Source organism: Plantactinospora mayteni (assembly GCF_016862935.1).
Classification (GTDB): Bacteria; Actinomycetota; Actinomycetes; order Mycobacteriales; family Micromonosporaceae; genus Plantactinospora; species Plantactinospora mayteni.
In genome coordinates, this window is the sequence record NZ_BONX01000058.1 from 1 (window position 1) to 56,744 (window position 56,744).

At 71.1% G+C, this 56,744-nt stretch carries 46 protein-coding genes, 20 tRNA genes and 3 pseudogenes; 38 read left to right on the forward strand and 31 right to left on the reverse strand.

Annotated features, from left to right (window positions below):
• Positions 1-468: 468 nt before the first annotated feature.
• From Pma05_RS36485 to rsgA, 5 genes and pseudogenes are all read right to left on the reverse strand, one after another.
• Complete coding sequence (locus Pma05_RS36485) at positions 469-1,434, reverse strand: hypothetical protein (protein WP_203862104.1); 966 nt, start codon at positions 1,432-1,434, stop codon at positions 469-471.
• Between the two features lie 177 nt (positions 1,435-1,611).
• A complete protein-coding gene (gene uvrC, locus Pma05_RS36490) occupies positions 1,612-3,549 on the reverse strand; it encodes an excinuclease ABC subunit UvrC (RefSeq protein WP_203862105.1) in 1,938 nt (645 codons plus the stop codon).
• Positions 3,550-3,637: 88 nt separating this feature from the next.
• On the reverse strand, positions 3,638-4,126 hold the full coding sequence (locus Pma05_RS36495; protein ID WP_203862106.1) for a Rieske (2Fe-2S) protein: 489 nt from the start codon (positions 4,124-4,126) through the stop codon (positions 3,638-3,640).
• A 317-nt stretch (positions 4,127-4,443) separates the two neighbouring features.
• Positions 4,444-7,386 (reverse strand): annotated as a pseudogene (uvrA, locus tag Pma05_RS36500) (excinuclease ABC subunit UvrA); the annotation flags it as partial.
• A 143-nt stretch (positions 7,387-7,529) separates the two neighbouring features.
• Positions 7,530-8,600 carry a ribosome small subunit-dependent GTPase A gene (gene rsgA / locus Pma05_RS36505; protein WP_203862107.1) on the reverse strand — a complete coding sequence of 357 codons (1,071 nt, stop codon included), beginning with the start codon at positions 8,598-8,600 and terminating at the stop codon, positions 7,530-7,532.
• A gap of 208 nt (positions 8,601-8,808) precedes the next feature.
• Between rsgA and Pma05_RS36510 the strand changes: the two genes are divergently transcribed.
• From Pma05_RS36510 to Pma05_RS36630, 25 genes are all read left to right on the forward strand, one after another.
• Positions 8,809-9,564, forward strand: coding sequence for a maleylpyruvate isomerase family mycothiol-dependent enzyme (locus tag Pma05_RS36510; protein ID WP_203862108.1), 756 nt, complete (start codon positions 8,809-8,811; stop codon positions 9,562-9,564).
• A gap of 46 nt (positions 9,565-9,610) precedes the next feature.
• Complete coding sequence (locus tag Pma05_RS36515) at positions 9,611-10,264, forward strand: MBL fold metallo-hydrolase (RefSeq protein WP_203862109.1); 654 nt, start codon at positions 9,611-9,613, stop codon at positions 10,262-10,264.
• A gap of 64 nt (positions 10,265-10,328) precedes the next feature.
• Positions 10,329-11,132, forward strand: coding sequence for an alpha/beta fold hydrolase (locus tag Pma05_RS36520; RefSeq protein ID WP_203862110.1), 804 nt, complete (start codon positions 10,329-10,331; stop codon positions 11,130-11,132).
• Between the two features lie 413 nt (positions 11,133-11,545).
• Positions 11,546-11,618: transfer RNA gene (locus Pma05_RS36525), tRNA-Trp, on the forward strand.
• Positions 11,619-11,831: 213 nt separating this feature from the next.
• Positions 11,832-11,904, forward strand: a tRNA-Glu gene (locus tag Pma05_RS36530).
• Positions 11,905-11,915: 11 nt separating this feature from the next.
• Positions 11,916-11,986 (forward strand) — tRNA-Gly (locus Pma05_RS36535).
• 13 nt (positions 11,987-11,999) lie between these two features.
• A tRNA-Gln gene (locus Pma05_RS36540) sits at positions 12,000-12,086 on the forward strand.
• Between the two features lie 3 nt (positions 12,087-12,089).
• A tRNA-Leu gene (locus Pma05_RS36545) sits at positions 12,090-12,163 on the forward strand.
• Between the two features lie 9 nt (positions 12,164-12,172).
• A tRNA-Gly gene (locus Pma05_RS36550) sits at positions 12,173-12,245 on the forward strand.
• A gap of 79 nt (positions 12,246-12,324) precedes the next feature.
• Positions 12,325-12,765 carry an HNH endonuclease gene (locus Pma05_RS36555; RefSeq protein ID WP_239313859.1) on the forward strand — a complete coding sequence of 147 codons (441 nt, stop codon included), beginning with the start codon at positions 12,325-12,327 and terminating at the stop codon, positions 12,763-12,765.
• Between the two features lie 35 nt (positions 12,766-12,800).
• A tRNA-Gln gene (locus Pma05_RS36560) sits at positions 12,801-12,871 on the forward strand.
• 6 nt (positions 12,872-12,877) lie between these two features.
• Positions 12,878-12,952, forward strand: a tRNA-Leu gene (locus Pma05_RS36565).
• 168 nt (positions 12,953-13,120) lie between these two features.
• Positions 13,121-13,193: transfer RNA gene (locus tag Pma05_RS36570), tRNA-Leu, on the forward strand.
• Positions 13,194-13,216: 23 nt separating this feature from the next.
• Positions 13,217-13,302 (forward strand) — tRNA-Ser (locus Pma05_RS36575).
• 6 nt (positions 13,303-13,308) lie between these two features.
• A tRNA-Arg gene (locus tag Pma05_RS36580) sits at positions 13,309-13,383 on the forward strand.
• 6 nt (positions 13,384-13,389) lie between these two features.
• Positions 13,390-13,460 (forward strand) — tRNA-OTHER (locus Pma05_RS36585).
• A 78-nt stretch (positions 13,461-13,538) separates the two neighbouring features.
• Positions 13,539-14,282: a DUF7873 family protein gene (locus Pma05_RS36590; protein WP_239313860.1), complete on the forward strand. Its 744-nt coding sequence runs from the start codon at positions 13,539-13,541 to the stop codon at positions 14,280-14,282.
• A 403-nt stretch (positions 14,283-14,685) separates the two neighbouring features.
• Positions 14,686-14,768: transfer RNA gene (locus tag Pma05_RS36595), tRNA-Ser, on the forward strand.
• Between the two features lie 13 nt (positions 14,769-14,781).
• A tRNA-Lys gene (locus Pma05_RS36600) sits at positions 14,782-14,854 on the forward strand.
• A 2-nt stretch (positions 14,855-14,856) separates the two neighbouring features.
• Positions 14,857-14,928: transfer RNA gene (locus Pma05_RS36605), tRNA-Met, on the forward strand.
• A 2-nt stretch (positions 14,929-14,930) separates the two neighbouring features.
• Positions 14,931-15,003, forward strand: a tRNA-Val gene (locus Pma05_RS36610).
• Between the two features lie 7 nt (positions 15,004-15,010).
• A tRNA-Glu gene (locus Pma05_RS36615) sits at positions 15,011-15,084 on the forward strand.
• 25 nt (positions 15,085-15,109) lie between these two features.
• Positions 15,110-15,182 (forward strand) — tRNA-Val (locus Pma05_RS36620).
• Positions 15,183-15,201: 19 nt separating this feature from the next.
• Positions 15,202-15,278: transfer RNA gene (locus tag Pma05_RS36625), tRNA-His, on the forward strand.
• A 1-nt stretch (position 15,279) separates the two neighbouring features.
• Positions 15,280-15,362, forward strand: a tRNA-Tyr gene (locus Pma05_RS36630).
• A 271-nt stretch (positions 15,363-15,633) separates the two neighbouring features.
• Here Pma05_RS36630 and Pma05_RS36635 read toward each other — a convergent pair.
• Together Pma05_RS36635 and Pma05_RS36640 are read right to left on the reverse strand one after the other, a co-directional pair.
• Positions 15,634-15,885, reverse strand: coding sequence for an SCO4848 family membrane protein (locus Pma05_RS36635; RefSeq protein WP_203862112.1), 252 nt, complete (start codon positions 15,883-15,885; stop codon positions 15,634-15,636).
• A 317-nt stretch (positions 15,886-16,202) separates the two neighbouring features.
• Positions 16,203-16,811, reverse strand: a complete 609-nt coding sequence (locus Pma05_RS36640; RefSeq protein WP_203862113.1) for a DedA family protein — start codon at positions 16,809-16,811, stop codon at positions 16,203-16,205.
• A gap of 221 nt (positions 16,812-17,032) precedes the next feature.
• Here Pma05_RS36640 and Pma05_RS36645 point away from each other — a divergent pair, with 221 nt between their 5' ends.
• Positions 17,033-17,236, forward strand: a complete 204-nt coding sequence (locus Pma05_RS36645; RefSeq protein WP_203862114.1) for a cold-shock protein — start codon at positions 17,033-17,035, stop codon at positions 17,234-17,236.
• On the opposite strand, the gene Pma05_RS36650 is transcribed toward Pma05_RS36645, so the two are convergent.
• Together Pma05_RS36650 and Pma05_RS36655 are read right to left on the reverse strand one after the other, a co-directional pair.
• Positions 17,217-18,506: an MFS transporter gene (locus tag Pma05_RS36650; RefSeq protein WP_203862115.1), complete on the reverse strand. Its 1,290-nt coding sequence runs from the start codon at positions 18,504-18,506 to the stop codon at positions 17,217-17,219. The two genes, Pma05_RS36645 and Pma05_RS36650, sit on opposite strands and share 20 nt — an antisense overlap.
• Positions 18,507-18,600: 94 nt before the next feature.
• Positions 18,601-19,173, reverse strand: a complete 573-nt coding sequence (locus Pma05_RS36655; protein WP_203862116.1) for an ArsR/SmtB family transcription factor — start codon at positions 19,171-19,173, stop codon at positions 18,601-18,603.
• A gap of 232 nt (positions 19,174-19,405) precedes the next feature.
• On the opposite strand from Pma05_RS36655, the gene Pma05_RS36660 reads away from it, so the two are divergent.
• Positions 19,406-20,182, forward strand: coding sequence for a GntR family transcriptional regulator (locus Pma05_RS36660; protein ID WP_203862117.1), 777 nt, complete (start codon positions 19,406-19,408; stop codon positions 20,180-20,182).
• A gap of 233 nt (positions 20,183-20,415) precedes the next feature.
• Positions 20,416-21,471 (forward strand): NAD-dependent epimerase/dehydratase family protein, encoded by a 1,056-nt coding sequence (locus Pma05_RS36665; RefSeq protein ID WP_203862118.1) that lies wholly within the window; start codon positions 20,416-20,418, stop codon positions 21,469-21,471.
• A 132-nt stretch (positions 21,472-21,603) separates the two neighbouring features.
• Here the strand turns inward: Pma05_RS36665 and Pma05_RS36670 are convergent, their stop codons facing one another.
• The 3 genes from Pma05_RS36670 to Pma05_RS36680 all read right to left on the reverse strand — a co-directional run bounded on the left by Pma05_RS36670 (position 21,604) and on the right by Pma05_RS36680 (position 24,997).
• Complete coding sequence (locus Pma05_RS36670; protein WP_203862119.1) at positions 21,604-22,476, reverse strand: peptidoglycan recognition protein family protein; 873 nt, start codon at positions 22,474-22,476, stop codon at positions 21,604-21,606.
• A gap of 151 nt (positions 22,477-22,627) precedes the next feature.
• The gene (locus tag Pma05_RS36675) at positions 22,628-23,491 is read right to left on the reverse strand and encodes a lytic transglycosylase domain-containing protein (RefSeq protein ID WP_203862120.1); all 864 of its coding nucleotides are present in this window, start codon (positions 23,489-23,491) and stop codon (positions 22,628-22,630) included.
• A gap of 48 nt (positions 23,492-23,539) precedes the next feature.
• Positions 23,540-24,997, reverse strand: a complete 1,458-nt coding sequence (locus Pma05_RS36680) for a DedA family protein (RefSeq protein ID WP_203862121.1) — start codon at positions 24,995-24,997, stop codon at positions 23,540-23,542.
• 134 nt (positions 24,998-25,131) lie between these two features.
• Between Pma05_RS36680 and typA the strand changes: the two genes are divergently transcribed.
• The 4 genes from typA (at position 25,132) to Pma05_RS36700 (ending at position 30,066) form a co-directional block, all read left to right on the forward strand.
• Positions 25,132-27,000 carry a translational GTPase TypA gene (gene typA / locus Pma05_RS36685; RefSeq protein WP_203862122.1) on the forward strand — a complete coding sequence of 623 codons (1,869 nt, stop codon included), beginning with the start codon at positions 25,132-25,134 and terminating at the stop codon, positions 26,998-27,000.
• A 21-nt stretch (positions 27,001-27,021) separates the two neighbouring features.
• Entirely contained in the window at positions 27,022-27,882 is an 861-nt protein-coding gene (locus Pma05_RS36690; protein WP_203862123.1) for a serine hydrolase, read from the forward strand.
• A 24-nt stretch (positions 27,883-27,906) separates the two neighbouring features.
• Positions 27,907-29,001 carry a mandelate racemase/muconate lactonizing enzyme family protein gene (locus Pma05_RS36695; protein WP_203862124.1) on the forward strand — a complete coding sequence of 365 codons (1,095 nt, stop codon included), beginning with the start codon at positions 27,907-27,909 and terminating at the stop codon, positions 28,999-29,001.
• A 138-nt stretch (positions 29,002-29,139) separates the two neighbouring features.
• A complete protein-coding gene (locus Pma05_RS36700; RefSeq protein ID WP_203862125.1) occupies positions 29,140-30,066 on the forward strand; it encodes a C40 family peptidase in 927 nt (308 codons plus the stop codon).
• A gap of 21 nt (positions 30,067-30,087) precedes the next feature.
• Here Pma05_RS36700 and Pma05_RS36705 read toward each other — a convergent pair whose 3' ends face one another.
• The 3 genes from Pma05_RS36705 to pnuC all read right to left on the reverse strand — a co-directional run bounded on the left by Pma05_RS36705 (position 30,088) and on the right by pnuC (position 33,313).
• Positions 30,088-31,086: a TerC family protein gene (locus Pma05_RS36705; RefSeq protein ID WP_203862126.1), complete on the reverse strand. Its 999-nt coding sequence runs from the start codon at positions 31,084-31,086 to the stop codon at positions 30,088-30,090.
• A gap of 296 nt (positions 31,087-31,382) precedes the next feature.
• Positions 31,383-32,657 carry an AAA family ATPase gene (locus Pma05_RS36710; protein ID WP_239313863.1) on the reverse strand — a complete coding sequence of 425 codons (1,275 nt, stop codon included), beginning with the start codon at positions 32,655-32,657 and terminating at the stop codon, positions 31,383-31,385.
• Positions 32,654-33,313, reverse strand: a complete 660-nt coding sequence (gene pnuC / locus Pma05_RS36715) for a nicotinamide riboside transporter PnuC (RefSeq protein WP_203862127.1) — start codon at positions 33,311-33,313, stop codon at positions 32,654-32,656. Before pnuC ends, Pma05_RS36710 begins: the two co-directional genes overlap by 4 nt.
• 106 nt (positions 33,314-33,419) lie before the next feature.
• Here pnuC and Pma05_RS36720 point away from each other — a divergent pair, with 106 nt between their 5' ends.
• Positions 33,420-33,719 carry an antibiotic biosynthesis monooxygenase family protein gene (locus Pma05_RS36720; RefSeq protein WP_203862128.1) on the forward strand — a complete coding sequence of 100 codons (300 nt, stop codon included), beginning with the start codon at positions 33,420-33,422 and terminating at the stop codon, positions 33,717-33,719.
• A 410-nt stretch (positions 33,720-34,129) separates the two neighbouring features.
• Here the strand turns inward: Pma05_RS36720 and Pma05_RS36725 are convergent, their stop codons facing one another.
• From Pma05_RS36725 to Pma05_RS44190, 3 genes and pseudogenes are all read right to left on the reverse strand, one after another.
• Complete coding sequence (locus Pma05_RS36725) at positions 34,130-34,303, reverse strand: DUF397 domain-containing protein (RefSeq protein ID WP_372441618.1); 174 nt, start codon at positions 34,301-34,303, stop codon at positions 34,130-34,132.
• Positions 34,304-34,332: 29 nt separating this feature from the next.
• Positions 34,333-35,763, reverse strand: coding sequence for an RNA-guided endonuclease InsQ/TnpB family protein (locus tag Pma05_RS36730; RefSeq protein WP_239313875.1), 1,431 nt, complete (start codon positions 35,761-35,763; stop codon positions 34,333-34,335).
• 139 nt (positions 35,764-35,902) lie between these two features.
• Positions 35,903-35,953, reverse strand: a pseudogene (locus Pma05_RS44190) (hypothetical protein); the annotation flags it as partial.
• An 8-nt stretch (positions 35,954-35,961) separates the two neighbouring features.
• Between Pma05_RS44190 and Pma05_RS36735 the strand changes: the two are divergent.
• Positions 35,962-36,192, forward strand: coding sequence for a hypothetical protein (locus Pma05_RS36735; RefSeq protein ID WP_203862131.1), 231 nt, complete (start codon positions 35,962-35,964; stop codon positions 36,190-36,192).
• Between the two features lie 417 nt (positions 36,193-36,609).
• On the opposite strand, the gene Pma05_RS36740 is transcribed toward Pma05_RS36735, so the two are convergent.
• Genes Pma05_RS36740 through Pma05_RS36750 form a run of 3 tightly spaced genes read right to left on the reverse strand, consistent with a single transcriptional unit; the run spans position 36,610 to position 38,733 of the window.
• Positions 36,610-37,446 (reverse strand): STM4013/SEN3800 family hydrolase, encoded by an 837-nt coding sequence (locus Pma05_RS36740; RefSeq protein ID WP_203862132.1) that lies wholly within the window; start codon positions 37,444-37,446, stop codon positions 36,610-36,612.
• Positions 37,443-37,940: a hypothetical protein gene (locus Pma05_RS36745; RefSeq protein ID WP_203862133.1), complete on the reverse strand. Its 498-nt coding sequence runs from the start codon at positions 37,938-37,940 to the stop codon at positions 37,443-37,445. The genes Pma05_RS36740 and Pma05_RS36745 overlap by 4 nt, the downstream gene beginning before the upstream one ends.
• Positions 37,941-37,956: 16 nt before the next feature.
• Complete coding sequence (locus tag Pma05_RS36750; protein ID WP_203862159.1) at positions 37,957-38,733, reverse strand: STM4015 family protein; 777 nt, start codon at positions 38,731-38,733, stop codon at positions 37,957-37,959.
• 42 nt (positions 38,734-38,775) lie between these two features.
• Here Pma05_RS36750 and Pma05_RS36755 point away from each other — a divergent pair, with 42 nt between their 5' ends.
• Positions 38,776-39,555, forward strand: coding sequence for an SDR family oxidoreductase (locus Pma05_RS36755; RefSeq protein ID WP_203862134.1), 780 nt, complete (start codon positions 38,776-38,778; stop codon positions 39,553-39,555).
• A gap of 34 nt (positions 39,556-39,589) precedes the next feature.
• Here the strand turns inward: Pma05_RS36755 and uvrB are convergent, their stop codons facing one another.
• The 3 genes from uvrB to rpsA form a co-directional block, all read right to left on the reverse strand.
• Positions 39,590-41,701 (reverse strand): excinuclease ABC subunit UvrB, encoded by a 2,112-nt coding sequence (gene uvrB, locus Pma05_RS36760; RefSeq protein ID WP_203862135.1) that lies wholly within the window; start codon positions 41,699-41,701, stop codon positions 39,590-39,592.
• Between the two features lie 365 nt (positions 41,702-42,066).
• The gene (coaE, locus tag Pma05_RS36765; RefSeq protein ID WP_203862136.1) at positions 42,067-43,269 is read right to left on the reverse strand and encodes a dephospho-CoA kinase; all 1,203 of its coding nucleotides are present in this window, start codon (positions 43,267-43,269) and stop codon (positions 42,067-42,069) included.
• A gap of 223 nt (positions 43,270-43,492) precedes the next feature.
• A complete protein-coding gene (rpsA, locus tag Pma05_RS36770; RefSeq protein WP_239313866.1) occupies positions 43,493-45,007 on the reverse strand; it encodes a 30S ribosomal protein S1 in 1,515 nt (504 codons plus the stop codon).
• Positions 45,008-45,415: 408 nt separating this feature from the next.
• Here rpsA and Pma05_RS36775 point away from each other — a divergent pair, with 408 nt between their 5' ends.
• The 3 genes and pseudogenes from Pma05_RS36775 to Pma05_RS36790 form a co-directional block, all read left to right on the forward strand.
• Positions 45,416-46,261, forward strand: a complete 846-nt coding sequence (locus Pma05_RS36775) for a class I SAM-dependent methyltransferase (protein WP_239313869.1) — start codon at positions 45,416-45,418, stop codon at positions 46,259-46,261.
• A 386-nt stretch (positions 46,262-46,647) separates the two neighbouring features.
• A complete protein-coding gene (locus Pma05_RS36785; RefSeq protein WP_307837008.1) occupies positions 46,648-46,824 on the forward strand; it encodes a hypervirulence associated TUDOR domain-containing protein in 177 nt (58 codons plus the stop codon).
• A pseudogene (locus tag Pma05_RS36790) lies at positions 46,817-47,246 on the forward strand (DUF3140 domain-containing protein); the annotation flags it as partial. The gene Pma05_RS36785 and the pseudogene Pma05_RS36790, both read left to right, overlap by 8 nt.
• A 116-nt stretch (positions 47,247-47,362) precedes the next feature.
• Here the strand turns inward: Pma05_RS36790 and polA are convergent.
• The 7 genes from polA to Pma05_RS36825 form a co-directional block, all read right to left on the reverse strand.
• Positions 47,363-50,050: a DNA polymerase I gene (gene polA, locus Pma05_RS36795; protein WP_203862140.1), complete on the reverse strand. Its 2,688-nt coding sequence runs from the start codon at positions 50,048-50,050 to the stop codon at positions 47,363-47,365.
• 168 nt (positions 50,051-50,218) lie between these two features.
• The gene (locus Pma05_RS36800) at positions 50,219-50,929 is read right to left on the reverse strand and encodes an ABC transporter ATP-binding protein (RefSeq protein WP_203862141.1); all 711 of its coding nucleotides are present in this window, start codon (positions 50,927-50,929) and stop codon (positions 50,219-50,221) included.
• The gene (locus Pma05_RS36805) at positions 50,919-51,824 is read right to left on the reverse strand and encodes an ABC transporter ATP-binding protein (RefSeq protein ID WP_203862162.1); all 906 of its coding nucleotides are present in this window, start codon (positions 51,822-51,824) and stop codon (positions 50,919-50,921) included. Before Pma05_RS36805 ends, Pma05_RS36800 begins: the two co-directional genes overlap by 11 nt.
• Positions 51,825-51,852: 28 nt before the next feature.
• Complete coding sequence (locus tag Pma05_RS36810) at positions 51,853-53,001, reverse strand: branched-chain amino acid ABC transporter permease (RefSeq protein ID WP_203862142.1); 1,149 nt, start codon at positions 52,999-53,001, stop codon at positions 51,853-51,855.
• A complete protein-coding gene (locus Pma05_RS36815; RefSeq protein ID WP_203862143.1) occupies positions 52,998-53,981 on the reverse strand; it encodes a branched-chain amino acid ABC transporter permease in 984 nt (327 codons plus the stop codon). Before Pma05_RS36815 ends, Pma05_RS36810 begins: the two co-directional genes overlap by 4 nt.
• 64 nt (positions 53,982-54,045) lie before the next feature.
• Positions 54,046-55,194 (reverse strand): branched-chain amino acid ABC transporter substrate-binding protein, encoded by a 1,149-nt coding sequence (locus Pma05_RS36820; protein ID WP_203862144.1) that lies wholly within the window; start codon positions 55,192-55,194, stop codon positions 54,046-54,048.
• Between the two features lie 287 nt (positions 55,195-55,481).
• Positions 55,482-56,612 (reverse strand): hypothetical protein, encoded by a 1,131-nt coding sequence (locus Pma05_RS36825; protein WP_239313872.1) that lies wholly within the window; start codon positions 56,610-56,612, stop codon positions 55,482-55,484.
• Positions 56,613-56,744: the final 132 nt, after the last annotated feature.

Consider the following 56,744-nt stretch of genomic DNA (forward strand, 5'->3'; position numbering starts at 1 on the left):
GCCGAGCCGACTCGATCATGAAATCGAACCGGACACGGTACCCAGAGCGCCCAGGCGCGTACCGGCGAACACGATCCGGCACCCGGCGCTCCGGCATGCGCTGGAGTGCACCCGCTGACCGGTTCGCCGGTAGGAGCGCGGTCTGTGCCACGGCGAGTATCCCTGGCTGGACGCGTTCACGCTTGGGCAAGGTAACCGAACGCGCCGGCATCGCGGCCGACAACTCGCCCTGGTCGGGGGAGAACGCTGTAGCCGAGGCGGTGGCCGAGCTTGTCGAGAAGAGACTGGCAGCGTCCCGGCGGCGCCAACACCCGAGCATCGACAACCAAGTCTCCCGGGTACGCCCGGCACCGGGCGTACCCGAGACGACACACCGGGATCCGATTTGCTGATCCGGCGGCGTTTGGTCACCGACACGGCCGAATAGCGTCAGCGCTCGCCGCAAAGGTCGATCACGGTCTCCGCCGCCTACTCGGCCTGCTGTAGCCGCTCTGCGATCTTGGCGGGGCCACGGACGTTTCTGTCACCGACGGAGGCATGCAGCTCGGCAACACCCGCCGGACCGAGCAGCGGAAGATAATCCTCCGGGCTGTCGAGGCACGAGGTGAACTCGGGCGCCGTAACGATCTCGGCCAGCCGGTCTCGCAGGTCGTCAGGGTCAGGTCGCAACGCTCCGCAGAGCCGGATGTGGGCCGCACGCACGGCGTCACCGATCTCTTCCGCCTCGTCTTCGTAGCCGTGGTGCGCGTCGTAGAGGTGACTGGCCAGGTCGTCCCAGACCTCAGCCGCATGCTCGACCACGTCAAGGGCACCGTCGGTGGCCGCGCGCTGAACGAGGAGTTCCAACTCGTCGACGATCCACTGACCGGCCTTCACGACATCGTGCAGTTCCCACTCCCCTGCCGTCGCCTCGTTCGCCAGGTTGTCGATGGTCCGGCGTACGTTGGCCAACTCGGCGTCGGTCGGCGCCCCGAGCCGTCCGGCGTACGTCAGCAGTCGGGTTGCCAGGCGTCGGTCCTGTACCGCGTGCTCGGCGACCAGCATTGCCAGCCGACGGGCCGGTACGGTGGCCGCGATCTCGGCCAATCGGCGTACCTCGGGGTCGACCGCGAGCTGTGATGGTGGGGTGGCCGCCGATGCCCAGACGAAGTCGTCCCGGAGTGCGCCGAGGGTGAGCGCCACGGCGTGCACACAGAGCTCGTCGGGATCGGTCGGGTCGCCGCCACAGTCGCATTCGGCGGTGAACTCGCCGCCGACCACTCCCACCCACACCTCGTATCCGGGTTCACTCCCCCGATCGAGTACGCAGGAGGCTCCGCCTCCGAACGACGTAATCTCCCCCAGTCGTCCCGACTCCACCAGCGTTCCCGCGTCCTGAATGGTCGCGGGCGCCACGGCGTTGCGGATCGCGTCGATGTCCAGTCGCACAGCCACGCAGACATCTAACGGGATACGCACGGCCGGGTCGCGTCAGGGGTGGAACACGAACAGATCCGCAAGCTGCACCCCGACACGCCGATCCCCGCCGTACACCGTACCGACGCGTTGCGCGACCAGACCCGGCACCTGCGCGAGCGCTACCGTACTCACGGCACGACCCGCATCAGGAACTCAGCGACGTTCCGGAGCGTCCGTGGGATTCAGCGCCGCGACGATCGCCTCGGCGGTACGCCGGCCCACCCCTGGCACCTCGGCGATCTCGTCGACCGTGGCCGCCGACAGCCGCTTGACCGAGCCGAAGTGCCGCAGCAGTGCCTTGCGGCGTACCTCGCCGAGGCCGGGGACCTGGTCGAGGCCGGAGACGGTCATCCGCTTGGAGCGGCGTTGCCGGTGGAACGTGATGGCGAACCGGTGCGCCTCGTCCCGGACCCGTTGCAGCAGATAGAGCCCTTCGGAGGTGCGCGGCAGGATCACCGGGAACTCGTCGCCGGGCAGCCACACCTCCTCCAGCCGCTTGGCCAGCCCGCAGAGCGCGATGTCGTCGATGCCCAGCTCGGCCAGCACCGCCGCGGCTGCGGCGACCTGGGGTTGCCCACCGTCCACCACCACGAGCTGCGGCGGGTACGCGAACTTGCGCGGTCGCCCGGTCGTCGGGTCGATGCCGGGCCGGTCCGGGTCGGAGGCCATCTCGTCGCCGATCTCCCCGGTCTCGCCCCGGGCCTGGAGGTAGCGGGCGAACCGCCGGCGCAGCACTTCGGAGAGTGCCGACAGGTCGTCGGTGGCTCCGCGCACCACGAACCGCCGGTATTCGCTCTTGCGCGGCAGGCCGTCCTCGAAGACGACCATGCTGGCCACCACGTCGGTGCCCTGGATCTGCGACACGTCGTAGCACTCGATCCGCAGCGGCGCGGTACGCAGCCCGAGCGCCTCGGTGATCTCGTCCAGCGCCTCACTGCGGGTGGTCAGGTCACCGGCCCGGCGCAGCTTGTGCCGGGTCAGCGCCTCGGCGGCGTTGCGCGCCACGGTCTCCAGCAGCGCCTTCTTGTCACCGCGCTGCGGCACCCGCAGGGCCACCTTGCTGCCCCGATGCGCCGACAGCCACTCGGCCAGCGCGTCGACGTCGGCCGGCAGCGCCGGCACCAGCAGCTCGCGGGGCACGTCCCCCTCCCCCTCTGCCCCGCCGTAGACCTGGGAGCAGAAGTGGTGCACGAGGTCTCCGGTGGTCAGGTCCTCGACCTTCTCCACCACCCAGCCGCGCTGGCCGCGTACCCGGCCGTCCCGGACGTGGAAGACCTGGACCGCCGCCTCCAGCGGATCCTCGGCGAACGCCACCACGTCGGCGTCGGTGCCGTCGCCGAACACCACGGTCTGCTTCTCCATCGCCCGGCGCAGCGCCACGATGTCGTCGCGCAGCCGGGCGGCCCGCTCGAACTCCAGCGCCTCGCTGGCCTCGCCCATCTCGCGTTCGAGCCGGCGGACCATCTGGTCGGTACGGCCGGCCATGAAGTCGCAGAACTCGTCGACGATCCGGCGGTGCTCGTCGGCCGAGGCCCGCCCGACGCACGGTGCCGAGCACTTGCCGATGTCGCCGAGCAGGCACGGCCGGCCGATCTGCGCCTGCCGCCGGAACACCCCGGACGAGCAGGTCCGGGCCGGGAAGACCCGGAGCAGCAGGTCCAGCGTCTCGCGGATCGCCCAGGCGTGCGAGTACGGCCCGAAGTAGCGCACCCCCTTGCGCTTGGCGCCCCGCATCACCTGGAGCCGGGGGAACTCCTCGTCCAGCGTCACCGCGAGATAGGGGTACGACTTGTCGTCCCGGTAGCGCACGTTGAACCGGGGGTCGTACTGCTTGATCCAGTTGTATTCGAGCTGGAGCGCCTCGACCTCGGTGCCGACGGTGACCCAGTCCACGCTGCCGGCGGTGGTGACCATCTGCTGGGTGCGCTGGTGCAGATTCCACAGGTCGCCGAAGTAGGAATTGAGGCGGCTGCGCAGGCTCTTGGCCTTGCCGACATAGATCACCCGGCCGCTGGGATCCCAGAATCGGTATACGCCGGGCAGGTCGGGAATCGTGCCCGGTGCCGGGCGATAGGTAGCGGGGTCGGGCACGCCGACAAGCCTAGACCGAGCCTGGGACATCGCCTGGCGCGGCGACGGACAGTCGGCCGCGCCAGGCGCCTCAGGCTCAGGCTCAGGCTCAGGCCAGGACGATGTTGTCCCCGTCGACCTTGACCTTCTTCTCGGCCAGCGGCTTGGTGGCCGGGCCACCCTTGACCGAGCCGTCCGCCACGGAGAACTTGCTGAAGTGGCAACTACAGTTGATCGTGCCCCCGTCCACGCCGGTCACCGGGCACTGCTGGTGGGTGCAGATCGAGCTGAACGCCTTGAACTCGCCCTCGGTCGGCTGGGTGACCACGACCTGCTGGTCAGCGATGATCTTGCCGCCGCCGACCGGGACCTCACTCTTCTTGGCCAGCGCCGCGGCGCCGCCACCCTCGGCCGGAGCGCTCGCCGAACCGGTGGGGGCCGGAGCGCCGCCGGCCGACGGGCTGCTTCCGGTGCCGTCGAGCGCGTCGTCGTCGCCGGTGCCGCACGCGGCCAACACCACGGACACGCCCACCGCCCCCGCACCCGCCAACAGCGCCCGTCGGGTCTGCGTGCCCGGCCCGGTCAGTTCGTCACTCATACCTAGCCTTCCTATTCGGCGCCGCGCTCCTGGTCGTCCGCGGCCACGCCCGAAGACACGGATATATCCACCAACCGGTTCAACCGGGTCCGGTGTCAGGACTTCCCGGTACGCCGGCTCTTCGCCGGCCCGGTCTTCGCGGCCGTGGTCTTGGCCGTGGCATCCGCCCGGGCGGCGCCGCCCTTCACCGTACCGTCGCCGGCCCGGCCGCTGCCCGCCTTCGCGGTGCCGTCACCGGCCTTGACCGCGCCGCCGTTTGCCCTGGTCGCGCCGCTGTTGACCGGCGCGCTCCCGGTGGCCTTCGCGGTGCCGCCGCTGGCCTTCGCGGTGCTGGCCCTCGCGGTGCCGTTGGCCTTGGCGGTGCCGTTGGCCTTGGCGGCCCGGGTGGTCGCCGCGCTCGCTCCCCGGGCCAGGCCGGTCAGCCCGAGCACCGGCCGGAGGAACTGCCCGGTGTGACTCTCCGGCACCTCCGCCAGCTCTTCCGGGGTACCGGCGGCCAGCACCGTGCCGCCCCGGTGCCCGCCCTCCGGGCCCATGTCGACCAGCCAGTCGGCCGTCTTGATCACATCGAGGTTGTGCTCGATGACGATCACCGTGTTGCCCTTGTCGACCAGGCTGTCCAGCACCCCGAGCAGCTTGCGGATGTCCTCGAAGTGCAGCCCGGTGGTCGGCTCGTCGAGCACGTACACCGTGCGTCCGGTGGAGCGCTTCTGCAACTCGGAGGCGAGCTTGACCCGCTGCGCCTCTCCACCGGAGAGGGTCGGCGCCGGCTGGCCGAGCCGGACATAGCCGAGGCCCACGTCGACCAGGGTCTTCAGGTGCCGGTGGATGGCCGGGATCGCCGAGAAGAACTCGGCCGCCTCCTCGATCGGCATCTCCAGGATGTCGGAGACCGTCCGTCCCTTGTAGTGCACCTCCAGGGTCTCCCGGTTGTAGCGGGCACCCTTGCAGACCTCGCACGGCACGTAGACGTCCGGCAGGAAGTTCATCTCGATCTTGATCGTGCCGTCGCCGCTGCACGCCTCGCACCGGCCGCCCTTGACGTTGAACGAGAACCGGCCCGGCCCGTACCCCCGGACCTTCGCCTCGGTGGTCTCGGCGAAGAGCTTGCGGACGTGGTCCCAGACCCCGGTGTACGTCGCCGGGTTGGACCTCGGGGTACGCCCGATCGGCGACTGGTCGACCCCGACCACCTTGTCGACGTTCTCCAGTCCGGTGATCCGGGTGTGCCGGCCGGGCACCAGCCGGGCCCCGTTGATCTGGTTGGCGAGTACGGCGTAGAGGATGTCGTTGACCAGGGTCGACTTGCCCGAGCCGCTGACCCCGGTGACCGCGATGAACTGGCCGAGCGGGAACGACACGGTCAGGTTCCGCAGGTTGTGCTCCCGTGCCCCCTGCACCACCAGTTCCCGGCCCGGCGTCTGCGGCCGGCGCCCCTTCGGCGTCGGGATCGACCTGCGCCCGGAGAGGTACGCCCCGGTCACCGACTCGGTGTTGGCCAGCAGCTCCGGCACCGAACCGCTGTGCACGATCTTGCCGCCGTGCTCGCCGGCCCCCGGCCCGATGTCGACGATCCAGTCGGCCGTCCGGATGGTGTCCTCGTCGTGCTCGACCACGATCAGCGTGTTGCCCAGCCCCTTGAGCCGGACCAGCGTCTCGATCAGCCGGTGGTTGTCCCGCTGGTGCAGCCCGATCGACGGCTCGTCCAGCACGTAGAGCACGCCGACCAGGCCGGAGCCGATCTGGGTGGCGAGCCGGATCCGCTGCGCCTCGCCGCCGGAGAGCGTGCCGGCCGGCCGGTCCAGCGACAGGTAGTCGAGGCCGACGTCGACCAGGAAGCGCAGCCGGGCGTTGATCTCCTTGAGCACCCGCTCGGCGATCATCTTCTGCCGGTCGGTGAGGGTCATCCCGGCGAGCAGTTCCGCGCACTCACCGACCGAGAGCGCGCAGACCTCGGCGATGTTCCGGCCGCCGAGGGTGACCGCCAGCACCTCGGGCTTGAGCCGGCTGCCCCGGCAGACCGGGCAGGGCACGTCCCGCATGTAGCCCTCGTACTTGTCGCGGGACCAGTCCGACTCGGTGTCGTTGTGCCGCCGCTCGACCCACTGCACCGCGCCCTCGAAGCCGGTGTAGTAGGAGCGCTCGCGGCCGTACTTGTTGCGGTAGCGCACGTGCACCTGGTCGCCCGAGCCGTGCAGGATGGTCTTCTGCGCCCGGGACGAGAGCGCCCGCCACGGGGTGTCGAGGTCGAAGTGCTCGGCCTCGCCCAGCGCCTGCAACAGGCGGAGGAAATATTCCTGGGTCTGCCCGCCGGACCACGGCTGGACGGCACCCTCACGCAGCGTCCGCTCCCCGTCCGGGATGATCAGGTCGGCGTCGACCTCCTTCTTGGTGCCCAGTCCGGTGCACTCGGGGCAGGCGCCGTACGGGGCGTTGAAGGAGAAGACCCGGGGCTCCAGGTCCTCGATCGCCAGCGGGTGGTCGTTGGGGCAGGCCAGGTGCTCGGAGTAGCGCCGCTCCCGCTGCGGGTCGTCCTCGGGCAGGTCGACGAAGTCGAGCAGTACCAGCCCGCCGGAGAGGCCGAGCGTGGCCTCGACCGAGTCGGTGAGCCGCTGCTTGGCGCTCGCCTTGACGGTGAGCCGGTCCACCACCACCTCAATGGTGTGCTTCTCCTGCTTCTTCAGCTTGGGCGGCTCGGTCAGCGGATAGACCACCCCGTCGACCCGGGCCCGGGCGTAGCCCTTGGCCTGGAGTTCGGCGAAGAGGTCGACGTATTCCCCCTTGCGGCCTCGGATCACCGGGGCCAGCACCATGAACCGGGTGCCCTCGTCCATCGCCAGCACCCGGTCGACGATCTGCTGCGGGCTCTGCCTGGAGATCTTCTCGCCGCAGATCGGGCAGTGCGGCTCGCCGACGCGGGCGAAGAGCAGCCGGAGATAGTCGTAGACCTCGGTGATGGTGCCGACGGTGGAGCGCGGGTTGCGCGAGGTGGACTTCTGGTCGATCGAGACGGCCGGGCTCAGCCCCTCGATGAAGTCGACGTCCGGCTTGTCCATCTGGCCGAGGAACTGCCGGGCGTACGACGACAGTGACTCGACGTAACGCCGCTGCCCCTCGGCGAAAATGGTGTCGAAGGCCAGACTGGATTTACCGGAACCGGAGAGCCCGGTGAAGACGATCATGGCGTCGCGCGGCAGGTCGAGGTTGACGTCGCGCAGGTTGTGTTCACGCGCGCCACGGATGATCAGTCGGTCGGCCACTGTCCGCGCACTCCCGAGGAGAAAAGATATGTTCTGTCCGATTTATCGGCGCAGAGGAGCGCCTCGGCAACTCTAGCCCCGGCGTATGACAGTTTTCCGCACCGGCAGATTCCCGCAGGTCAACGCCCCCGGGCCCCGGCAGCTCAACGCCCCGGGCCGCCCCGACTCCGCTGCTCCTTGCGAATCCGCCTCCCTTTGTACCGCTCCTCCGCCGCCAACCGCGCGTCCCGCCGGTGTGTCTCGTACGCCACCTCGCGCTGGAGCTTCTGCCAACTCGCCCAGCGCCGAGGGCTCAGCTCGCCGGTCTCCAGCGCGGCCTGGACCGCGCACCCCGGCTCGCCCCGGTGCCCGCAGTCGGCGAACCGGCAGGCCGCGACGAGTGCCGCCACGTCGGCGAACGCCCGGTCCAGCCCGACCGCCGCGTCGAGCAGCCCGACCGCCCGTACCCCCGGGGTGTCCAGCACCGCGCCGCCGCCCGGGATCGGGATCAGTTGCCGGTGCGTGGTGGTGTGCCGGCCCTTGCCGTCCACCCCGCGTACCCCCTGGGTGGTCATCACCGTCGCGCCGGCCAGCGCGTTCACCAGCGTCGACTTGCCGGCACCGGACGGTCCGAGCAACGCCAGCGTGCGGCCGGCGGCTATCCACGGACGCAGCCCGGCCAGCCCGGTCCCGCGCTGGGCACTCACCGGCAGCACCTCGACGCCCGGCGCCACCTGGCTGAGCTGCTTGGCCACCGCCACCGGATCGGCGACCAGGTCACACTTGGTGAGTACCACCAGCGGGGTGGCGCCGGACTCCCAGGCCAGCGCGAGCAGCCGCTCGATCCGGGCCACGTCCGGCGACGGATGCAGCGGCTCGATCACCGCCGCCGCGTCGACGTTGGCCGCCAGCACCTGGCCGGTCGAGTCCTTGTCGGCGGTACGCCGCACGATCGCGGTACGCCGGGGCAGCACCGCCTCCACGGTGAGCCGCCGGTCCGGCCAGTCCCGGACCAGCACCCAGTCCCCCGCACACGGCAGGTTGACCGCATCCCGGGCCGCCGCGACCATGACGCCGCCGCCGAGACTGGCCCGAACCGGGCCGTGTGTACCGAGCACCGTGCAGATTCCCCGGTCGGCCCGGACCACCCGCCCGGGCCGTAGTTCGTCGCCGCGTTCCGGGTACGCCGCGGCCAGTGACGCGTCCCAGCCGAGGGACGCGAGGTCGAAGGTCATGTCAACCCTTGTCGTCAGGAGTGGAATTCAGCAGTCGAATCCAGAAGTGGAAACGGTGGCCCCGCGCACGGCGACCGGCATGCATCCCACCTCCTCACGCCTTGCGGGTACGACCTCGACGGTAGGTGCTGGCCCGACCGAACCGAAAGCCAATTCCGGCCCACCGGTGTGCGGACGGTCCGGTCGTCGAGCGCTATCGTCGTGAGTCGTGACAATCGACCCACTCGCGCTGCTGCCCGAGGTGAACCGGGCGACGGACCGGCTGTTCCGGACCGTGGACGGGCTCGACGACGCGGCGATCGGCGAGCCGTCCCTGCTTCCCGGCTGGACCCGGGGACACGTGCTCACCCATCTCGCCCGGAACGCCGACGGCTTTGTCAACCTGCTGACCTCGGTGCGTACCGGCGAGGAGATCCCGCAGTACCCGAGCTTGGCGGTCCGGAACGCGGACATCGCGGCCGGCGCGGCCCGGCCGGCCGCCGTCCACCTCGCCGACCTGCGGGCCAGCGCGGAGCGGTTCGCCGAGGCCGCCCGGGCGCTGTCGCCCGAGGGCTGGGCCGCACAGGTCCGCTCCACCCGGGGGATCCTGCCCGCCGCCGCCCTGACGTGGGGGCGGCTGCGCGAGGTGGAGGTGCACCACGTCGACCTCGCCGCCGGCTACCGGACCGCCGACTGGCCGGACGCGTTCGGCCAGCGGCTGCTGCACGAGGTGGTGCACCACCTGGCCGAGCGGGACGACCCACTCGCCCTGGTACTGCTGCCGGCCGAGACCGGGCAGCCCCTGACTATCAACAGCGGTCGGGGCCGGCCGGTCGGCATCCCGGCCTCGGAGAGCGGCCCGGAACTGCGCACCGTCGCCGGCCCGGCGCACGAGCTGGCCGGCTGGCTGACCGGCCGGAGCACCGGTACCGGCCTGGTCGTCACGCCCACCGGGCCACTGCCGGCACCGCCGGCCTGGATCTGATCCGCCGACCGACCCTGCTTCGCCGACCCACTCGGAGGCACCCGACATGAGCTACACCGGAGACGTCGTCGCCGACGGCCCACCCGACGTACGCGAGCTGACCGGCCTCACCGTCAGCAAGCTCTCGGTCGGCCCGATGGACAACAACGCGTACCTGCTGCGCTGCAACTCCACCGGAGACCAGGTGTTGGTCGACGCGGCCAACGAGGCGCCCCGGCTGCTGGAGTTGGTCGGCGACGGTGGCCTGGCCGCCGTGGTCACCACGCACCGGCACATGGACCACTGGGTCGCCCTGGAGGAGGTGGTGGCCAGCACCGGGGCCCGGTCGCTGGTACACGCCGCCGACGCGGACGGGCTGCCGATCCCCTCCGAGCCGCTCGCCGACGGCGACCGGGTCCGGGTCGGCGACTGCGAACTCGAAGTGATCCACATCGTCGGGCACACCCCGGGGTCCGTCGCGCTGCTCTATCGGGACGAGATCGACGGTACGCACCTCTTCACCGGGGACTCGCTGTTTCCGGGCGGGGTGGGCAACACCGACCGTGACCCGGTGCGGTTCGGTTCGCTGATCGACGACGTGGAGCAGAAGATCTTCGACCGGCTGCCGGACGAGACCTGGTTCTATCCGGGTCACGGCCGGGACAGCACGCTCGGCGCCGAGCGGCCGTCGCTGCCGGAGTGGCGCGCCCGGGGCTGGTGAACCCGGTCCCCTCGGGACGCGTCGACGCTTGGCCGGGTTGGCTAATGAGTGTAGCTTTAAAGCTATGACTGACGTCCGCTACCTTCGCCGCCCGGAGGGGCGGATCGCGTACGACCTGTGGGACGGTGACGGTCCGCTGGTGATCTGCGCATCGGGGATGGGCGAGCTGCGCCAGTCGTACCGGCTGCTCGCGCCGAAGCTGGTCGAGGCGGGCTACCGGGTGGCCGTCATGGACATCCGGGGGCACGGCGACAGCGACGCCAGCTTCTCGGCGTACGACGACGTCGCGCTCGCCAGCGACCTGCTCGCGCTCATGGACGAACTCGGCGGGTCGGCGTACCTGGTCGGCAACTCCATGGGTGCCGGAGCCGCCGTGATCGCCGCCGCCGACGCCCCGGCGAAGGTACGCGGCCTCGCCCTGCTCGGCCCGTTCGTCCGGAATCCCGCCGGAGCCGCCGTACTGAACCTGCTGTTCCGGATCATGCTCGTCCGGCCCTGGGGCCCGGCGGCCTTCCTCGGCTACTACCCGAAATGGCTGCCCGGCACCAAGCCCGAGGGGTACGAGCAGCACCTCGCCCGGGTCCGCGACAACCTGCGCCGGCCCGGGCACTGGCGGGCCTTCGTGCGGACCACCCGCACCTCGCACGAGCCGGCCCGGCGACGGCTGCCCGAGGTGTCGGCCCCCGCCGTCGTGGTGATGGGCGCCGCCGACGTGGACTGGAAGGACCCGGCGGCCGAGGCCCACTGGATCGGCGAACAACTCGGTGCCGAGGTGGTGCTGGCCCCCGGAGTGGGTCACTTCCCGCAGGCCCAGGCACCCGACGCGGTGGCGGCCGTGGTGACCCGTCTGGTCGAACGGGTCCGCTGAGTCTCCGGTGTGGACCATGCCAGCAGCGGTGTTCCCCGGTGCCGGCAATGCCACCGAGCAGGCATTTTCCGGCATGGCGACCGATGGTCCGGCGGAAAAGCCGAAAAGATGTTGCTCCGTGCCGGGGCGGCCCCTACCGTAGTTACCACAGCGATCAACAGAACCGACACCGAATCGACAGCGAACGACAGGGAGCATCCGATGTTGTGGCAGGCCTCATCGCGAGCGTGGCGGCAGCAGCCGTACGCCTCGGCGGGCTACGCCATGCCCGGGCGCCCCGTCCACCTAAGCGCCGGCGAATGTGCCGAGCTGGGCGGCTGGCGGACGTAACGCGACTCCACTCGCGTCTACGCCGCCCTCCCAGACCCGGGACCGGGCGGCGTTTCTTTTGCCCACACGGGTCCTCACCACACAGGGGTGTGGCGCAACTGGCAGCGCAGCGGCCTCCAAATCCGAAGGTTGCAGGTTCGAGTCCTGTCACCCCTGCTTATTCCCCCGACCTCGGCCGGCGGGACCGGTACCACGTTGAAAACTCCACAGTGGATGGCATTGATGATGCCCGGCCGGCGCCGTACCACCGTGCCGGCCGGGCGGATCCGGGGCGAGGGAGACGGCTGACCCGCCTGTTTTGGGTACAGGAGACACCGAGTTCGATTCTCGGGTCCCGGACGCTGAATCTGGGGCGGCAGCGCCCCGCCCGGACCGTTGGAGTAGTGGTTATCTCGCCAGACTCTCACTCTGGAGAAGGCCGGTTCGATTCCGGCACGGTCTACGCACGACATCGCGGCCATAGCTCAACGGCAGAGCGCCTGGCTTCCACCCAGAGGACCGGAGTTCGATTCTCCGTGGCCGCTCGGCAGGACCCGTCGGGGAATGGTGTAACTGGCAACATGCCCGGCTTTGAACCGGGAGACGGTAACGCTCGTGCTGGTTCGAATCCAGCTTCCCCGGCCACCCGCTCCGGTAGCCCAACGGCAGGAGGCAGCGCGCTCAAAACGCGCACAGTGTGCGTTCGAATCGCACCCGGAGCATTTTCCCATGCGGCTGTAGCGCAGTTGGTAGCGCGCCACCTTGCCATGGTGGAGGTCCCGGGTTCAAATCCCGGTAGCCGCTCCGAGCACCGTGATGAGAGTTCCGTGACGGTGCTTCCTGACGAGAGTTCCGTGACATCGACGAGAGAAGGGGGTATCCGGTGGACGTCCTGGTCATCAACGCCGACCTCGGCCCGCTCCACCGGGTCAGTCTCCGGCACGCCGTACGGATGCTGGTCCGGCGGGTCGCCGAGGTGCACGAGGCCGTACCGGACCGGCTGATCGGGGTCTACCCGGTGCCGACGGTCGTCCGACTGGTCAAGTACGTCGTCACCAGGTGGCGCTTCAGCTCGGGACCGGCCTGGTCCCGGTCGGGTGTGCTCACCCGGGACGGGCGCCGGTGCGGCTACTGCGGCGGTCACGCGAGCACCGTCGACCACATCCTGCCCCGCTCCCGCGGTGGCCGGAACACCTGGACCAACACCGTCGCCTCCTGCGACGGCTGCAATCAGCGCAAGGCAGACCGCACCCCCGCCGAGGCGGGCATGGTGCTGCGGTCGGCGGCGACGGTACCCGGTTGGGCCGCGCTGACCCGGCGCTGACGGCGGCCGGCGGATTCTCCCCCGCCGGCCGCCATTCCCGGATCGTCCAACGGTAGGACATCTGATTCTGGCTCAGAAAATCGAGGTTCGAATCCTTGTCCGGGAGCGCGATGCCCTCGTGGCCCAATTGGTAGAGGCGCCAGGTCGAGAGCCTGGTCACGTGCGCGTTCGAATCGCGCCGAGGGCACTTCGGGGTGGGTGCTGGTGCACAGTGTTGCCTTGCAAGCTGCGCGTGCGCGGTTCGATCCCGCGTCACTCCACTGAACCTTCTTCAACTCGAACCGCAGCGCTCACACACCGCGTCCGACCCTGCGGTCTGACGGACCGCAAGGGGCGGTTGAAAAGGTTCACTCATGCCCGGGTAGCCCAACGGAAGAGGCCGCCGGCCCAGAACCGGTGCGTTGCAGGTTCGACTCCTGCTCCGGGTACGTACGCGCCGTCGGCGCGGTTCGGAAGGATGGCCGAGAGGTCCAAGGCGCCGCCCCGCTAAGGCGGACCGGCTCACACCCGGCGAGGGTTCGAATCCCTCTCCTTCCGCTTCATGCCCTTGTAGCTCAGCGGATAGAGCGGCGGCCTACGAAGCCGTGTCGAGCGGAGGTTCGAATCCTCCCAGGGGTACGACATCGGGACGTGGCGCAGCTTGGTAGCGCGCCGCACTGGGGCGGAGGTCGTCGGTTCAAGTCCGGCCGTCCCGACTGAACTCTTTCCACACCGGGTCGCCGTACCTGGCGACGACGGCTATCGTCTGCCCGACGCTGACCGAAAGGATCATGGTGCCGAATCCCACCGAACTGCACAAGGTCAATGCGCTGGTGCAGGGCTTCAAGCCGCAGGCCAAGCGGGAACTCACCGACGCACACCGGCGTACCCAGAAGGCACCCCCGCTCTCCGGCATCTCCCGGACCTACCAGCCGTTCGCCGACGACATCCGCGAGCAGTTGCCGCCGGAGTCGACCCGGGTGCAGTACACCGTCCAGGAGGTCCTCGACGAGGTCGCCGCCACCATGGGCCGGCTCTTCGACCTCCAGTTCCTCCAGGACACTGGCAACGCCACCGCCAAGGCCGACGTGGTGGTCGACGGCCGGACGCTGGTCCGGGAGGCACCGGTCACCTACCTGCTCTTCCTGGAGAAGCAGCTCGTCGACTTGCGTACCTTCGTCGACGGACTGGCCACCCTGGACGCGGCGGAGCGGTGGGAGTTCGACCCCGACCGCGGCTGCTACGCGAGTACGCCGAGCCAGACGCAGAAGATGCGCAAGGTGCACCGCAACCACGTGAAGGCCGAGGCGACCGAGAAGCACCCGGCGCAGGTCGAGGTCTACACCGAGGACGTACCGGTGGGCACCTGGACCACGGTGAAGCTCTCCGGCGCCCTGCCGGCCGAGCGGGTCAAGGTGTTGCGCGGCCGGGTCGACAAGCTGCTGGAGGCGGTGAAGGTGGCCCGCGAGGAGGCGAACAGCAGCACCGTCGAGGACGACACCGTCGGCGACGAGGTGTTCGGCTACCTGTTCGGGTAGTCTCCCAGGCACCCCCTGTGGAGCGGGGGGTGGCGCGAGATGCGTCGAGACTGAGGCTGACCTGTCAGACTCATCAACGGTGACGGTTCCAGTGGAGGTTCGAATCCTCCCCTTGGCACTTCGGGCCGAGGTAGCCCAACCGGCAGAGGCAGACCGGCACCGAGCAGGCTGAGACTATCGCTCCAGGCTCAGCACCCCCACCGATCGCCAGATCTACCGACCACGACAATCTCGACGGGATGCTGGTTCGAGTCCAGTCTGCCGCTCTCCCTGCGGCGGTCGCTTAATGGCAAAGCACGTCGAATGCAGGCTGATCGTGGAGCTTAAACGCCGCTGGCGTGCGAACGGGTGGAACTTCAGGGCCCCCGGGGTCGGGCATACCCCGGGGGTCCGCCAAACTCTCGGAAGGCGCCGCCCGGTGGCGGGCGACCGGTCTTGAAAACCGGGGTGTCGGCAACGGCAGGGGTTCGACTCCTCCGCTTTCCTCAACACATTTCATACGCCGCTAGCTCAATGGTCAGAGCAACGCACTCTTAATGCGTGGGTTCAGGGTTCGAGTCCCTGGCGGCGTACTCGCGGGATGGCGCAGTGGTAGCGCGGCGGTCTCATAAACCGCAGGCCCCGGGTTCGACTCCCGGTCCCGCCCCCGTTCCGGTAGCTCAGTCGGGAGAGCATCGCGTCGACATCGCGAGGGTCGCTGGTTCGAGTCCAGCTCGGAACACGTACATGGCGCCGTGGACGAGTGGCAAGAGTCGCCAGGCTTTCACCCTGGAGTTCGCGGGTTCGAATCCCGTCGGCGCTACTCCACTCCCCACCTGGGGAGCGATACCCGGATAGCTCAGTGGTGGCAGCGCCTCGTTCACACCGAGGAGGTCCCTGGTTCGATCCCAGGTCCGGGTACGGCCGAACGGCCACGATGGTGACTGTAGCTCAGCCGGAAGAGCGCCGGACTGTGGATCCGGAGGTCGCAGGGTTCGAGTCCCGCCAGTCACCCCACGCGGGTGCGCCGACGCTGGAGAGTCGGGCCTGTCTGTAGAACAGGTGCTTCGCGCTGAGGAGGTTCGAGTCCTCCCACCCGCACGTCGAGCCCGGTCGTCGGGCACCTTCCTCGCCTCGTTTCGTCCCCGGTGGGGCGCCCCGCCTGCAAAGCGGGTGATGCGGGTTCGACTCCCGGCGAGGTCTCGATGCCATCCACTGTGGACACCATGGGCGCGGGCGTTGGCTGCTCGGCCGTCACTCATAATGACGGTGTGCCCGGTTCGACACCGGGGCCCATGACTTGCCGGCCGGCGGTGGTGGTGACGGGGGAACGCCGGCCGGCGCCCCACCACGTTCCAGCGCCGAGGCCGGCTCAGGTTCGAGGTGTCCGTCCGGCCCACCAGGCGCGTACGCCGAGTATGCCGACCGCGGTGCCGATCGCCAGGGACGCCCCGATCAGCAGCGCGTGCACCCACAGGAAGCTCGTCGGGCTGCCCTGCCCGATCTCGCCGGTCGACCAGGCTCGGGCGTCGTTCCAGATCGCGACGGCGAACCGGGGCCAGATCACCCAGGTCCACACGCCGACCAGGATCAGGAAACCGGCCCAGCGCCGCGACAACACCATGGCAGCCCAGTATGCCAGCCGGGCAGGGCCGGCCCCGGCCGGTGACATCCCCCGGGCCGGTGTCAACGCCGGTCGACGTTCCCGCCGGAGTCGACAGCCGGACCGGCGGACCGGTCACCCCCTGACCGGCCCGCCGGTCCGACCCGGCTACGCGACCACGCCCCCAACCGGCCGTTGCCCCGGCCCGTCCCGGCACCCCCGTGACCGCGATCCCCCCGGGGTGGCGCCGGCCAGCCACCCACAGCCGGCCGGCACCACCCGGTCACCCCCCGACCACCAGCCGCCCGGTCAGCCCCCCGACCACCGAGCCCACCTGGTCAGCCCTGGACCGTCGAGGCGAGTCGGCGACGTACGCCGAGCAGGACGAGGCCGCCGAAGATCATCCCGAAGGCCACCGTGCCCAGCAGCGCGAACGACTCGCCGGGCAGCAGCCCGCCGACCGACCGGGCCACGATGCCGAGCACCATGTAGAGCCCGGCCCAGAGCACCGCGCCGACCGCCGCGAAGCCCAGGAACCGCCGGTACGACATCCGCAGCCCACCCGCCGCGAGCGGCAGCAGCGCGTTCAGTACCGGCAGGAAGGGCGCCACCATCACCATCCGGCCCCCGCCACTGCCGAGCATCCGTTCGGCAGCCGACCAGCGCGCCTCCCCAATCCACGCCCCGGTACGGCTGCGCCGCAACCGGGCGCCGAACCGCCGGCCAGCGAAGAAGGTGAGCGACCAGCCGCCGAGGCAGCCGCCGATCACCGCCAGGAACGCCCCCACACTGGCCGGCCGCCCGACCCCCACCGCGGCCAGTACCGCGACGTCGCCGGGCACGAGTACGCCGAGCAGCGGAATCGCGTCCAGCATCATGACACCGCCGAGCACCGCCAGGAAGACCCCCGGCGGCAGTTCCCCCACCTGATCCAGCCAGTCCGCCACGTCAGGAACGTTACGGTCGGAACGGCCGCCCGGACATCCGGGTCGAGCCCTGGTAAGCGGCGTGGGCGACCCTGACTCGATCTAGGGGTGACTCCACCGTCCGGCGTAGGCCGGAGGTTTGTACGACTCCCGACTTCCGCCCGCACCGAGCACCTCGGGACGCTACTGTCGGTGACGTACAGGGCACGCCACGCACCGGGCGCGCCGCTAAGGAGACACCCATGGCAAGCGGAACCGTCAAGTGGTTCAACTCGGAAAAGGGCTTCGGCTTCATCGAGCAGGACGGCGGAGGGCCGGACGTGTTCGTCCACTACTCCGCGATCGCGACGTCCGGCTACCGCGAGCTGAACGAGGGGCAGAAGGTCGATTTCGACGTGACCCAGGGCGAGAAGGGCCCGCAGGCGGCTAACGTCCAGCCGCGCTGACCAGCTCGGCACCGGCCGGGCCGGCCGGTGCCGGCAGCTCCGTGCCCTGCTGCGATTCGGGCAGGTCACGGCGCTTACGCAGCGGACCGGTCAGCAGGATCAGCCCGCTCAACGCCAGCCCGCCGGTGATGACCCACATCGCCGGGCGGAGGCCGAGCGCCGTACCGAGGGCGCCGCCGAGCACGGCACCGAGCGGGAGGGTGCCGAGGTTGACCACCTGCATGGTCACGCTGACCCGGCCGAGCAGCCGGTGTGGCACGTACGCCTGGCGGAAGCCGGACTTGATCACGTTGCCGGCGACCACTCCGGTGCCGATCACCACTCCGGCCAGCACCAGCAGGCCGAGCCGGGCACCGGGGGCGGTCATCGGGATCAGCAGCGCGAACGGTTCCGCACCGAGGGCGCAGAGCAGCATCGCGCGGGCACTGCCGAGGCGCCGGGACAGCGTGGTGGCGATCGCGGCGCCGACGACCCCGCCGAGGCTCATCACGGCGACCAGGCCGCCGACCGTACCCGGGCCCAGCCCTACCTCGCGGACCAGGAAGACGACCAGGATCGCCTGGTAGCCGATCAGGCCGAGGTTGCTGGCCGCACCCCAGACGGCGATCACCCGCAGGTAGGGGTCGCGGGCGGTGAACCGTACCCCTTCGGCGATCTGCCGGCCGAGGCCCCCGGCGGGATCGGCGACCCGGCGTGGCTCCCTGCGCCGGATCGCCAGCAGGCAGGCGGCCGAGCCGAGGAAGCCGAGCACGTCCGCCAGCAGCGCGGTCGCCGCACCGACCAGGCTGGCCAGCAGGCCGGCCGCGCCCGGGCCGGCCACCTGGGCCACCGCCTCGGTGCCCTGGAGCTTCGCGTTTCCCTCGGCCAGGTCGGCCCGGTCCAGCAGGGTAGGCAGATAGACCTGGTACGCGGTGTTGAAGAAGACGCTCACCGTGCCGCCGGCCAGCGCGACGGCCAGCAGTTGCCCGATGGTGAGTACGTCGAGCCAGCCGGCGATCGGCACGCTGGCGAAGAGCAGCGCGGCGACCAGGTCGCAGGTCACCATCACCGGCCGACAGCGCAGCCGGTCCACCCAGGCGCCGGCCGGCAGTCCGATCAGCACCCAGGGCAGCCACGCGGCGGCGGTCAGCAGCGCCACCTGGAAGGTGCTGGCGCCGAGGGTGGCGACCGCGACCAGCGGCAGCGCCACGCTGGTGACGCTGGCGCCGAAGGTACTGCCGGCCTGGCCGATCCAGAGCAGCCGGAAGTCCCGTTGCCGGAGCAGGCTCATCGCGTCTCCTCGCCTCGCTCGCCGGCGTCGTGGGTCCGCTGCGCCGACCCGGGCCGACTGACCGGGCTGGCGGACGGGCTCGCCGGGCCGGTTCTCACGGCTGGGCCGGGATGCCGTGGGCGAAGAAGAAGACCGGCTCGCGGGCCTGCCCGTCGTCGGGTAGCTCGCGGTCGGCCCACCGGGACAGCAGGGCGAGGAGTTCGGTCTCGAACTCGGCCAGTTCGGCCGGGGTGAGCCGCAGCCAGCGGTCGGTGGAGAACGGCGCCTCGTCCCAGGCGGCCCGCTCGTCGTCACCGGCGGCGTGCCAGTCCCGGACCAGGCCGACCTGACGGTCCAGGTTGAGCGACACGGCGGCCTGCTGCACGGCCTCGCTGGCCGGATCATGGGCGAAGTCGGCGCTGGACCAGCGCAGTCCGGCCGAGACCAGCCGCCACCACCGTTCCCGGCGGTCCTTGGCCAGTTCAGGCGCCTCGGCCACCAGGTCGGCGGCGGCGAGCACCTTCAGGTGGTGACTGACGTTCGCCACCGCCTGCCCGGTGCGCTCGGCCAGCGTGCTGACCGTGGCCGGGCCGTGCACCTTGAGCACGTCCATCAGGCGGCGGCGGAGCGGATGGGACATCGCGGCCAGCACCCGGGAGTCGGTGATCTGGCGGACCTCTCTGTTCATGCCCCCAGGCTGACATGCACAAGAGAGATTGCACAAGAGCTATTGCACAACTACGGTTGCAGGTAGCCGCGCCGGTCGCGCTTTCCCCCGCTCGTGCGTCGCGCTGGTCGTGCTTCCCCCGCTCGTACGCCGCCCCGGGTCGCCGCCGCGCTGTCCAGCGCCGACACATCCCCGTCGACGTCAATCTTTGTCAATACATAGTGACAACCTCACCTCAGCACGATGCCGTACGATGACCGTCGTGGTCCTCGCGGGTGCACGCGGTGAGAAGGTCTCCCTGGACGGTGTCGTCATCGACCGGGACAGTCCGATGCCGCTCTACTTCCAGATCGCCCAGCAACTGGAGCAGGCGATCACCGCCGGCACGTTGCCGCCGGGCGGCCGGCTGGACAACGAGATCGAACTCGCCGACCAGCTCGCGGTCAGCCGACCGACCCTGCGCAAGGCGATCGAGACCCTGGTCCGGCAGGGGCTGCTGGTCCGCCGCCGGGGCCTGGGCACGGTGGTGATGGCCCGGCCGGTACGCCGGCCACTCGCGCTGACCAGCCTCTTCGACGACCTCGCCAGCGCCGGGCGGCGACCCTCGACCGAGGTGCTCCAGCTCGACCGGGTGCTGGCCGGTCCCGACGAGGCGACCGCGCTCGGCGTGCCGGAGGGGACCGAGGTGATCGCCGTCGAACGGCTCCGCTCGGCCGACGGCCAGCCGCTCGCGGTGATGCGCAACTACCTGCCGCCGGCACTGGTCAGCGTGGACCGGGCCGGGCTCGGCGAGCACGGTCTCTACCAGTTGCTCCGCCGCCAGGGCGTGACCCTGCAACTGGCCAACCAACAGGTGTCGGCCCGGCCGGCGCTGGCCCGGGAGGCCCGGCTGCTCGGGGTGTCCCGGGGCAGCACCGTGCTGACCATCCGGCGCACCACCTACGACTCCGCCGGCCGCGCCGTCGAATACGGCGCGCACGCCTACCTGGCGGCCCGCTACTCGGTGGAGATGACCCTGGTCACCCGCTGACCCCCGCAGCACACCGCCGACCGGCGACGGTCGGGCCGCCGGGCGTGACCACCCCGGGCAGTTTCCCCGGCGGCCAACCGGGTAGGCGCGGGGTCACCGCCGGCCGGCGGGCGATCCTCGACCGATCGACCGGGCTCGGACATCCGGTCGGCAGCACGCATCGACCGGCGGCACGGTTCGGCTGATAGCTGAAGCGCTCGCCGGGGTCGACGCGGCGGATCTAGCGTGACGGTATGGAGAAGCTCGCCCTGGTCGTCGGCGCCACCGGGCAGGTCGGCCGGGCCGCGGTCCGCGCCCTGGTCGCCGACGGCTGGCACGTCCGGGCCGCCGCCCGGGGCCTGCGGGCCGGAGCGCCCTGGCCGCCGGACTGGAACGTCGAACTGGTACCGCTGGACCGCGAGGACGACGCCGGGTTGGCGGTCGCGGTCGGCGACGGCTGTGACGTACTGGTGGACACCGTCGCGTACGACGCCCGGCACGCCCGCCAACTGCTCCTGCTCGCCGACCGGATCGGCTCGGCCGTGGTCGTCTCCACCGTCGCGGTCTACCAGGACGACGCGGGGCGGGCCTTCGGCGCCGAAGGGGTCCGGTTCCCGGTGCCGATCGCCGAGACCCAGCCGACCGTCGCGCCACTCGACGCGGACGCGAAGCCGGGTGGCGACACGTACGCGGCCGGCAAGGCGGCCCTGGAGCGCGAACTGCTCGCCGCCGGGGCGGTCCTGCCGACCACCCTGCTGCGGGCCGGTGCGATCCACGGGCCGCACACCGTGCACCCCCGCGAGTGGCACTTCGTCAAGCGCGCCCTGGACAACCGGCCGGTACGGGTGCTGGCGTACGCCGGGCAGAGCCGGTTCCACCCGGTCTCCACGGCCAACCTCGCCGAGTTGATCCGGCTCTCCGCCGCCGAGCCCGGGGCTCGGGTACTCAACGCCGGCGACCCGGAGCCGCCGACCGTACGCGAGATCGGCGCCGCCGTGCACGCGGTGCTGGACCACGGCGCGGAGGAGGTACTGATCGACGGCCCCTCCCCGGCACCGCCGGTCGGCGAGACGCCATGGTCGAGCCCGTATCCGGTGGTGCTGGACATGAGCCTGGCGGAACGCCAGCTCGGCTACCGTCCGGTGACCAGCTATCTCGACTCGCTGCCGGAGACCGTACGGTGGCTGGTGGACGCCGCGCACGGCCGGGACTGGCGGACGGTCTTTCCCGACCTCGCGCAGAACTACCGCACCGACTACTTCGACTACCTCGCCGAGGACGCCTGGCTGCGCCGCCGCACGCCCAACTGACCGGGCCGCCGCACGCCCGGCTGACTGCGCCGCCGCACGCCCGCTCGACCGGGCCGCCGGGACATCCCGCCGCCCAGGGCGCCCACAGTGGACGGATGGACGGGCTGGCGGAGTCGGACGGACGGGCCCGAGTCAGGTGGTCGCGGTGAGTTTGGCGGCCAGCTCGCCGATCCGGTCGCCGAACGCCGCGCGCAGTGCGGTCGCCGCGTCGTCGAGGTCCTTCGAGCCCAGCCCGTTGAGCACGCCGTCGATGATCTGCTGTTCGTCGACCCAGTCCTTGCCGAGCATGGTCATCTGGTTCGCCTTGACCTCGGTCAGGATCCCCTCGATGTTGTAGAAATGCTGCCGGATGTCGGTACGCCCGCTGCCGTCCGGCTTCTGCGCGCCGTGCCAGAGCAGGTAGTTGTTGTCCTTGGCGAACTTGAGCAGTTGCTCCTGCTCCTGATCGGACAGTGCCGGCATGATGTTCTCCCCTCCGGACGATGCGGCGACGTCGCGCCGGAACTGGTTCATGTTGAAGCTCGGGTCGGTCTTGACGCTCGGGTGCCCGTAGCCGGCCGGTTGGTGCTCCTTGTGGCCGGCGATCCCCCAACCGGTACGGTCGCGCAGCGCCCGGACGCCGCGCACGTAGGAGTCGTACTGCCGGTTGGTCCAGGGCTCGCCGAGGGCGTGCTGCGCCTCGATGCCGATCAGGCCGGAGTTGCCGACTCCCTTGAACGGCCCGGCCCAGCCGACCCGGACGTGGTTGCACCGGCCGGAGGCGATCACGTGCCAGTGCCCGGTACGGGAGAGGTAGAGCTGGGCTATCGGCGGCGGCGCCGTCGCGGAGCCGTGCAGCAGGACGTATATCTCGCCGGCGTCGGTGGAGCGCAGTGAGCCGCGGGTCTCGTGGCACATGATCCCGTGTGGATCGAAGGAGGTGGAGCCGCGACTTCGCCAACCGCCGACCTCGTGCACGGTGAGACCGGCGGACCGGAGCACGTCGGCGAGCCACAGCAGTCGCATCGATCAGCCCTCCTGACTCGGAGGCAGGCGTTCACTACTGACCGTATCCGCGCCATCAACCGGAGTCCAGTCGTCCAAGCTGCCAATCTGACCAAAAGCAATGGTCAACCCACCCGAGGTCGGGAGGGGACCGGTTAGCCGGCCGCCGACCTCAGAAGGCCAGGCATTCACACTCCGTCATCAGCGCTCGGACGTTGCGGACGTACTGCGGGTTGGGGATCTTCAACCCGTCGTCGGTCACCACCGCCCCCGGCCCGAAGTTGTACGCCGAGATCACCGCGTTCAGCAGGCAGGAGTTGAGTTCGCTGGTGCAGTCGTCGGCGGAGACCCCGTAGTCGCTCTCGAAGAAGGCGTCCCCGATGTACTTGATCAGCCAGGCCAGGTAGTTCGCGCCGAGCGTGGCGTTGTCCCGGTAGGCGTCGATGTCGTACGACTGGTCGAAGCGCTGGTTGACGAAGGCCGCGGTGTCCGGCATGACCTGCATCAGCCCCACCCCGCCGTCGCAGGCGATGATGTTCGACTGCCAGCCGCTCTCCTGCCAGGCGGTCGCCTTGACCAGGTCGACCGGCACCCGGATGCTCGGCGCCGAACTCGGCCAGTAGGTCCGGCCGGCCGCCTCGGTCAGCGCCTGCTTGACCTGGGCCCGGCTGGCCTGGGTCCCCTCGTAGCGCGGCTTGGTGCAGCCGGCCTCGGGCTTCGGCGGCGGCGGGGGCAGCTTCGTCTCGGTCGGCGGCTTCGGCACCTTGCGCGGCCCCGGCTTCTTGCTCGGGGTACGTTTCGGCGTCGCCGACGGCGTTGGCCGGACACCGAGCCCCGCCACGGCCGGCGGCTCCGGCTCGGTCGACGGCTCGCCGTCCGCGCCCGGCTCCGCGGCGCCGGACGGGTCGGTCTCCGCCGCGACCGTGGTCGTACCGCCCTCGCCTCCCGGCTCGCCGTTGGCGCAGCCGACCACGGCGGCGAGCGCCAGGACCACCACTCCCGACAGCAGCCCCGTCCTGCGTCGCCACTCAGTCATCGAGTCCCCCCAGATCTCCCGGCGCACCATAACAGGCACACCGACAGCTCAGGGGGCATCGACCACCCGGGTGGCCGGGGCGGTCTCCTCGCCTCCGGACGGCTCGGCCTCGCCTCCGGACGGCTCGGGCCGGTTTGCCGTCGACGGCCCGGCCGGGGCTCCGGCGGCGCGTACCGCGCGGTCCCGGGTCGCCCAGGCGACCATGAAGACCGCGGTCCAGAGCACCCCGAGCAGCATCGAGGTGACCGTCTCGCTCGCCGAACTCCAGCCGACGTAGAGCCGGGCCGCCCCGACGGTCACCACCCCGACCGCCGCCACCGTCCAGGCCGCCACCGCCATCGGCCAGCGGCTCTGCCGGGCCAGCAGCCAGGCCAGCGTGCAGAGGCTGGCCGCGACCACCGCGTTCTGGGCCGGCAGCAGCCGCACCGGCGCACCGCTGGTCGGCCCGGTGACGTCGCTGACCAGCAGCAACACCAGCAGCGGTACGAAGGCGCCGGCCGTACCGAGCACGCTGAGCAGGTCGACCCGCCACGGTCGGGTACGCCAGCCGACCACCGCGGCGACCAGCGCCACCACCAGGATCAGCACCGGCCCGCGCAACGCGCCGATCGCGCCGTGCGCCAACTCGGCCACCCCGTCGGTACGCCGGGACGCGAACCACTCCGCTATCGCGCTGTCGACCACCGACAGCCCGCTGTGCGTGATCACCAGGTCGAGCAGCCAGGCCAGGGTGAGCCCGGTCACGAAGAGCAGCGCCAACCCGGCGACCAGGTTCGCCAGCAGGGTCCAGCCCGGCCCGATGTGCATCGACAACAGGAAGAACAGCACCCCGTACCGCCGGGCCAGCCAGCGCAGCGGCGGCCGGGCGATCGCCCGGGACAGCAGCGACCGCACCGGATCGGGGTTCCGGCCCAACCAGCGGCCGACCAGCACGATGGCCACGATGAAGACGATCAGCAGCAGTACGGCACCGGTCGCCCTGCCGAGGAAGTGGGAGACGGTCTCGTACGACTCCCCGGCCAGATAGCCGGCCAGCACCGAGCCGCCGACCCAGGTCAGCACCCCGCCCAGGTTCCACGGCGCGAACCGCCGGTACGGCATCCCGGCACTGCCGGCCAGCCGGGGCACCAGGGTCCGGGCGAAGGCCACCCAGCGGGCCGCGAAGACACCCCGCCCGCCCAGCCGGGCCAGCATCGCGTCCGCCCTCGCCCAGCGCTGCGCCCCGACCCGGCTCCCCCAGCGGCCGGCCCGGAGCCGGGGACCGTGCCGCCGCCCACTGCGGAACGCCAGCGCGTCGCCGACGACGGCTGCGAGAATCATCACCACCAGCGCCGGTCCGAGCCGCAGCATCCCGGTGTACGCGAGGAAGCCGACCAGCAGCAGGGTCGCCTCGGCCGGCATCACCAGGCCGACGATCAGCGCCGTCTCGGTGGCCACCAGCAGCGCGGCGGCCAGATAAACGAGCACCGGTGGCAACTCCCGCACCACCGTCAACACATCCTGCACGGCGACCCCCCGAACACCCCGGCCAGCATGCCAGCCGGGTGGGGTGATGGCACAGCTATTCCCGCCGAGAGCGGGGTTACCTCAGGGGGAACCCGGACGCCGGCCCGGATCCCGCAGGCGGGAGGATGGAGGGCATGCAGACCCGCGGGGACCTTCGTAACGTCGCAATCATCGCCCACGTCGACCACGGCAAGACCACCCTGGTCGACGCCATGCTGCGGCAGTCCGGCGCGTTCTCCGCCCGGGCCGAGCCCGCCGACCGGGTGATGGACTCCATGGACCTGGAGCGGGAGAAGGGCATCACCATCCTGGCCAAGAACACCGCCGTGCGCTACCTGCCGGCGGACGGTTCGGACCCGGTCACCATCAACATCATCGACACCCCCGGGCACGCCGACTTCGGCGGCGAGGTGGAACGCGGGCTGACCATGGTCGACGGGGTACTGCTGCTGGTGGACGCCAGCGAGGGCCCGCTGCCGCAGACCCGGTTCGTACTCCGCAAGGCGCTCCAGGCCCGGATGCCGATCATCCTCGTGATCAACAAGGTGGACCGGCCGGACGCCCGGATCAAGGAGGTGGTCGACGACACGTACGAACTCTTCCTGGACCTGGACGCGGACGCCGAGCAGATCGACTTCCCGATCATCTACGCCTGCGCCCGGGACGGCATCGCCTCGCTGACCCAGCCCGCCGACGGCACCGTGCCGACCGACAGCAGCTCGCTGGAGCCGCTGTTCCGCAGTCTGCTGGACACCATCCCGCCGCCGGCCTACGACGAGTCCGCGCCGTTGCAGGCGCACGTCACCAACCTCGACGCCTCGCCGTTCCTCGGCCGGCTGGCGCTGTGCCGGATCCGCCAGGGCACCGTGACCAAGGGCGAGACCGTGGCCTGGTGCCGCACCGACGGCACCGTGGAGCGGGTCCGGGTCTCCGAACTGCTGATGACCGAGGGGCTGGAGCGCAAGCCGGCCACCTCGGCCGGGCCGGGCGACATCATCGCGGTCGCCGGCATCCCGGAGATCATGATCGGCGAGACCCTGGCCGACCTGGAGGATCCCCGGCCGCTGCCGCCGATCACCGTCGACGAGCCGGCGATCTCGATGACCATCGGCACCAACACCTCGCCGCTGGTCGGCCGGGTCAAGGGCGCCAAGGTCACCGCCCGGATGGTCAAGGACCGGCTGGACCGGGAGCTGATCGGCAACGTCTCGCTGCGGGTCCTCCCGACCGACCGGCCGGACTCCTGGGAGGTGCAGGGTCGGGGCGAGCTGGCGCTGGCCATCCTGGTCGAGCAGATGCGCCGCGAGTCCTACGAGCTGACCGTCGGCAAGCCGCAGGTGGTGACCCGGGAGATCGACGGGAAGACCTGCGAGCCGGTGGAGCGGCTGACGATCGACGCCCCGGAGGAGTACCTCGGCGCGATCACCCAGTTGCTGGCCACCCGCAAGGGCCGGATGGAGCAGCTCGTCAACCACGGCACCGGCTGGATCCGGATGGAGTGGCTGGTACCGGCCCGGGGGCTGATCGGCTTCCGCACCGAGTTCCTCACCGACACCCGGGGCACCGGCATCCTGCACCACGTCTTCGAGTCGTACGAGCCGTGGTTCGGTGAGCTGCGGACCCGGAACACCGGTTCGCTGGTCGCCGACCGTACCGGGGTGGCGACCGCGTTCGCGATGCTCAACCTCCAGGAGCGCGGCACGCTCTTCGTCGAGCCGGCCACCGAGGTGTACGAGGGGATGCTGGTCGGCGAGAACTCCCGCTCCGACGACATGGACGTCAACATCACCAAGGAGAAGAAGCTCACCAACATGCGCTCCTCGACCAGTGAGGAGACCGAGAAGCTGATCCCGCCGCGCAAGCTCTCCCTGGAGCAGGCCCTGGAGTTCTGCCGCGAGGACGAGTGCGTCGAGGTGACCCCGGTGGCGGTCCGGCTGCGCAAGGTGGTGCTGGACGCACCGTCCCGGGCCCGGGCCGCCGCCCGGCGCAAGCACGCCGGCTGAGTCCGGTCGTACGCTGCGCAGATGTCCTGGGACGCGCTCGAGGTCGAACTGGCCGCCGTCGCCGGTACCGTCTCGGTCTACGCGGGTCGGCTCGGCCGCCGGCCCGCGTACACCCGGCTGCCGGACGCACCGCACTACGCGGCCAGCACCATGAAGGTGGCCGTGCTGGCCGCGCTGCACCGGGTCGCCGAGGCCGGTGAGGTGGAACTGGACGCGCCGGTACCGGTGGTCAACGAGTTCGACTCGGCCCGCCCGGGCGCGGGCCGCTTCTCCTGCGCGGCGGACTACGACAACGACGAGGCGGTCTGGGCCCGGCTCGACGGCACCGCACCGCTGCGCTGGCTCGCCGAACGGATGATCGTCCGGTCCAGCAACCTCGCCACCAACCTGGTACTCGGGCACGTCGGGCTGCCCGCCGTCGCCGAGGTCTGGGCCGACAGCGGTGCCCGGCACAGCCGTACCCAGCGGGGCATCGAGGACTTCGCCGCCCGGGACGCCGGGCTCGACAACCAGGTCACCGCCGCCGACCTGGCCCGGCTGCTCGGCGGGATCGCCCGGTCCCGGCTGGCCTCCCCCGGCACCTGTGCCGCGATGCTGGACGTGCTGCTCGGCCAGGAGCGCGGGGAGGACCTGGCCGCCGGGCTGCCGCCGGGCACCCGGATCGCACACAAGAACGGCTGGGTACGCGGCATCCGGCACGGCGCCGGCATCGTCTTCCCGGACGACGCGCCCCCGTACGCCGTGGTGGTCTGCACCAGTGTGCCGCCGGACGCTGCCGGCGGGCCGTCCGGCGACGACCGGGACGAGCAGGCGCGTCGGCTGCTCGCCCGGGTCTCGGCCCTGGTCTGGGCCGCCCGGCACCGCCTGGGGACCGTCGACTGATCCGACGGTCGATATGGTGCCCCCATGTCGATCGCCTCGGTACGCACCCACCGGCTCTCCGCTCCGCTGCACACCCCGTTCGTGACCGCGCTGCGCCGCACCTCCACAGTAGAGACCCTCGTGGTGGAGGTGGTCGACGCGGACGGGCGGTCCGGATTCGGCGAGGCGCCGCAGGTGTGGCGGGTGACGGGTGCCTCGATCGGCGGTGCGCAGGCGTGTGTCGAGGAGGTGTTCGCCCCGCTGCTGACCCGGCGGGACCCGGACGACCTGGTGGCCCGGTGCGCGGAGGTACGCCGGGCGGTGGTCGGCAACGAGGCGGCGAAGGCGGCGGTGGACGTCGCCCTGCACGACCTGGCGGCCCGGCGGCTCGGCGTACCGCTGGTCCGGCTGCTCGGCGGGACGTCCCGGCGGGTACCCACCGACGTCACCCTGTCGGCCGGGGACGCGGTCGAGTTGGCCGGGGCGGCGAAGCAGCGGGTCGCCGACGGTTTCGACGTACTCAAGGTGAAGGTCGGCACGGACGCGGCGGGTGACCTGGCCCGGGTCCGTGCGGTGCGGGCCGCCGCCGGACCGCAGACCCGGATCCGGCTCGACGCCAACCAGGGCTGGACGCCCCGGGAGGCGGTCCGGGTGATCCGCGGTATCGAGGACGCCGGGCTCGACGTGGAGTTGGTGGAGCAGCCGGTGCACGCCCGGGATGTCGCCGGGCTGGCCTGGGTGGCCGACCGGGTGGACGTGCCGATCCTGGCCGACGAGTCGGTCTACGGGCTGCGCGACCTGGTCGAGGTGATCCAGCGGCGGGCCGCCGACATGGTGAACGTGAAGCTGGCCAAGTGCGGTGGGCTGGGGCCGGCCCGGACGCTGCTGGAACTGGCCGCCGAGCACGGCCTCGGCACGCTGGTCGGCTCGATGATGGAGACCCAGATCGGGCTCGGCGCGGCTGCCAGCCTGGTCGCCGCCCACGGCACCAGCGCCGTCCCGGACCTGGACGCCGCCTGGTGGCTGGCCTGGTCGCCGGTGCAGGGCGGCATCCGGTACGAGAATGCCGCCGTGGTGCTGCCCGACGCTCCCGGCCTCGGCGTCGCCGGCCTGCACCGGACCCCGCCGCCGACGCCCTGACCCCGTCCCGCCACCCGCCGCCCGGTCGGACCCGGCCACCCCGCGCCAGAGTGAAGGCAACATTCAGTCACTTCTTGCAGTGTGGCGCTAACTTTCATAAGGTTCGGGCGAGAGCGGGCGAGGACGGGTGGTACTTACATGGTGCTGCGCTCGGGGCACGAGGCCGTTGTCCGGGTCGCCGTCGCCACCCTGTGGGCGCGGCCCGAGGCCGTCCGCCCGGTGGACGGACCGGCGCTGTCCCGCCGGACCGACATCGCCGGCTGGATTTCCCGGATGACCGCCGACCAGCGGGTCGGCGACTGCGTGCTCAGTCAGCTCCTGCTCGGCGAGCGGGTGCTGGTCGAGGAGGTCCGGCCGGACGGCTGGGTCCGGGTCGTCGCGGTGGAGCAGCCGGCGGCCAGGCTCGACCCTCGGGGTTATCCGGGCTGGCTCCCGCGCGAACAGCTCGCCGAGCCCGCCGAGCCGGCCCCGGCGCCGCCGGACCTGGTCGTCGCGGCGACGGTCACCCGGCTGTACGACGCACCGTCCGGCGCGGTGATGCTGCCCGGCGTCATCCTCGGCACCCGGCTGACCAGCGCGGGACCGGCCCGCGCCGGCTGGCGGCCGGTCCGGGTCCCCGACCACGGGCAGCCGCTCTGGGCACCCGACACCCACCTCGCCCCGGCGCCGAGCCGGCCGCCCAGCGCGACCGAGGTGCTCACGGTGGCCAGCCGGCTGCGGGACGTGGTCTATCTCTGGGGCGGTGTCTCGGCGTACGGCATCGACTGCTCCGGCCTCGTGCACCTGGCCTGGCGGCGCTTTGGCGTACGCCTGCCCAGGGACGCCGACGACCAGGCGGCGGCGACCGCCCCGGTACCGCTCGGCGCGGAACGCCCCGGCGACCTCTACTTCTTCGCCCGGCCCGGCCGACCGGTCCACCACATCGGGATCGTCACCGCCCGACCCGGGCCGGACGGCGGCCGGCGGATGCTGCACGCCTGCTACACCAAGCGGCGGGTCCTGGAGGAACCGATGCCCGCCGACCGGACCGCTACCCTGGTCGGCGCACACCGGGTCACTCCCTGACCCGCCGCTGCGGTGGTTACCTCAGGCGACCGGCACCTTCTCGGCTGATCGACGATCCCGGCCGGACTTGATCAGGCTGGCCACGGTCGCGACCGCCAGAGTGCCCAGGATGACCGTGAGGGAGAGCCAGATCGGGATGTGCGGCGCCCAACCGACCGGGTCGCCACCGTTGAGGAACGGCAGGTTGTTCCCGGCCAGTGCCTCCAGCACCAGCTTGACGCCGATGAAGCCGAGCACCACGGCGAGCCCGATGTTGAGGTAGACCAGCCGGTTGAGCAGCCCGCCGAGCAGGAAGTAGAGCTGCCGCAGCCCCATCAGCGCAAAGACGTTGGCCGTGAAGACCAGGTACGGCTCCTGGGTGATCCCGAAGATCGCCGGGATCGAGTCGAGCGCGAAGATCAGGTCGGTGGTGCCGATCGCGATCAGCACGATCAGCATCGGGGTGAAGAGCCGGCGGCCGTTCTCCTGCACGGTGAGCCGGGTGCCGGCGAAGTCCCGGGAGACCGGCAGGGCTCGCCGGCTCCAGCGGATCAGCAGGTTCTCCTTGAAGTCCTCCTCGTCCGGCTCACCCTGGCGGAAGAAGTTGATCGCCGTGTAGATGAGGAAGGCACCGAAGATGTAGAAGACCCAGGAGAACTGGTTGATCAGGGCCGCGCCGGCCGCGATGAAGCCACCGCGCATCACCAGCGCCAGCACGATGCCGATCAGCAGCACCTTCTGCTGGTACTGCCGAGGCACGCCGAACCTCGACATGATGATCACGAACACGAAGAGGTTGTCCACCGAGAGGCTGTACTCGGTGAGCCAACCGGTGTAGAACTCCCCGGCCACGGTGAAATTGGTGGTCAGGGCCAGGCCGGCTCCGAAGACGATGGCGAGGATCACGTAGAAGGCGACCCAGAGGCCGGACTCCTTCAGGCTCGGCTCGTGCGGTCGCCGGCCGATGATCACGAGATCTAGTAGCAGGATCGCGGTCAGTACGACCAGCGAGACGACCCATACCCAGGCGGACACGTTCAAGGCACTCCTCCGGCAGGCACGCGGCACCGCCGTCAGCACGTGGATGACGCGCGTCGGGCGGTGTAGACGATGGTGACTGTCGGAGGTCTCTTCCGCCATCGCCGTGCGGACCCGCCACGGCGACAACCTACGGTGCCGGGTCATCGTGCCGGTCTGCCGGCCGACGACCGTGTTGACGACACCGTCGCGAAGGAATACTCCCCTCCTACAGAGCCATTGTTCACCATTCCCCGCCCGTTGCGCATCTCCCCCTGTCCGAGATGCTCGCGACCACCACCGCTAATCATCCTAGGAACCTAGGGGCTAGGTCGGGGCACCAGCGGGTCGGCGAGGGGCCAACCCGCCGCCAGCACCCGGTCGCAGGCCAGGATCGCCGTACGCAGCCGGTCCGGAAGCGGGCCGGTGAGTTCGATCACGGGTACCCCCGAGTCGGCCAACACCGTGCGAAACCGCTCGGTCATCCAGCCGCGCAGGTGCGCCCCGTCCCGCAGTCCGTCGTCGGTGAACGGCACCCCGTGGTGGTCGGTCAGCAGATAGAGATCGGGTCGACGGGCGGCGGCCCGCACCCGGGGCGAGGTCGAGCCGAGATACCGCTCCTCCCAGACCGCGGTGGCCCGGGCGTCGGTGTCGCAGAACAGCAGCGGTCCGCTCCGCCGGGCGGCGGCGTCCTCGGCGGCCTGCTGCTCCCGGACCACCGTCTCGAAGTCGGCCCGGTCCCACTCGACGTCGAAGATCGTCGCACCGGGCTCGGTACGCCGCAGCCGGGCCAGCTTGGCCACGGTGAGTTCCCGGCCGTACTCCGGTACCCAGCGGGTGCGGTAGTGCCCGGCCAGCGCCTCGGCGACCGTGGTGGTACCGGTGGACTCGGCGCCCACCACCACGATCCGGCGGACGAACCAGGCCCGGACCGGCGGGCTGAGCATCGCCCAGTGCGCCACCGGGTCGGCCCGGACCGCCGTGCCGGAGACCGGTACGACGGCCCGGGCCGGATCCACGGGTACGTCCACCGCGTCGAACCGGCGGGCCAACTCCGCGCCGTACGCCTCGGAGGAGAAGACCGCGTCGACCCGGGCCGGTCCGACCGCCGCCCGGAACACCGCACAGTGCGCGTCCCAGACGGCCGGATCGGCGTAGTCGACCGGATGGTCGTCGTACCGGCCGACGAACCGGACGTGCCGGTCGGCGGCGTGCACCTCACGTAACCAGTCCAGCCGCAGGTCCAGCGGGATCGACTCCCGCCGGGACGGCGCCACCACCACGGTGACGGCGGCGCACCGGCGGGCCGCCTCGGCGATCAACGCGTGGTGCCCGGCGTGTGGCGGATAGAACTTCCCCACCACCAGCCCGTGCCCGAACTCCGGCGGGCCAGCCGCCGCCGCCCCCGGATCCGCCGCCGCCCCCTCCGCCGGATCCCGCTCCGCCGTCGGATCCCGCTCCGCCGTCGGATCCCGCTCCGCCGTCCGCGCGGGCCGGGCGGGGGCGGGGAAGTTGCCGGTGTTCCGCGTGGTCGCCGGCGCCGCCCGCCCGGACCGCGGGGCGGCGGAAGGGTTGCCGGGGTTCCGCGCGGTCACGGGGTGGCGGGGGCCGGGCCCGGCGCCACCGGCCGGGCGGCGGGGGCCGAGAGCCGGCGCAGGTCGGCCCGCCAGTTACGCAGCCCCAGCACGCAGAGCCCGAGGAAGACCGCGTACAGCCCGGCGGTGAGGTGCAGCCCCTTGTAGACGTAGAGCGGGATGTAGATCAGGTCGGCGGCGATCCAGATCCACCAGCTCTCCACCCGCTTGCGGCACTGGCCGTACGTCGCCATCAGGGAGAGCGCGGTGGTGACCGCGTCCGGCAGCGGCACGGTCGAGTCGGTCGCCCGGTCCAGCAGCAGCCAGAGCAGCAGCGTCAGTACCGCACCGGCGCCGACCAGCACTGTCCACTCCCGACGATCGGTCCGGGCGACCACCAGGCGACTCCGCTCGGTACCGCCGAAGAGCCACGCCCACCAGCCGTAGAGGCCGAGTCCGACGTAGACGATCTGGAGCCCGGCGTCGGCGTACAGGCCGGCGGTCCAGAAGAGCACCATCAGCAGCAGCACGTTGGCGATGCCGATCGGCCAGTTCCACATCTTCTGCCGGGCCAGCAGCCAGACGTTGAGTACGCCGGTCACGAAGCCGAGCAGTTCGGCCCGGCTGGTCGGCGTACCCGCCACGGTGAACGCCGTACCGGTCAGCCAGTCGAGCATGGCGCACCTCCCGCAAGATCTTCCGGAGTTCCTACCGTAGGTACCGCCGGGCGGGACGGGTAGACCCCGATCGACCGGCCCGGCTCGTCCATGCCATGCTGCGATCATGGTGCTGGAGGTTGCGCTGATCGAGGTAGTGGCCGGTCAGGAGGAGGCGTTCGCCGAGGCGTACGCCAAGGGTCACCCGACGCTGGCCGGCACACCCGGATGCCGGTCGATCCGGATGACCCGGGGGATCGAGTCGCCGTCCCGGTTCGTGCTGCTGGTCGAGTGGGACTCGGTCGAGGCACACCAGGAGAACTTCCGGGCCACCGACCGGTTCACCACCTGGCGCTCGCTGATCGGCCCGTACTTCGCCGCCCCGCCGGTGGTCGAGCACTTCACCGACGTACCGGCGTCGGCCTGAGCGCCGACTCGGCGAAACTGTCGTACGTCGTCGGTAGCGTCCCGGAAAGAGGACGTACCTGGGAGGCGGCGGATGCATCGGCAGGGCGACATGCTGGTCGTTGCCGTCGGCCGTCCGGCAGGCGTCCTGGCTGTCCCCGTCGCGCGTGAGCGCGCTGGCCGCTGCCCTGTTGACCGGGAAGGTCCCGTCGACCGCCCCGAATCCCGGCTCCGCCGGCCCCGGCGGGTTCGGGGCCGCCGGGTCCGGCGGTTTAGCAGCAGCGGCCTGCCGGTCCGGCTCGACCAACCCGCCGCCGAAGATCCGCAGGCTCGGGCGGTCCCTCGTTTCTGAAGCTCTGTAGGAGGACGACAAGCCCCGGACCCTGCTGCGAGGGCCGGGGCTCTTGTCGTTGTGCGGCTCCCGTGGAGCCGTCAGCCGTGCTGCTTTGCCAGACTGACGAACGCCTGCCACGCGGCCGGGCCGAAGGCCAACGTTCCGCCGTCACGGTCCTTGGTGTCCCGGACGAGCACCCGGCCGGGAAGATTGGCGGCGACCTCGACGCACGCGCCGCCGTTCGTATTGCTGCGGGTCGACTTCCGCCACATGGGGGTCATAGTGCGGTGTCCACTAACGTTCACCGGGTTTCCGGTGGGTGTTGTGGATCCTCGCCGGTGACGGCGAGCGACTCCCCACCGGGTGGTTGGTGGGGCGGGCCACCGCTGGCCAACCGACCCTCGCGCCGTCCGTGGTGTTGTGGTGGGCGGCGGGGGTCACGTCGGGACCAGCCGGCACCGGGTAGGTGTCGGCCGGCTCGACGGTGCGTGATCACCCCGACCGGCGTCGCGGCCGGATTGTGTGGGGTGGTGGGTCCGCCGCCCGGGGTGCGGGTGGCGATGATGGCCGCCGCGACCAGGTCACGATGGCCCGCAAACGTGCAGTGCCGGCAGGTGAGATTCCGGCCCCGGGGTTTCGGTATCCGCCGGCCGCAGGCCGGACAGGTCGACGACGTCCCCCGCTCATCGACCAGGTCGACCCTGATCCCAGCCAGGGTGGCCTTGTCGTGGAGGATGCGGATGAGGTGGCCGATCTGCCACTGCCGCAACCGCAGGTTGTGCCGCCGCCCCGCGTTGAGGTCGAGGACACCACGCGGGTCACCGACCCGCAGTACACCGACTTGGTGGGTGACGGCCCAGCCGATCACGGTCTTGGCGGCTTCGTGCTGGGCCTGCCGGACCCGACGCCGATGCCGGCCCTCCACCGCACGGGCCCGGCGTCGGTAGCGGCGCCACCGCCGTGACCCGCGTTGTCCTTTCGCGGGTGCTCGGCGGGCGACTGCACGGCGGCGCTGCTTCGTGTCCGACAGGTGTTGGCGGTGTTCGGCCCGGATCGCCCGCCCCGACACCAACAACGCCTGCCCGCCGGGGCCGGCGACCGCGTACGGATGGATCACCCCCAGATCCACCCCCGCCACCCGCCCCAGGTCCGGACCCTCACCGGCCGGATACTCCGACATCGGGACCTCGGCGGTCACGTCCAGAAACAGCCGACCGGCCTCGGACAGCAGGGTGACCGACCGGACCTGATCGGCCGGGTACGGCAGGTGCCGGGCGAGCCGTAGCCACAACGGGCCTGTGCCCCTGGCGGTCGGGACCCGCACCCGACGGTCGTCGAGGGTGAACGTGCCGTGATACCAGCGCACCGGCATCAGGAACCGGCGACGACGCGGAAACCGGACCGACACGTCACCATCTCTGCGGCGTTTCGCCGCCGCGAACCAGGCATCGGAGAACCGCCGCAACACCGACCGGGCACCCGTGGAGTCCAGATCCCCGAACGTCCCCGGACCGGCAGCCGCCAACTCCCGACACAACTCCTGATAACCCACCAACGGCGCATCCCGACGGACCCGACGCCACGCGTTCACCTCCAACACACACGCCCACACATCCCCCGCCGACCGGAGCAGACCAAAACACCGCCGCCGCTGACCGACCGTCAACCGCAACCCCACCCGCGCAGTCCGATACACCACCACAGGAGCGGCCGGATCCCGACGACGAGGCATGACCCAAAGCCAACCCGACGGGTACGACAGAAACCAGGCGAACGCTACTGGCCACCGCACTAGCTGCTCGTCGGCCTGGTCCCCGTTGAGCAGTCCGGCTCGCAGGACGGCCCGCGTACGCCTCGGTCTGAAGTAAGCCGGGAACGAAGTTGGGCTCACGCCATCGCAGTGACGAAGCTTCGCGTTCGATCTCCGGCCATGGCTGGAACCACTCCGGCGCCCCCTCTTCCGCGCTTTGGCAGCCAACTTCTGCACGAGTTCGCCGGACTCCAGCACTCCGTCGAGCTGCTCTGCCGTATCCGGCATCGGCACCTGCCGACGGTGGCGGTGGTCGGCGCGTTCTCCACCGCCATCGGCACCGCCCCGAACCGGGCACCGAAGCCGGCGAGCAGGTCGAACATCGCGGTCAACTCGGCCGCGTCCAGATAGGTCGGGGTGCCGCCGCCGACCGCCACCCGGGGCGTACCCGACGCCGTCGCCGAGCGCCTCCCGGACCCGCTCGGCCTGCCGGGCCACCTGGTCGAGATAGCCGCGTACCTGCTCGGCGGGCGGGTTCGAGCGGCGGAACAGGTTGCAGAAGCCGCAGCGCATCTCGCAGAACGGCACGTGCAGGTAGCGGAAGAGGGCGTCCCGCCGCTCCCCCGCCCAGACCTCGCGCAGCGCCGGGCGCGGACGCAGCGGCCGGTACGCCGTCTTGTGCGGGTACGCGTACAGATAGCCCTGGAACGGCGACCCGTCCAGCGAGCCGGTCACCCCGACCGCACCTTTCCCCCTCCCCTCGCGGTCCGGCTTCGCCGCAGATGGAAGTCGGCGCGCATCCGCCGCACGGTTCAGGTGGAAGAACGTTCACTGTTCCGCCCCGGGCCAGTCGCCGGGCTTGCCCCAGTCGCCCGGTTCGAGGACGAACTGCCCGTACGGCACCGTCCACACCACCTCGTGACCGTGCCGGTGACCGCTGTGCCCCTCCTCGCCGTACGCCGTGCCGTGGTCGGAGCAGAGCAGCACCAGGCAGGGCCGATCCCGGGAGGTGGCCAGGGCGAAGAGCCGCCCGATGTGCCGGTCGACGTACTCCAGCGCGGCGGCGTGACTCTCCCGGGTGTCCCGGTCGGCGCCGGACAGGTAGTGCCGGTTCGGCTGGTGGATCGCGGCGACGTTGACGAAGAGGAAGAGGGGCCGCTCCTCCGGCACCGTCGGCAGCACGGTGGCGATCCGGTCGAGCTGCGCCTCGAAACAGCGCGGTGCGGAGACGCCGAACTCCGGCTCCCAGTGCGCCTCGGCGAAGAGGGCCGGCAGCACGCCACCCAGCGGGGACTTGCCGTTGAAGAAGCCGACCCCGCCGACGCAGACGGTGTGGTAGCCGGCCCCGGCGAGTGCGCGTACCACGTCCGGGGCGTCGAAGGCCCAGGTCTGCTCACCGGTGGTCTCGCTGCCCGGGAAGGCCGCCGCGAAGAGTCGGGTGTGCTGGCCGGGTGTGGTCGGTGTGGGCAGGAAACCGGCGAAGAACGCCTGGTGCGCCGCGTACGTGAAGCTGGCCGGACTGTGCCGGCGCTCCCAGAGCCCACCCGGCAACGCGCGGACCAGGTTCGGCGTACGCCCGGCCGCGGCCAACTCCTCGGCCACGTCGTGGCGGAGTGTGTCCAGGGTGACGAACAACAGGTCGTGGCTGCCAATTAGCTCCTTCATGCTGCCCTACCCACCTTTCTGTCACGTCCCGGGTTCTCATGCCGCCCGGTGCCAGCGTCGCCCGCTCGCTGGGGCCCCCACCTGGCAGGCCCGGCTGTCGATTCCGCCGCCACCGTCGACGCCGACGCGACTGCCGTGCCGAGCCTGACCGTCGACTCTGGATCGGGCATCGACTCCACTGCCGCTGTAGGCGCCGCCGCCACCACCGCCACCGCGACCGCCACCGCCGATGCCGGCTCGGCTGCGGTGCCGAGTCCTGTCGTCGACTCCGGATCGGCAAGCGACTCCAGCAGGTTCGGCGCGGCGGCCCGCCACCGGTCGAACCGGCCGGTCCGCAGCGCGTGCAACTCGGCCGCGTAACTGTCCCGGCCGGCCGGGTCGGAGAGGCCCGGCAGCAGGTCACCGAAGGCGTTCACCTCGGCGGCGGCCCGGAACAGCGTCACCCGACGGTTCTCCGGGTTGCCGACGACCACCAGCGGGGCCCTGCCAGTCATCCGTCGATCATGCCAGTCACTCGTCGACGGCCACGTACCGGTCACCGTCCCGGTCGGCGCGTTGCACGTCGGAGAGGTCCACCTCGACGCCGGGCAACTCGGCCACGAGCCGATCGGCCAACTCGCCGCTGAGATAGTGGTGATGCGGATCGAGCCGGCGCAGATGCGTCAACGGCTGCCCCGCCAACAACGCCGCCGCCCCCTCATCCGACAGAACCCCCAACGACAGATCCAACTCCCGCAACCGCGCCACCACCGGCGCACCCGCCACCGCCGCCGCCACCTGATCCGCGATCTCCGCATTACGCAAACCCAACGACACCAACGACGGCAACCGCGCCCCACCCAGAATCGGCGCCAGATCCACCACAGTGGCGTCCCCGCCGTACTGGTCGGTGCCGAGCCACAGCTCCAGGTGCGCCAGCGCCGGCAGATCACACTCGACGATCGCGCGGACCACGTGCCCGGGCAGGCCACCGGCCTCGATCGCCAACTCACGCAGCGCGGTGTGCCGGGTCGGGGTGAGGGTCAGCCCTTCGGTCGCGCCCCGGATGCGCAGAACCTCCAGTCCCGGGTACGCCGCCAACAGCGGGGCCGGGTCGGCCTGGGTGATCCAGGAGATCTCCGACTGCTCCATCACCATCTCGCCCATGAACAGCGCCGTCAACCCGCTCAGTCGCGGCGCCAGTCCGGCCAGCAGCTCGACGGGGGCGGCTTCCGCGTACGCCTCGCCCCAGTCGCCGACGACCGGACACAGCCGTACCGCCCGTCGTGCCGGCCGTTCCGCGGCGATTCCCGCTGGCCGGGACCGGGTGGATCGGGTTGACTCTGCGACATGGAGGAACGCGTCGCGTTGATAACCGGGGTCAGCCGCCGGATCGGGATCGCCGCCGCGCTCGCCCGGCGCTTCGCCGCCGCCGGCTACCGTCTACAACTGACCGGCCTGCCCGGGTACGACGAGGCGCAGCCGTACGGCGGCGATCCCGACGGCGTCCCCGGGCTGCTCGCCGAGCTGGCACAGGTGACCGGTGACCCTGACGTGGCCCGGTACCGGGCCGCCGACCTGACCTCGCCGACCGCCCCCGCCGAACTGGTCGAGACGGCGGTACGCACCCACGGCCGCCTCGACGTGCTGGTCGCGACGCACGCCTACTCGACACACACCCCGCTGGGCAAGCTCGACGCGGACGAGATCGACCGGCACCTCGTCGTCAACGTGCGGGCGACCCTGCTGCTGGCCGAGGCGTTCGCGGCGGCCTTCGACGCCGGCTCCGGAGGCCGGCTGGTGCTCTTCTCCAGCGGACAACGACTCGGCCCGATGCCCGGCGAGCTGGCGTACGCGGCCAGCAAGGCCGGGGTGGAGAACCTGACCCGGCAGTTGAGTCCACTGCTGATCCCGAGGGGCATCACGGTGAACTGCGTCAACCCCGGCCCCACCGACACCGGGTACGCCTCGCCGGCAACCCTGGCGGCGGTCGGTCAACTGTTTCCGGGTGGCGAGTGGGGCCGGCCGGACGACGCCGCCCGACTCGTCGAGTGGCTCTGCTCGCGGGACGGGCGCTGGATCACCGGCCAGGTGATCGACTCCGAGGGCGGCTTCAACCGGTACACCTGAGTCACGCCCGGCCGGCCGCGACCCGGCCTCCGGGTCAGTTGACCCCGGCCGCGTCCATGCCGCGCAGTTCCTTCTTCAGCTCGGAGACCTCGTCACGGATCCGGGCGGCCAGCTCGAACTGCAACTCGCGGGCGGCGGCGAGCATCTGGTCGTTGAGTTCCTGGATGAGCTGGGCCAGCTCGGCCCGGGCCATCCCCTCGCGGGCCGGCGCGGCACCGATCCGGCCCCGGCTGCGGGTCTCCGGCGTCGGCGCCTTGCCCCGGGACATCTGCCGCACCGCGCCGCCGACCCGGGTGGTGGCCCCCTCGGTGTCCTCGGCCTCCCGGTAGATGTCGTCCAGGATGTCGTGGATCTTCTTGCGCAGCGGCTCCGGGCTGATCCCGTTCGCCTCGTTGTGCGCGACCTGCTTGGCCCGGCGCCGGTTGGTCTCCTCGATCGCCTCGGCCATCGACGGGGTCATCTTGTCGGCGTACATGTGCACCTGCCCGGAGACGTTCCGGGCGGCCCGGCCGATGGTCTGGATCAGCGACCGGCCGCTGCGCAGGAAGCCCTCCTTGTCGGCGTCGAGGATCGCCACCAGCGACACCTCGGGCAGGTCCAGCCCCTCCCGGAGCAGGTTGATCCCGACGAGGACGTCGTAGTCGCCCTTGCGCAGCTCGCGCAGCAGCTCCACCCGGCGCAGCGTGTCGACCTCGGAGTGCAGGTAGCGGACCCGGATGCCGTGCTCCAACAGGTAGTCGGAGAGGTCCTCGGCCATCTTCTTGGTCAGCGTGGTGACCAGGACCCGCTCGTCCCGCTCGGTACGCAGCTTGATCTCGTGCATCAGGTCGTCGATCTGCCCCTTGGTGGGCTTGACCACCACCTCGGGGTCGACCAGGCCGGTCGGTCGGATCACCTGCTCGACCACCTCGCCCTGGGCCTGCTCCAGCTCCCACGGGCCGGGGGTGGCGGAGAGGAAGACCATCTGGCCGACCCGGTCCAGGAACTCGTCGAAGCGCAGCGGCCGGTTGTCGGCGGCGCTGGGCAGCCGGAAACCGTGGTCGATCAGCATCCGTTTGCGGGAGGCGTCGCCCTCGTACATGCCGCCGATCTGCGGGATGGTGACGTGCGACTCGTCGACCACGGTCAGGTAGTCGTCGGGGAAGTAGTCCAGCAGACAGTGCGGCGCGCTGCCCGGCGACCGGCCGTCGATGTGCATCGAGTAGTTCTCGATGCCGGAGCAGAAGCCGACCTGGCGCATCATCTCCACGTCGTAGCTGGTACGCATCCGCAGCCGCTGCGCCTCCAGCAGCTTGCCCTGCCGCTCCAGCTCGGCCAGCCGCTCGGCCAACTCTGCCTCGATGCCGGCGAGCGCCCGCTCCATCCGTTCCGGCCCGGCCGTGTAGTGGGTGGCCGGGAAGATCAACAGGTGGTCGACCTCGCGGACCACCTCGCCGGTCAGCGGGTGCAGGTAGTAGAGCTTCTCCACCTCGTCGCCGAAGAACTCGATCCGGAGCGCCAGCTCCTCGTACGCCGGAATGATCTCCAGCGTGTCGCCCCGGACCCGGAAGGTGCCCCGGTTGAACGCCATGTCGTTGCGGGTGTATTGCACGTCGACCAGCCGGCGGAGCAGCTTGTCCCGTTCGACCTCCTGGCCGACGTGGATCCGCACCGACCGGTCCAGGTATTCCTGCGGGGTGCCCAGGCCGTAGATCGCCGACACGGTGGCGACCACCACCACGTCCCGGCGGGTCAGCAGGGACATCGTGGTCGCGTGCCGCAGCCGCTCGACCTCCTCGTTGACCGAGGAGTCCTTCTCGATGTAGGTGTCGGTCTGCGGGATGTAGGCCTCGGGCTGGTAGTAGTCGTAGTAGGAGACGAAGTATTCGACGGCGTTGTTCGGCAGCAGCTCGCTGAACTCCTTGGCGAGCTGGGCGCAGAGGGTCTTGTTGGGTGCCAGCACCAGGGTGGGGCGCTGCATCCGCTCGATCAGCCAGGCGGCGGTCGCGCTCTTGCCGGTGCCGGTGGCGCCGAGCAGCACGTTGTGCCGCTCGCCCCGGCGCACCCGCCGCTCCAGCTCGTCGATGGCGGTCGGCTGGTCACCCGAGGGCTGGAACTCGGAGATCACCTGGAAGCGGCCGTCGAGCCGCGGAATGTCGAGCGCCATGACCTCAACCGTACGCCGACGGTGTGACAAGCCGCCGGGCCACGGTGGGTACACGATCGGCTTCGATATCGTCATTGTGTGTAAAAGATCACCGCGCTACCGTTCTAGGGTAGGCCGCTCGCGGCGGCCGACCGGGTCTGCGACACCAAGCCGCCACACCGGCTGTGTCGCATCCGGCGCAGGGGTTGCAGCCCCGGCCAAGGCCGGCGAGCGCACCGATGTGGTCGCGCGAAGGCGCAGACCGGCCGCCGCGAGCGCCCTTTGCGTCCCTTCCCCGGCCGCCCGTCCCTTCTCCGGCCACCCATCGCGCCGTCGCCGCCCGCCCCTGTCCGCACTGCTTCTCGACCTGCGGCCCTCCGGTGCGCCTACGTCCCCTCCTCCGGTGGCGCCGGCCGCCAGGCACCGGCCGCCGCCCACTCCTCGGCATATCCGTGCTCCAGGTCGAACCACGGCTCCTTCGCCTCGGCGTAGGCGTCGAGATCCGGGCCGGCCGCCGCCAGCCGCCGTTTCACGGCCAGGTAGTCGGCCCGGCGCTCCGGGTCGGCCCGCAGGTGGTCGCGCATCAGCAGGGCGAAGCGCCAGCCGGGCGAGCCGATCTCCCGGACGTGCAGGTTGACCAGCCGGCCCGGGTCCGCGCCGCCGTGCAGCCGCTTCTCCCACCGGGCGGTGTCGCCCGGATAGCGCGCGTTGTCCCACCACCGCCCGGGACAGCGCGGGAACCCGGCGTCGGCGAGCCGGTCGGCCAGTTCGTCGGCCTCGGCCAGCGAGGCGACGCCCAACTGGAGGTCGACGATGTCCTTGGCCACCAACCCGGGCACCGAGGTCGACCCGATGTGGTCGACGCGTACCTCGGCCGGGGCGGCGGCGTGCCGGATCCGGGCGGCCAGCCGACGGTACTGGGCCGGCCAGCTCGGATCGGGCTCGACCAGTCGCGCCTCGGTCGCCCGTACCGGCCGGCGCTCCCGGACGTTCCGTTCGTACGGCGTCAGCCGGTCCCGCCACAGCGCGTCCACCACGGCGTGCAGCTCAGCCAGCTCACCGTCGTTGTCCAGCAGTACGTCGGCGGCAGCCGCCCGCCGCTCGTCGTCGGCCTGGGCCCGGATCCGCTGCGTCGCCTGCTCGGCGGTCATCCCACGGTCCCGGACCAGCCGCCCGACCCGGGTCGCCTCGGTGGCCCGCACCACCAGCACCAGGTGGTACGTCGGGGCGAGCCCCACCTCGACCAGCAGCGGTACGTCGTTGACCACGATCGCGTCCGGAGCCGCACCGTGGACCAGTTCGGCGCTGCGCCGGCGTACCCGGGGATGGATGATCGCCTCCAGCCTGGCTCGCGCCGACGGGTCGGCGAAGACGATCTCGCCGAGCGCCGTCCGGTCCAGGCTGCCGTCCGCCGCGCACACCCGGGCGCCGAACTCGGCCACCACCTCCCGCAACCCGTCGGTACCGGGCGCGACCACCTCCCGGGCGATCCGGTCGGAGTCGACCACCACCGCACCGAGGCCGGCCAGCCGGGCCGCCACGACGCTCTTCCCCGACCCGATCCCACCGGTGAGTCCGACCTTCAGCACCGGTCCAGTCAACCCGATCGGCGGCCCCCCGCCAAGATCTTCGGATCCCGCGACCCGTTCGGGCCGCCCCGGCGGTAGAGCCGCCCCCGGCAGTAGAGGAGCCGCCCTCGGCAGTAGAGCCGCCCTCGGCGGTAGAGCGGTCCGGAGAAAGGGGAAGGCCCGCTTCCCGGGCCGGTCGAACCGGTCCTGGAAGCGGGCCTCCGCCGCGTGTGCTACCCGTCGACTACTTGCCGCCGGCGAGCTTCTCCCGCAGTGCGGCGAGCGCCTCGTCGGTGGCCAGCGTGCCGGCCGGCTCCTCCGCCTGACGGGCCGGAGCGGTGCTGGTGGACGAGGTGCCACCGCCGCCACCGCCACCGCCACCGGCGCCAGCGGTCGCCGCGGCCGGGTTGGCCGCAGCCTCGGCGTCGGCCGCCCGAGAGTTCTGCACCTGCTTGGTGTGCGCCTCCCAGCGGGTACGCGCCTCGGCGTACTGCGTCTCCCAGGTCTCCCGCTGCTTGTCGAAGCCCTCGAGCCACTCCCCGGTCTCCGGGTCGAAGCCCTCCGGGTAGATGTAGTTGCCCTCGGTGTCGTAGGTCGCGGTCATGCCGTAGAGGGTCGGGTCGAAGTGCTCCTCGCCCTCGACGAAGCCCTCGTTGGCCTGCTTGAGCGAGAGCGAGATCCGCCGCCGCTCCAGGTCGATGTCGATGACCTTGACCATGACGTCCGAGCCGACCTGGACGACCTGCTCCGGGATCTCCACGTGGCGCTCGGCCAGCTCGGAGATGTGCACCAGGCCCTCGATGCCGTCGTCGACCCGGACGAACGCACCGAACGGCACCAGCTTGGTGACCTTACCCGGCACGATCTGCTGGATCGCGTGGGTACGGGCGAACTGGCGCCACGGGTCCTCCTGGGTCGCCTTCAGCGACAGCGAGACCCGCTCGCGGTCGAGGTCGACGTCCAGCACCTCGACCTCGACCTCCTGGCCGACCTCGACGACCTCGGACGGGTGGTCGATGTGCTTCCAGGAGAGCTCGGAGACGTGCACCAGGCCGTCCACGCCGCCAAGGTCGACGAAGGCGCCGAAGTTGACGATCGAGGAGACGACGCCCTTGCGGACCTGCCCCTTCTGGAGCTTGTTGAGGAACTCGGTGCGTACCTCGGACTGGGTCTGCTCCAGCCAGGCCCGGCGGGACAGCACCACGTTGTTGCGGTTCTTGTCCAGCTCGATGATCTTGGCTTCGAGCTCCCGGCCGACGTACGGCTGGAGGTCCCGCACCCGACGCATCTCGACCAGGGAGGCGGGCAGGAAGCCGCGCAGCCCGATGTCCAGGATGAGGCCGCCCTTGACCACCTCGATGACGGAGCCGCGGACGACGCCGTCCTCGTCCTTGATCTTCTCGATCGTGCCCCAGGCGCGCTCGTACTGGGCCCGCTTCTTCGAGAGGATCAGCCGCCCCTCCTTGTCCTCCTTCTGGAGGACGAGGGCCTCGATGTGGTCACCGACCGACACCACCTCGGCGGGGTCGACGTCGTGCTTGATCGACAACTCGCGCGAGGGGATGACGCCCTCGGTCTTGTAGCCGATGTCGAGCAGGACCTCGTCCCGATCGACCTTGACGACGGTGCCTTCGACAATGTCGCCGTCGTTGAAGTACTTGATGGTCTCGTCGATCGCGGCGAGGAAAGCTTCCTCGGAACCGAGGTCGTCGACGGTGACCTTGGTGGCGCTCGAGGGGGCCTCGATGCTGCTCGTCATGTGGGCGGTTGCTCCGGTCGGATGGATGTCACAGCAGGTTTGTGTCGCGGTGACCCGTTTACGCCTGCGGATCCGTCGTCGGGTGCCCCGGGCGACCGCTGCTCCGATCGCTGGGATGTATCCGACGACCGCGGACCTGCTCCCTGCCGAGGCACACGATCCGCGAGCGCATCGAACAGCTTACCGTGTGCATTACCACAGCGTGCAAGCCCTCCCCGCACGTGATGAGATCCGCTGTCCACTGCTCGGGAAGTGGTCGCCAAGGTGCCGTGATCCGCGCCGGGAGAGCACCTTACCCCGCACCGGAGTCGGCGAACGGCAACCGGACCGCACGGAAACCGCCGGTGGCGCCGGCGTGGCCGGCACCCGACCGGCACCGGCGCCGGTCCGGGGCACTAGCGTGGCGGGGTGCACGAGAACACCCTGGCCGAGGTGGCCGAGGACGACCCGCCCGGAGTGCTCCGGCGGCCGGTCAGCGACGGGGAGAGCCGGCGGGCCAACCGCCGCTGGTGGGACGCGGACGCCGACGACTACCAGGCCGAGCACGGGGCGTTCCTGGGCCAGGCGGACTTCGTCTGGTGCCCGGAGGGGCTGCGCGAGGCCGACGCCCGGCTGCTCGGCGAACTGGCCGACCGGCGGGTGCTCGAACTCGGCTGCGGCGCGGCCTCGGCGGCCCGCTGGCTGGCCACCGAGGGCGCCCGGCCGGTCGGACTCGACCTCTCCGCCGGCATGTTGCGGCACGCCGCACTCGGGGCCACCACCTCCGGGGTACGCGTGCCGCTGGTCCAGGCCGACGCCCTCGCGCTGCCGTTCCGGGCGGCCAGCTTCGACATCGTCTGTACGGCCTTCGGCGCGATCCCGTTCGTGGCCGACTCGGCGGCGGCACTGCGCGAGGTCTACCGGGTACTCCGCCCCGGCGGCCGGTGGGTGTTCTCGGTCACCCACCCGATGCGGTGGATCTTCCTGGACGACCCGGGCGAGGGCGGTCTGGTCGCCACGCACTCCTACTTCGACCGCCGCCCCTACGTCGAGCAGGACGCCACCGGCACCCCCAGCTACGTCGAGCAGCACCGCACCCTCGGCGACCGGATACGCGAGATCGTCGGCGCCGGCTTCGTGCTGCGCGACGTGGTGGAGCCGGAGTGGCCGGCCGGACACGAGCAGATCTGGGGTCAGTGGAGCCCGCTGCGCGGCCGGCTCTTCCCCGGCACCGCCATCTTCGTCTGCGACAAACCGGCCGGCACGCCCGCCTAGCATCGGCCCGGCTCACTATGCGGAACCGGTGAGCGCCGAGCCGGCCGCCAACCTGCCCAAACCCTGGCAGCCGGACCCGGTCCGGCAGCGCCGGGCGGGCTACCGACTGGAGGACCTCCTGCGCCTCCCCCCGGACGCCCCGCGCGTCGAACTCCTCGACGGAGTTCTGCACGTGGTCCCCGCCCCCACCCTCGGCCATCAGCACATTTCGGGTCTGCTCCGCCGTTGGCTCGGCGACCATGCACCCCGTTCCCGATCAAGCTGCCGATCGGCGACATCACCCCGTAAGTCCCCTTCCGGCCCCGGAGAGCGCACCGGTTATCGCCCCGGCCAGTCGGGTAGTCCGCCGTATGCCAGAGCGGAGGAAGCTGCGCAGGGGCGACCGGGTGAGTTGGCGTAGCCACGGGTCCCGGGCGTACGGCACGGTCCAGGAGGAGATCACCGAACGGACGTACGCCGGGAAGCGCACCGTCGCCGCGTCCGAGGAGGATCCGCAGTACCGGGTCCGCACCGACGAGGGGCGGGACGCGGTACACCGGCCGGAGGCGTTGTTCGATGAGTAGTCGGGACGACGACGGTCGGGACACCGTTCGGGAGTTCCGGGACGCGGTGAACATGAACCCGGGCGAGTTGGGCAGGTGGCTGGCCACCGACGACTCGAAGGCGGTGGGTTGGCGCCGGGGCGGCCGGGGCGGCGAGTCGGTCGGGCACCAGTCCGGTCGGCGGATCGTCGACCTGCTGCGCAAGCGGGCGAACCAGTTCACCGATCGGGACTTCGCACACATGCGCAAGGTCGTCGGGTACGTCCGGCGGCACATGGCCCAGCGCCCGGCCGGCGACGTACGCAACACCAGGTGGCGCCACTCGCTGATGAACTGGGGCCACGACCCGCTCAAGGCGCCGCTGCCGGCGGTCGGCGGACCGTCCCGGAAGGCCCGGCAACGGCACCGGGAGGCCGAGCGCTCCTCGGCCCGGAACCGGCGCCGCTGACGCCCGACGCCGGCCCGGCCCGGCCGAGATGGTGACGGTGGCGGCGGTGGAGATGCCGTCCAGCGCCGTCAGCGCCGCGCCCAGGTGCCCACCGGACCCTGGGCGACGCGGTCAGTGGTCGGCGCTGTTCCAGTCGGAACCGACGCCGACGGAGACCTCCAGCGGCACGGCCAGCGGGTAGGCGCCGCCCATCTCACGCCGGACCAGTGCCTCCAGATCGGCCCGCTCGCCGGGCGCCACCTCGAAGACGAGTTCGTCGTGCACCTGGAGCAGCATCCGGGAGCGCAGGTCGGCGCCGCGCAGCGCGGTGTCGACCTGCAGCATCGCCACCTTGATGATGTCGGCGGCCGAGCCCTGGATCGGGGCGTTCAACGCCATCCGCTCGGCCATCTCCCGACGCTGCCGGTTGTCGCTGACCAGGTCGGGCAGGTAGCGCCGACGGCCGAGGATGGTCTCGGTGTAGCCGTCCTTGACCGCCTTCTTCACCACCGACTGGAGGTAGTCCCGGACTCCGCCGAAGCGGCTGAAGTATTCCTCCATCAGCGTACGGGCCTCGTCGGCGGCGATCCCGAGCTGCTGGCCGAGGCCGAACGCGCTCAGCCCGTACGCCAGGCCGTAGTTCATCGCCTTGATCTTGCGCCGCTGGTCCGGGCTGACCTCGGCCACCGACACCCCGAAGACCGAGGACGCGGTCGCGGCGTGGAAGTCGGCGCCGGAGTTGAACGCCTCGATCAGCGCGGCGTCGCCGGAGAGGTGCGCCATGATCCGCATCTCGATCTGGCTGTAGTCGGCGGTGAGCAGGCAGTCGTAGCCGGGGCCGACCACGAAGGCGCGGCGGATCCGCCGGCCCTCCTCGGTGCGGATCGGGATGTTCTGCAGGTTGGGGTCGGTGGAGGAGAGCCGGCCGGTCGCCGCCACCGTCTGGTGGAACGTGGTGTGGATCCGGCCGTCGTCGGAGACCGACTTGAGCAGGCCGTCGACGGTGGACTTGAGCCGGGCCACGTCGCGGTGCCGGAGCAGGTGCTCCAGCAGCGGATGCGGCTGCTGCGCGTAGAGCCATTGCAGGGCGTCGGCGTCGGTGGTGTAGCCGGTCTTGATCTTCTTGGTCTTGGGCAGGCCCAGCTCGGTGAAGAGGATCTCCTGCAACTGCTTGGGCGAGCCGAGGTTGAACTCCCGCCCGATCACCCCGTACGCCGCCTGGGCCACCGCCTTCACCTCGCCGGCGAAGTGCGCCTCCAGCTCCGACAGGTAGTCGGTGTCGGCGGCGATGCCGATCCGCTCCATCGCGCCGAGCACCTCGACCAGGGGCTGCTCCACCTCGCCGAGGAGTCGGGCGGACTGCTCGCCGTCCCGGGACAGCTCGGCGGCGATGGCGTCGGCCAGGTCCAGGGTGGCCCGGGCCCGGAGCATCAGGTTCTGCTCGACCTCGCTGTCGTTGCCGAGGCCGTCGAAGGCGAGCTGGCCGGTCTCCGGCGCGTCGACCTTCAACTCCCGGTGCAGGTAGCGCAGCGCCAGGTCGGTCAGGTCGTAGGAGCGTTGGTCGGGCCGGGCCAGGTAGGCGGCGAGCGCGGTGTCCCGGGCCACCCCGCGCAGCGTCCAGCCGTGCGCGGCGAAGGCGAGCTGCGCCGGCTTGCTGTCGTGCAGCACCTTGGGCCGTTCCGGGTCGGCAAGCCAGTCGGCCACCGCCGCCTCGTCGGTCGGCACCAGGTCGGCCGGGTCGAACCAGCCGGCCACCCCGGTCGCGGTGGCCAGCGCGACGCCGGTCAACGCACCGGTGCCCCGGCCGAACGAGCCGGCGACCGCGATCCCGACCGGCGTGCCGGGCAGTACGTGCTCGGCGAGCCAGCCGGCCACCTCACCGGTCGGCAGGACCTTGCCGGCCAGGTCGAACCCGGCCTCGGCCTCCGGCTCCACCGCGTCCAGGTATTGGTAGAGCCGGTCCCGCAGGATGCGGAACTCCAGGGTGTCGAAGACCTGGTGCACCGCCTCCCGGTCCCAGCCGGGCCAGCGGGTGTCCTCGGCGTGCAGCGGCAGCTCCACATCGGAGACCAGGCAGTTGATGTCGTAGTTCCGGATCACGTCGGCGAGCCGCTCGCGCAGGCTGTCGCCGGCCTTGCCCTTGATCTCGTCGGCCCGGGCGACCACACCCTCGACGCCGCCGTATTGCAGGATCCACTTCGCGGCCGTCTTCGGGCCCACCCCGGGCACGCCGGGGAGGTTGTCGCTGGTCTCGCCGACCAGCGCGGCCAGGTCGCGGTATTGCTCCGGGCCGACACCGTAGCGCTCGGTGATCGCCGCCCGGTCCATCCGGGCCAGGTCGGAGACGCCCTTGCGGGGGTAGAGCACGGTGATCCGGTCGTCGACGAGCTGGAACGCGTCCCGGTCACCGGTGCAGATCAGCACCTCCATGCCGGCGTCCCGGCCCTGGTGGGCGAGGGTGGCGAGCAGGTCGTCGGCCTCGTAGCCCGGCTTCTCCACCGAGGGCACCCGGAGCGCGGCCAGCACCTCCTTGACCAGGCTGACCTGGCCGGCGAACTCGCCCGGCGTCTCGGAGCGGCCGGCCTTGTATTCGGCGTAGCGCTCGGTGCGGAAGGACCGCCGGGAGACGTCGAAGGCCACCACGATGTGCGTGGGGCGCTCGTCGCGGAGCACGTTGATCAGCATCGAGGTGAAGCCGTAGACCGCGTTGGTCGGCTGCCCGGTCGTGGTGGAGAAGTTTTCCACCGGCAGGGCGAAGAACGCCCGGTATGCGAGCGAATGACCGTCGAGCAGCAGCAGGCGCGGCGTGGAGGCTGTCACGATAGGCGACTCTAGTCCGAACCCCCGACAGTCCACCCACCGCCGGGCCGCCCGACGGCCGCCCGGGACGCGCCGGGCCGGCCACCCGCCGAGGGCACTGGGCGCTGGCCAGCGGAGACGCGGAAGCCCCGGTCCGGAGAACCGGACCGGGGCTTGCCGGGTACGGGATCAGGCGACCCCGAGGTATGCCTCCTTGACCGCCGGGTCGTGCAGGAGTTCCTGGCCGGTGCCCTCCTTGACGATCCGGCCGGTCTCCAGCACGTAACCCCGGTGTGCCCGGGAGAGCGCCTGCTGGGCGTTCTGCTCCACCAGCAGCACCGTGGTGCCCTGCTGGTTGATCTCCGTCACGATGTCGAAGATCTGCTTGATCACCAGCGGGGCCAGCCCCATCGACGGCTCGTCCAGCAGCAGCAGCTTCGGCCGGCTCATCAGGGCCCGGCCCACCGCCAGCATCTGCTGCTCGCCACCGGAGAGCGTGCCGCCGGCCTGCTTGCGCCGCTCGGCCAGCCGGGGGAAGAGCCCGAACACCCGCTCCAGGTCGGCGGCGATCCCGGCGGAGTCCCGCCGGGTGTACGCCCCCATGTCCAGGTTCTCCAGCACCGTCATGCCGGGGAAGATCTGCCGGCCCTCCGGGGACTGGCAGAGCCCCCGGCCCACCCGCAGGTCGGCCCGGAGTCGGCTGATGTCCTCACCGGCGAACCGGATCGCTCCACCGGCCAGCGCCCGGATGCCGGAGATGGCCCGCATCGTGGTGGTCTTGCCGGCACCGTTGGCACCGATCAGGGCCACGATCTCGCCCTCGTCGACGTGCAGGCTGATCCCGTGCAGGGCTTCGATCCGCCCGTACGCCACCGTGACGTTGTCGAGTTCAAGCAGCATCGACGGACTCCCCCAGGTACGCGGCGATCACCCGCGGGTCTCGGCTAACCTCGTCCGGCGACCCCTCGGCGATCTTGGTGCCGAACTCCAGCACCACGACCCGGTCGGTGACGCCCATGACCAGCCGCATGTCGTGCTCGATCAGCAGCACGGTGTGGCCCCGGTCGCGGATCTGCCGGATGAGCTTGAGCAGTTGCTCCTTCTCCGCCGGGTTGAACCCGGCGGCCGGCTCGTCCAGGCAGATCAGCTTCGGTTCGGTGGCCAGCGCCCGGGCGATCTCCAGCCGGCGCTGGTCGCCGTAGGAGAGGTTGCGGGCCACCTCGTTCGCCCGGCCCTGGATGCCGACGAAGCGGAGCAGCTCCAGCGACTTCTTCTCGGCCGCCCGTTCCTCCAGGATGTGCCGGGAGAGCCCGAAGATCTGGGCGCAGCTGCGGCGTACCTGCTGCCAGGTCCGCAGCAGGCCAGCCTCGGAGGTGACCTGCGGCAGCTCCTCCGGCTTGGGCCTGACCCGGTAGAGCCGGAAGAGCGCACCGACCACGCTGGTCTTGTGCCGGGAGTCCGTCCCGACCATGACGTTCTCCAGCGCCGTCATCTCGGGAAAGAGCCGGATGTTCTGGAAGGTACGCGAGATGCCCATCCGGCTGATCTCCGGCGGCTTCCGGCCGCTGACCCGGGCACCGGCGAAGCGCACCTGGCCCGAGGTCGGCTTGAACACCCCGGTCATGACGTTGAAGCAGGTGGTCTTGCCCGCGCCGTTCGGCCCGATCAGCCCGAGGATCTCACCCTCGTGGATCTGGAAGCTGACCTCGTTGAGCGCGACCACGCCGCCGAAGCGGAGCACGACCTGGTCGATCTCGAGCAGCAATCGGCGTGGCCCGGGCTGGCTGGGGATCACCGGCTCACGGGACTCCGTCGAGGTCGTCTCAGACACTGACCTTCGCCTCCTTCGCCCGGTCCTGTAGTTCACGGGCACGCCGCCGGCTCGGGATCAGACCCTGTGGCCGCAGGACCATCACCACCACCATCGCGAAGCCGAACGCCACCCACCGGTAGTCGCTGACGAACCGGAACCGCTCCGGAAGGTACGCGAGCAGCACCGCGCCGAACGCGACCCCCACCATGTTGCCCGAACCGCCGACCACCACCATCGCGACGAAGAGGATCGAGAGGGTGGCGTTGAACTGGCTCGGGTCGATGAAGGCGTTCCGGCTGGCGAAGAGGAAGCCGGAGAGGCCGCCGAGCGCCGCACCGATGGCGAAGGCCCAGAGCTTGAACTTGAAGCCGTTCACGCCCATCACCGCAGCGGCGTCCTCGTCCTCCCGGATCGCCAGCCAGGAGCGGCCGACCCGGCTGTTCTCCAGCCGGCGGACGGCGAAGACCATCAGCAGTACGACGGTGATCGCCAGCCAGTACCAGGGCTTGAGGTCCTGGAGGCCGAAGATCTGGTTGTCCGCGGACGGTGCGCCCTCCGGCCCGGGGATCGCGGAGATCCCGGCGGCGCCGTTGGTGACCCCAGTGAGGTTACGGGCGACGATCCGGATGATCTCGCCGAAGCCGAGCGTGACGATGGCCAGGTAGTCACCGCGCAGCCGCAGCGTCGGCCAGCCCAGGATCACCCCGGAGGTGAGGCTGAGCGCGATCGCCAGCGGGATGCAGATCGCCCACGCCACCGCCCAGGTGGGCTCCAGTTCGAAGGTCCGCTGCATCCACTTGACCACCGGCGAGTTCGTCGAGCCGAACAGCGCCACGCTGTAGGCGCCGATCGCGAAGAACCCGATGTAGCCCAGGTCGAGCAGGCCGGCCAGCCCGACCACCACGTTCAGGCCGATCGCGACCAGTACGTAGATGGCGCAGGTGAAGAGCACGCCCGCCCAGCTGTTGCCACCGTCGATCGAGTCGGTGCGCAGCCAGGTCAGGCCGGGGACGCCCAGCAGGGGAAGGTAGTAGAGGATGGCGATGAACGCGGTGACACCGATCAGCCGCTGCCAGGCCGGCAGCGCGGCCCAGCGGTCGGCGATCCCGGAGAGCGCGGCACGCCGGCGGGCCTCGGTGGCCCGGAGCTTGTTCATCATGCGCGGGCCCTCCCCAGCGACTCGCCGAGCAGACCGGTCGGCCGGAACATCAGCACGACGATGAGCACCACGAACGCCACCACGTCCTCCCAGGCCGAGGTGTAGAGCGTGGCGGCGTAGACCTCGACCAGGCCGAGGAAGAGGCCGCCGAGCAGGGCACCCCGGAGGTTGCCGATGCCGCCGAGCACCGCGGCGGTGAACGCCTTGAGGCCGAGGACGAAGCCGAGACTGCTCTGGGTGAAGCCGAATCGGACGCTCCAGAGCAGCGCCGCGGCGCCGGCCATCACCCCGCCCAGCACGAAGATGAGCATGATGACCCGGTCCTGGTTTACCCCCATCAGGGCGGCCGTCTCCGGGTTCTGGGCCACCGCCCGCACGCCGCGACCGTATCTGGTCCGGTTGATGAACCAGTCCAGCATCGCCATCATCAGCAGGGCGGAGAAGAAGACGATCGCCTGCACGTTGGTGATCGAGGTGTCCCCGATGGTGATCAGCGGCTTCTGCTCGATGATCGTCGGCATACCGACGATCTGGCGCTCCCGACCGAACAGCGTGGGGAAGACGCCGCCGACGAGGCGCGGCAGCAGCAGGCCGAGGATCTCCACCAGCACCAGCGAGAGGCCGATCGCGGTGATCAGGAAGACCAGTGGTGGCGCGTTGCGGCGACGCAACGGTCGGTACGCGATGCGTTCGAGCGCCAGCGCGGTGCCGCCGGAGGCGACCGCAGCGGCGATCAGACCGATGAGCAGGAAGAGGATCGCCTGCCCGGCCCCGGGGCGGTCCTGCATCCCGAAGGCCGTCCACGCGCCGAGGACCGCGAAGGTACCCACCACGAAGACCTCGGAGTGGGCAAAGTTGATCAGCCGGAGTACGCCGTAGACCAGGGTGTAACCGAGGGCGATCAACGCATAGATCGCGCCCTTGGAGAGACCGTCGACGGTGTGCTGGCCGAAGTGGCCGAATAGTTCGTCGAAGTTCACAAAAGCTCCTTGCATCGAGCGCGGCCGGGGGGATCACCCCCGGCCGCCCCCAAAAAGAACCCGGTCAGCTGATCTTGAGCTCCTGCAACGCAGTAATCTGCTTGTTCTTCACCTCGTACGCCCAGATCACGACCTTGGTCGGGTCCACGTCGCCCTTGTCGTCGAACTTGATGTACTTCGAGACGCCCTGCTTGTCGTAGGACTTCACGAACGCCAGGATGTCGGCCCGGGTCTGCTTGCCCGCGTCGAACGCGTCCAGGTAGACCTTGGCACCGTCGTAGCCCTCGGCGCCGTACGAACCCGGCGCGATGCCGAATTCCTTCTGGTAGTCCGCCGAGAAGGTGCCGCCGGCCTTGTCGGCGGGGAGGCACGGGCAGGTGATGATCGCGCCCTCGGCACCGCCGGCCGCACCCTCGGGGAACGCCGGGTCGTAGAGACCGTCCGGACCGATGAACTTCGCGGTCACGCCCGCGGCACGCATCTGCTTGACCAGCGGAGCGGCCTCACGGGTGTAGCCGCCGTAGAACAGGTGGTCGGCGCCACTGCTCTTGATCTTGGATACGGTGGCGTCGAACTGCGACTGCTTCTCCTGGATCTTGTCGGTGGCCACCACCAGCGGGCCGAGCGCCTTCCCGAGTTCGGCGGTGATGCCCGCGCCGTACGCGCTGCCGTCGTCGACGACGAAGACCTTCTGCGCGTTCTGGCCCTTGAGGAAGGTCGCCACCGCGGCGGCCTGGGTGCCGTCGTGGCCGACGACCCGGAAGAACGAGGTGTTGCCCTTCTGGGTCAGGTCGATCCGGGTGGCCGACGGGCTCACCATCGCCAGGCCGGCGGCCTGGTAGACCGGCATCGTCGCGTCGCTCTCACCCGAGAAGTGCCCACCGATCACGCCGAGGAACGACGCGTCGCCCGCGATCTGGCTCGCGAACGGGGTGGCAACGGCGGGGTCGCCCTGGGTGTCGAATTCCTGCAGGGTGACCTCGCAGTCCGGCTTCGCCGCGTTGTGCTGCTTGACGGCGAGCTTGGCGCCGTTCAGCGACGGGATGACCAGACCCGCGTTGTCACCGGTGAACGCACCGAAGATCGCGATCTTGCCGCCACAGGCCTCAGCCTCGCTGCTGTCGCCGCCGCCCGAGTCCTGGCAGCCGGCCGCAGCCACCATCACCGCCGCCAGGGCGGCGGTGCTCAGCGCCCGTACATACTTACGCCTCACGGCTCCTTGACCTCCTCAAGATGCAGGCGACGATGGCCTGGTGGCGGGCGTACCGGGATCGGCCCACCCACCGCCGGACGATTAGCGTCCACCTGCGTTACGGCTCGTGATGGCGGAGCGTACCGAGGCTTATTCGGTCAAGGAAAGGTCTGACGGCCGGGCTTGCCAAACCGTTACGAACACGTGCACGCCCATGACCACAGCCGTAACAAGCGAGTCCGGCTTCGCCCCTTATCCGGCCTGCTGTCCGAGTCTCCTCCGCACCCGGAACCTGAGGCCGCGCGGCCTCAGGTTCCGGGGGTCAGCCGGGTGGCGAAGACCGCTCCCTCCCGGCCGTCGTCCACCGCCAGCAGCACCTGGTCGCCGACCGCGAAGACGCTCACGTCCCGGGCCGCGCCGGCCGGCATCGACACCGGCCCGGTCACCGGCCGCCAGGTACGCCCGCCGTCGGCGCCGGACCAGAGCGAGTACGACGACCCGTCGGAGACGACCGCGAGCAGCCGGTCCCCGGCCACGGTCAGCGCGCCAATGGCCGGGGCTCCGGCGGAACCGTGCGTGCCGAACGCGCCGGTCGACTCCCAGCCCTGCGGGCCGCGCCGCCAGACACCGAACTCCTTGCCCCGCAGCCCCACCGCCACCGGTGTCCCGGCCAGCACCACGACCCGCTGGAGTTCCTCGTACGCCTCGGTCGCCGGCACCGGGTCCCGCTGCCAGGTCCGGCCGTCCGGAGAGGTCCAGGCGAGCGGGTCGCGGTCGATCCGGCCGCCGGGCGGCAGGATGCCACCGACCATCAGCCAGCCCTGCTCGGTCGCCACCGCGTCGAAGCCCCAGGTCGTGCCCCGGCCGTCGGTGACCAGCTCCGGCACGCCCTCCATGATCTCGAACTCGGCCGCGTCGGCGGAGACCCAGGACGCCACCCCGCTGGACCGGTTGCCGGTGATCAGGTAGCCCCGGGGACCGGCGACCAGCCGGGCCACGTTCACCGCCGTCGGACCGCCGTACAGCTCGAACCGGGCCTCGACCTCGACCAGGGAGCCGTCGGGACGCTGCTGCCAACTGCTCGCCCGGGGATTGCCGTGCGCGCCGCCCGGCTTGTCACCGAGGATCGCGACCCGGCCGTCTCGGCAGGCCGCCGAGTAGAGCACGCTGCGCCGCCCGTAGTAGCCCTTCGGCTCCAGCGTCGTCGCCGTCCAGGTCGCCCCGTCGGTGCTGGTCCAGGCCGCCGGTCGGGTCTCCCCCGCTCCGCCGCCGACCCCGCCGGCCAGATACCACCGGCCGTCGCAGCCGGTGACGTCCCGCACCATCGGCCGGCCGGGCGTGCCGGCCGGCGCGGGCAGGGTCAGCCGCTGCCACTGTGGCCGGACCGGCTCGGGCGGCGGCTCCGGCGCGGGCTCCGAACAGCCGGCGCTGAGTAACACGGCCGCAAGGAGTGTGGCGCCGACGCCACGCCGTCCGGGAAACATCGCCCGAGTCTAAGCCCGGAGTACGACGCCGTGGGCCCCTCGATCGACTCCGGGAGGGCCCGCGCCGGCTCGCCTGGCAGGTCGGGA

Coding starts and splice junctions, on each gene's coding strand:
- pnuC (WP_203862127.1), bottom strand. CDS start 33,313: ATGCTCGACTGGCTGACCGGTACGGCGTTCACCGTGGCGGGTACGCCG.
- Pma05_RS36810 (WP_203862142.1), bottom strand. CDS start 53,001: ATGATGAACAAGCTCCGGGCCACCGAGGCCCGCCGGCGTGCCGCGCTC.
- uvrB (WP_203862135.1), bottom strand. CDS start 41,701: ATGGCGCTCGACATTCCGCGGCTCGACGGCCGCTTCCAGGTGATCTCC.
- rsgA (WP_203862107.1), bottom strand. CDS start 8,600: ATGACCTTCGACCTCGCGTCCCTCGGCTGGGACGCGTCACTGGCCGCG.
- Pma05_RS36725 (WP_372441618.1), bottom strand. CDS start 34,303: ATGTGGCGGAAGTCGACCCGCAGCAATACGAACGGCGGCGCGTGCGTC.
- Pma05_RS36520 (WP_203862110.1), top strand. CDS start 10,329: ATGACTGACGTCCGCTACCTTCGCCGCCCGGAGGGGCGGATCGCGTAC.
- typA (WP_203862122.1), top strand. CDS start 25,132: ATGCAGACCCGCGGGGACCTTCGTAACGTCGCAATCATCGCCCACGTC.
- Pma05_RS36675 (WP_203862120.1), bottom strand. CDS start 23,491: ATGACTGAGTGGCGACGCAGGACGGGGCTGCTGTCGGGAGTGGTGGTC.
- Pma05_RS36660 (WP_203862117.1), top strand. CDS start 19,406: ATGACCGTCGTGGTCCTCGCGGGTGCACGCGGTGAGAAGGTCTCCCTG.
- Pma05_RS36635 (WP_203862112.1), bottom strand. CDS start 15,885: ATGGTGTTGTCGCGGCGCTGGGCCGGTTTCCTGATCCTGGTCGGCGTG.
- Pma05_RS36720 (WP_203862128.1), top strand. CDS start 33,420: ATGGTGCTGGAGGTTGCGCTGATCGAGGTAGTGGCCGGTCAGGAGGAG.
- Pma05_RS36495 (WP_203862106.1), bottom strand. CDS start 4,126: ATGAGTGACGAACTGACCGGGCCGGGCACGCAGACCCGACGGGCGCTG.
- Pma05_RS36740 (WP_203862132.1), bottom strand. CDS start 37,446: ATGAAGGAGCTAATTGGCAGCCACGACCTGTTGTTCGTCACCCTGGAC.
- Pma05_RS36745 (WP_203862133.1), bottom strand. CDS start 37,940: ATGACTGGCAGGGCCCCGCTGGTGGTCGTCGGCAACCCGGAGAACCGT.
- Pma05_RS36515 (WP_203862109.1), top strand. CDS start 9,611: ATGAGCTACACCGGAGACGTCGTCGCCGACGGCCCACCCGACGTACGC.
- Pma05_RS36645 (WP_203862114.1), top strand. CDS start 17,033: ATGGCAAGCGGAACCGTCAAGTGGTTCAACTCGGAAAAGGGCTTCGGC.
- Pma05_RS36700 (WP_203862125.1), top strand. CDS start 29,140: ATGGTGCTGCGCTCGGGGCACGAGGCCGTTGTCCGGGTCGCCGTCGCC.
- Pma05_RS36730 (WP_239313875.1), bottom strand. CDS start 35,763: ATGCCTCGTCGTCGGGATCCGGCCGCTCCTGTGGTGGTGTATCGGACT.
- Pma05_RS36655 (WP_203862116.1), bottom strand. CDS start 19,173: ATGAACAGAGAGGTCCGCCAGATCACCGACTCCCGGGTGCTGGCCGCG.
- Pma05_RS36650 (WP_203862115.1), bottom strand. CDS start 18,506: ATGAGCCTGCTCCGGCAACGGGACTTCCGGCTGCTCTGGATCGGCCAG.
- Pma05_RS36735 (WP_203862131.1), top strand. CDS start 35,962: ATGGCTGGAACCACTCCGGCGCCCCCTCTTCCGCGCTTTGGCAGCCAA.
- Pma05_RS36755 (WP_203862134.1), top strand. CDS start 38,776: ATGGAGGAACGCGTCGCGTTGATAACCGGGGTCAGCCGCCGGATCGGG.
- Pma05_RS36690 (WP_203862123.1), top strand. CDS start 27,022: ATGTCCTGGGACGCGCTCGAGGTCGAACTGGCCGCCGTCGCCGGTACC.
- Pma05_RS36695 (WP_203862124.1), top strand. CDS start 27,907: ATGTCGATCGCCTCGGTACGCACCCACCGGCTCTCCGCTCCGCTGCAC.
- rpsA (WP_239313866.1), bottom strand. CDS start 45,007: ATGACGAGCAGCATCGAGGCCCCCTCGAGCGCCACCAAGGTCACCGTC.
- Pma05_RS36800 (WP_203862141.1), bottom strand. CDS start 50,929: ATGCTGCTTGAACTCGACAACGTCACGGTGGCGTACGGGCGGATCGAA.
- Pma05_RS36670 (WP_203862119.1), bottom strand. CDS start 22,476: ATGCGACTGCTGTGGCTCGCCGACGTGCTCCGGTCCGCCGGTCTCACC.
- Pma05_RS36665 (WP_203862118.1), top strand. CDS start 20,416: ATGGAGAAGCTCGCCCTGGTCGTCGGCGCCACCGGGCAGGTCGGCCGG.